53 protein-coding genes and 1 tRNA gene (2 of these 54 only partly in view) are annotated in these 55,910 nt (G+C 65.7%); 18 read left to right on the top strand and 36 right to left on the bottom strand.

Annotated elements, in window-relative coordinates:
- A protein-coding gene (locus AC5P88_RS11210) for a catalase family peroxidase (protein ID WP_495225054.1) crosses the window boundary here: on the top strand, positions 1–463 show its 3' end. 641 nt of this gene lie to the left of the window's left edge; only the last 463 of its 1,104 coding nucleotides appear in the window; its start codon lies beyond the left edge, outside the window; the stop codon is at positions 461–463.
- Positions 460–996: a cytochrome b gene (locus tag AC5P88_RS11205; protein ID WP_495225053.1), complete on the top strand. Its 537-nt coding sequence runs from the start codon at positions 460–462 to the stop codon at positions 994–996. Before AC5P88_RS11210 ends, AC5P88_RS11205 begins: the two co-directional genes overlap by 4 nt.
- Positions 997–1,551: 555 nt before the next feature.
- Here AC5P88_RS11205 and AC5P88_RS11200 read toward each other — a convergent pair.
- Genes AC5P88_RS11200 through AC5P88_RS11185 form a run of 4 tightly spaced genes read right to left on the bottom strand, consistent with a single transcriptional unit; the run spans position 1,552 to position 5,056 of the window.
- A complete protein-coding gene (locus AC5P88_RS11200) occupies positions 1,552–2,154 on the bottom strand; it encodes a response regulator transcription factor (protein WP_005407733.1) in 603 nt (200 codons plus the stop codon).
- On the bottom strand, positions 2,151–3,374 hold the full coding sequence (locus tag AC5P88_RS11195) for a sensor histidine kinase (protein WP_495225052.1): 1,224 nt from the start codon (positions 3,372–3,374) through the stop codon (positions 2,151–2,153). The genes AC5P88_RS11200 and AC5P88_RS11195 overlap by 4 nt, the downstream gene beginning before the upstream one ends.
- A gap of 6 nt (positions 3,375–3,380) precedes the next feature.
- Positions 3,381–4,163 carry an ABC transporter permease gene (locus tag AC5P88_RS11190; protein WP_495225051.1) on the bottom strand — a complete coding sequence of 261 codons (783 nt, stop codon included), beginning with the start codon at positions 4,161–4,163 and terminating at the stop codon, positions 3,381–3,383.
- Positions 4,160–5,056 (bottom strand): ABC transporter ATP-binding protein, encoded by an 897-nt coding sequence (locus AC5P88_RS11185; RefSeq protein ID WP_495225050.1) that lies wholly within the window; start codon positions 5,054–5,056, stop codon positions 4,160–4,162. Before AC5P88_RS11185 ends, AC5P88_RS11190 begins: the two co-directional genes overlap by 4 nt.
- 202 nt (positions 5,057–5,258) lie before the next feature.
- Here AC5P88_RS11185 and AC5P88_RS11180 point away from each other — a divergent pair, with 202 nt between their 5' ends.
- The 5 genes from AC5P88_RS11180 (at position 5,259) to AC5P88_RS11160 (ending at position 13,075) form a co-directional block, all read left to right on the top strand.
- On the top strand, positions 5,259–6,506 hold the full coding sequence (locus AC5P88_RS11180; RefSeq protein ID WP_495225049.1) for an efflux RND transporter periplasmic adaptor subunit: 1,248 nt from the start codon (positions 5,259–5,261) through the stop codon (positions 6,504–6,506).
- 102 nt (positions 6,507–6,608) lie between these two features.
- Positions 6,609–7,298, top strand: coding sequence for an ABC transporter ATP-binding protein (locus AC5P88_RS11175; RefSeq protein ID WP_106549885.1), 690 nt, complete (start codon positions 6,609–6,611; stop codon positions 7,296–7,298).
- A 14-nt stretch (positions 7,299–7,312) separates the two neighbouring features.
- A complete protein-coding gene (locus AC5P88_RS11170) occupies positions 7,313–8,470 on the top strand; it encodes an ABC transporter permease (protein ID WP_106549886.1) in 1,158 nt (385 codons plus the stop codon).
- Between the two features lie 13 nt (positions 8,471–8,483).
- Complete coding sequence (locus AC5P88_RS11165) at positions 8,484–9,806, top strand: ABC transporter permease (protein WP_495225048.1); 1,323 nt, start codon at positions 8,484–8,486, stop codon at positions 9,804–9,806.
- A gap of 410 nt (positions 9,807–10,216) precedes the next feature.
- Positions 10,217–13,075, top strand: a complete 2,859-nt coding sequence (locus AC5P88_RS11160) for a TonB-dependent receptor plug domain-containing protein (protein WP_495225047.1) — start codon at positions 10,217–10,219, stop codon at positions 13,073–13,075.
- Positions 13,076–13,279: 204 nt separating this feature from the next.
- On the opposite strand, the gene rarD is transcribed toward AC5P88_RS11160, so the two are convergent.
- A complete protein-coding gene (gene rarD / locus AC5P88_RS11155; RefSeq protein WP_495225046.1) occupies positions 13,280–14,176 on the bottom strand; it encodes an EamA family transporter RarD in 897 nt (298 codons plus the stop codon).
- Positions 14,173–15,078 (bottom strand): drug/metabolite exporter YedA, encoded by a 906-nt coding sequence (gene yedA / locus AC5P88_RS11150; protein ID WP_495225045.1) that lies wholly within the window; start codon positions 15,076–15,078, stop codon positions 14,173–14,175. Before yedA ends, rarD begins: the two co-directional genes overlap by 4 nt.
- Before the next feature lie 223 nt (positions 15,079–15,301).
- Between yedA and AC5P88_RS11145 the strand changes: the two genes are divergently transcribed.
- Positions 15,302–16,636 (top strand): MFS transporter, encoded by a 1,335-nt coding sequence (locus tag AC5P88_RS11145; RefSeq protein ID WP_106549891.1) that lies wholly within the window; start codon positions 15,302–15,304, stop codon positions 16,634–16,636.
- Positions 16,637–17,069: 433 nt separating this feature from the next.
- Here AC5P88_RS11145 and AC5P88_RS11140 read toward each other — a convergent pair whose 3' ends face one another.
- From AC5P88_RS11140 to AC5P88_RS11125, 4 genes are all read right to left on the bottom strand, one after another.
- Positions 17,070–18,722, bottom strand: coding sequence for a M28 family metallopeptidase (locus AC5P88_RS11140; protein WP_495225071.1), 1,653 nt, complete (start codon positions 18,720–18,722; stop codon positions 17,070–17,072).
- Between the two features lie 105 nt (positions 18,723–18,827).
- A complete protein-coding gene (locus tag AC5P88_RS11135) occupies positions 18,828–19,760 on the bottom strand; it encodes an MBL fold metallo-hydrolase (RefSeq protein ID WP_495225044.1) in 933 nt (310 codons plus the stop codon).
- Between the two features lie 232 nt (positions 19,761–19,992).
- The gene (locus AC5P88_RS11130) at positions 19,993–20,289 is read right to left on the bottom strand and encodes a hypothetical protein (RefSeq protein WP_495225070.1); all 297 of its coding nucleotides are present in this window, start codon (positions 20,287–20,289) and stop codon (positions 19,993–19,995) included.
- 138 nt (positions 20,290–20,427) lie between these two features.
- Positions 20,428–21,720 carry a tryptophan--tRNA ligase gene (locus tag AC5P88_RS11125; protein ID WP_111203315.1) on the bottom strand — a complete coding sequence of 431 codons (1,293 nt, stop codon included), beginning with the start codon at positions 21,718–21,720 and terminating at the stop codon, positions 20,428–20,430.
- 108 nt (positions 21,721–21,828) lie between these two features.
- Between AC5P88_RS11125 and AC5P88_RS11120 the strand changes: the two genes are divergently transcribed.
- Positions 21,829–22,632: a hypothetical protein gene (locus AC5P88_RS11120; RefSeq protein ID WP_106549896.1), complete on the top strand. Its 804-nt coding sequence runs from the start codon at positions 21,829–21,831 to the stop codon at positions 22,630–22,632.
- Between the two features lie 66 nt (positions 22,633–22,698).
- Here AC5P88_RS11120 and AC5P88_RS11115 read toward each other — a convergent pair whose 3' ends face one another.
- The 3 genes from AC5P88_RS11115 to rocF form a co-directional block, all read right to left on the bottom strand.
- A complete protein-coding gene (locus AC5P88_RS11115; protein ID WP_004137109.1) occupies positions 22,699–22,920 on the bottom strand; it encodes a CsbD family protein in 222 nt (73 codons plus the stop codon).
- Between the two features lie 206 nt (positions 22,921–23,126).
- Positions 23,127–23,264, bottom strand: a complete 138-nt coding sequence (locus AC5P88_RS11110; protein WP_005407710.1) for an entericidin A/B family lipoprotein — start codon at positions 23,262–23,264, stop codon at positions 23,127–23,129.
- A gap of 160 nt (positions 23,265–23,424) precedes the next feature.
- Positions 23,425–24,345: an arginase gene (gene rocF, locus AC5P88_RS11105; protein WP_106549897.1), complete on the bottom strand. Its 921-nt coding sequence runs from the start codon at positions 24,343–24,345 to the stop codon at positions 23,425–23,427.
- A 130-nt stretch (positions 24,346–24,475) separates the two neighbouring features.
- Between rocF and AC5P88_RS11100 the strand changes: the two genes are divergently transcribed.
- Positions 24,476–24,823: a hypothetical protein gene (locus AC5P88_RS11100; protein WP_106549898.1), complete on the top strand. Its 348-nt coding sequence runs from the start codon at positions 24,476–24,478 to the stop codon at positions 24,821–24,823.
- A 21-nt stretch (positions 24,824–24,844) separates the two neighbouring features.
- Here the strand turns inward: AC5P88_RS11100 and AC5P88_RS11095 are convergent, their stop codons facing one another.
- Positions 24,845–25,615: a DUF3011 domain-containing protein gene (locus AC5P88_RS11095; RefSeq protein WP_495225043.1), complete on the bottom strand. Its 771-nt coding sequence runs from the start codon at positions 25,613–25,615 to the stop codon at positions 24,845–24,847.
- Between the two features lie 583 nt (positions 25,616–26,198).
- Here AC5P88_RS11095 and AC5P88_RS11090 point away from each other — a divergent pair.
- Complete coding sequence (locus AC5P88_RS11090; protein ID WP_495225042.1) at positions 26,199–26,606, top strand: hypothetical protein; 408 nt, start codon at positions 26,199–26,201, stop codon at positions 26,604–26,606.
- Positions 26,607–26,685: 79 nt separating this feature from the next.
- Positions 26,686–27,009: a hypothetical protein gene (locus AC5P88_RS11085; protein WP_495225041.1), complete on the top strand. Its 324-nt coding sequence runs from the start codon at positions 26,686–26,688 to the stop codon at positions 27,007–27,009.
- Here AC5P88_RS11085 and AC5P88_RS11080 read toward each other — a convergent pair.
- From AC5P88_RS11080 to birA, 12 genes are all read right to left on the bottom strand, one after another.
- Complete coding sequence (locus AC5P88_RS11080) at positions 26,993–27,226, bottom strand: hypothetical protein (protein ID WP_495225040.1); 234 nt, start codon at positions 27,224–27,226, stop codon at positions 26,993–26,995. The two genes, AC5P88_RS11085 and AC5P88_RS11080, sit on opposite strands and share 17 nt — an antisense overlap.
- 352 nt (positions 27,227–27,578) lie before the next feature.
- A complete protein-coding gene (locus AC5P88_RS11075; RefSeq protein WP_495225039.1) occupies positions 27,579–28,328 on the bottom strand; it encodes a M48 family metallopeptidase in 750 nt (249 codons plus the stop codon).
- A gap of 2 nt (positions 28,329–28,330) precedes the next feature.
- Positions 28,331–31,642 carry a type I restriction endonuclease subunit R gene (locus tag AC5P88_RS11070; protein WP_495225038.1) on the bottom strand — a complete coding sequence of 1,104 codons (3,312 nt, stop codon included), beginning with the start codon at positions 31,640–31,642 and terminating at the stop codon, positions 28,331–28,333.
- Positions 31,639–32,886 (bottom strand): restriction endonuclease subunit S, encoded by a 1,248-nt coding sequence (locus AC5P88_RS11065; RefSeq protein WP_495225069.1) that lies wholly within the window; start codon positions 32,884–32,886, stop codon positions 31,639–31,641. Before AC5P88_RS11065 ends, AC5P88_RS11070 begins: the two co-directional genes overlap by 4 nt.
- A complete protein-coding gene (locus AC5P88_RS11060) occupies positions 32,876–34,033 on the bottom strand; it encodes a virulence RhuM family protein (protein ID WP_495225037.1) in 1,158 nt (385 codons plus the stop codon). The genes AC5P88_RS11065 and AC5P88_RS11060 overlap by 11 nt, the downstream gene beginning before the upstream one ends.
- Positions 34,026–35,552 (bottom strand): type I restriction-modification system subunit M, encoded by a 1,527-nt coding sequence (locus tag AC5P88_RS11055; protein WP_495225036.1) that lies wholly within the window; start codon positions 35,550–35,552, stop codon positions 34,026–34,028. Before AC5P88_RS11055 ends, AC5P88_RS11060 begins: the two co-directional genes overlap by 8 nt.
- Positions 35,553–35,574: 22 nt before the next feature.
- Positions 35,575–36,180, bottom strand: coding sequence for a restriction endonuclease subunit S (locus tag AC5P88_RS11050; RefSeq protein WP_495225035.1), 606 nt, complete (start codon positions 36,178–36,180; stop codon positions 35,575–35,577).
- A gap of 276 nt (positions 36,181–36,456) precedes the next feature.
- A complete protein-coding gene (locus AC5P88_RS11045; RefSeq protein ID WP_495225034.1) occupies positions 36,457–36,702 on the bottom strand; it encodes a hypothetical protein in 246 nt (81 codons plus the stop codon).
- A 631-nt stretch (positions 36,703–37,333) separates the two neighbouring features.
- Positions 37,334–37,409: transfer RNA gene (locus AC5P88_RS11040), tRNA-Thr, on the bottom strand.
- Between the two features lie 41 nt (positions 37,410–37,450).
- Complete coding sequence (locus AC5P88_RS11035) at positions 37,451–38,305, bottom strand: SPOR domain-containing protein (protein ID WP_495225033.1); 855 nt, start codon at positions 38,303–38,305, stop codon at positions 37,451–37,453.
- A 9-nt stretch (positions 38,306–38,314) separates the two neighbouring features.
- A complete protein-coding gene (locus AC5P88_RS11030; RefSeq protein WP_495225032.1) occupies positions 38,315–39,046 on the bottom strand; it encodes a type III pantothenate kinase in 732 nt (243 codons plus the stop codon).
- The gene (gene birA / locus AC5P88_RS11025; protein WP_111112524.1) at positions 39,043–40,011 is read right to left on the bottom strand and encodes a bifunctional biotin--[acetyl-CoA-carboxylase] ligase/biotin operon repressor BirA; all 969 of its coding nucleotides are present in this window, start codon (positions 40,009–40,011) and stop codon (positions 39,043–39,045) included. Before birA ends, AC5P88_RS11030 begins: the two co-directional genes overlap by 4 nt.
- 144 nt (positions 40,012–40,155) lie before the next feature.
- On the opposite strand from birA, the gene AC5P88_RS11020 reads away from it, so the two are divergent.
- Together AC5P88_RS11020 and AC5P88_RS11015 are read left to right on the top strand one after the other, a co-directional pair.
- The gene (locus AC5P88_RS11020; protein WP_111112523.1) at positions 40,156–40,431 is read left to right on the top strand and encodes a hypothetical protein; all 276 of its coding nucleotides are present in this window, start codon (positions 40,156–40,158) and stop codon (positions 40,429–40,431) included.
- Complete coding sequence (locus AC5P88_RS11015; RefSeq protein ID WP_181358212.1) at positions 40,398–41,186, top strand: M90 family metallopeptidase; 789 nt, start codon at positions 40,398–40,400, stop codon at positions 41,184–41,186. The genes AC5P88_RS11020 and AC5P88_RS11015 overlap by 34 nt, the downstream gene beginning before the upstream one ends.
- A gap of 73 nt (positions 41,187–41,259) precedes the next feature.
- Here the strand turns inward: AC5P88_RS11015 and AC5P88_RS11010 are convergent, their stop codons facing one another.
- The 4 genes from AC5P88_RS11010 to dusA all read right to left on the bottom strand — a co-directional run bounded on the left by AC5P88_RS11010 (position 41,260) and on the right by dusA (position 45,086).
- Positions 41,260–42,684, bottom strand: a complete 1,425-nt coding sequence (locus AC5P88_RS11010) for an ATP-binding protein (RefSeq protein WP_106549921.1) — start codon at positions 42,682–42,684, stop codon at positions 41,260–41,262.
- A gap of 25 nt (positions 42,685–42,709) precedes the next feature.
- Positions 42,710–43,393, bottom strand: coding sequence for a response regulator transcription factor (locus tag AC5P88_RS11005; protein ID WP_004136763.1), 684 nt, complete (start codon positions 43,391–43,393; stop codon positions 42,710–42,712).
- Between the two features lie 73 nt (positions 43,394–43,466).
- Positions 43,467–43,841 (bottom strand): hypothetical protein, encoded by a 375-nt coding sequence (locus AC5P88_RS11000; RefSeq protein WP_049431386.1) that lies wholly within the window; start codon positions 43,839–43,841, stop codon positions 43,467–43,469.
- 213 nt (positions 43,842–44,054) lie between these two features.
- Positions 44,055–45,086 carry a tRNA dihydrouridine(20/20a) synthase DusA gene (gene dusA / locus AC5P88_RS10995; protein WP_111204942.1) on the bottom strand — a complete coding sequence of 344 codons (1,032 nt, stop codon included), beginning with the start codon at positions 45,084–45,086 and terminating at the stop codon, positions 44,055–44,057.
- A gap of 221 nt (positions 45,087–45,307) precedes the next feature.
- Here dusA and AC5P88_RS10990 point away from each other — a divergent pair, with 221 nt between their 5' ends.
- Positions 45,308–45,727, top strand: coding sequence for a lysozyme inhibitor LprI family protein (locus AC5P88_RS10990; RefSeq protein WP_495225031.1), 420 nt, complete (start codon positions 45,308–45,310; stop codon positions 45,725–45,727).
- Between the two features lie 43 nt (positions 45,728–45,770).
- A complete protein-coding gene (locus AC5P88_RS10985) occupies positions 45,771–47,552 on the top strand; it encodes a peptidoglycan-binding domain-containing protein (protein WP_111204944.1) in 1,782 nt (593 codons plus the stop codon).
- 716 nt (positions 47,553–48,268) lie between these two features.
- Here AC5P88_RS10985 and AC5P88_RS10980 read toward each other — a convergent pair.
- On the bottom strand, positions 48,269–49,723 hold the full coding sequence (locus AC5P88_RS10980; RefSeq protein ID WP_478446552.1) for a SulP family inorganic anion transporter: 1,455 nt from the start codon (positions 49,721–49,723) through the stop codon (positions 48,269–48,271).
- Positions 49,724–49,901: 178 nt separating this feature from the next.
- Between AC5P88_RS10980 and AC5P88_RS10975 the strand changes: the two genes are divergently transcribed.
- Positions 49,902–50,882, top strand: a complete 981-nt coding sequence (locus AC5P88_RS10975; protein WP_164146551.1) for a cation diffusion facilitator family transporter — start codon at positions 49,902–49,904, stop codon at positions 50,880–50,882.
- 111 nt (positions 50,883–50,993) lie between these two features.
- The gene (locus AC5P88_RS10970) at positions 50,994–51,419 is read left to right on the top strand and encodes an organic hydroperoxide resistance protein (protein WP_004153735.1); all 426 of its coding nucleotides are present in this window, start codon (positions 50,994–50,996) and stop codon (positions 51,417–51,419) included.
- Positions 51,420–51,639: 220 nt separating this feature from the next.
- Here the strand turns inward: AC5P88_RS10970 and mmsB are convergent, their stop codons facing one another.
- The 5 genes in view from mmsB to AC5P88_RS10945 are tightly spaced (at most 26 nt apart) and all read right to left on the bottom strand, a layout consistent with a single transcriptional unit that may run on beyond the window.
- Entirely contained in the window at positions 51,640–52,530 is an 891-nt protein-coding gene (mmsB, locus tag AC5P88_RS10965) for a 3-hydroxyisobutyrate dehydrogenase (RefSeq protein ID WP_004136647.1), read from the bottom strand.
- Positions 52,527–53,702 (bottom strand): enoyl-CoA hydratase/isomerase family protein, encoded by a 1,176-nt coding sequence (locus tag AC5P88_RS10960; protein ID WP_495225030.1) that lies wholly within the window; start codon positions 53,700–53,702, stop codon positions 52,527–52,529. The genes mmsB and AC5P88_RS10960 overlap by 4 nt, the downstream gene beginning before the upstream one ends.
- The gene (locus AC5P88_RS10955; protein ID WP_495225029.1) at positions 53,699–54,496 is read right to left on the bottom strand and encodes an enoyl-CoA hydratase; all 798 of its coding nucleotides are present in this window, start codon (positions 54,494–54,496) and stop codon (positions 53,699–53,701) included. Before AC5P88_RS10955 ends, AC5P88_RS10960 begins: the two co-directional genes overlap by 4 nt.
- Positions 54,493–55,647, bottom strand: a complete 1,155-nt coding sequence (locus AC5P88_RS10950) for an acyl-CoA dehydrogenase family protein (RefSeq protein WP_495225068.1) — start codon at positions 55,645–55,647, stop codon at positions 54,493–54,495. Before AC5P88_RS10950 ends, AC5P88_RS10955 begins: the two co-directional genes overlap by 4 nt.
- A 26-nt stretch (positions 55,648–55,673) precedes the next feature.
- Positions 55,674–55,910 carry the 3' end of a CoA-acylating methylmalonate-semialdehyde dehydrogenase gene (locus AC5P88_RS10945; protein WP_106549917.1) on the bottom strand. 1,269 nt of this gene lie beyond the right edge of the window, so only the last 237 of its 1,506 coding nucleotides appear in the window; the start codon falls outside the window, past its right edge; the stop codon is at positions 55,674–55,676.

Genomic DNA, 55,910 nt, shown 5'->3' with positions numbered 1-55,910 from the left:
CAGCTTCTGGTTCACCAATGCGCAGGGCCAGAAGCGCGCGGTGCGCTGGCGCTGGCAGCCACAGGCGGCTGTGGTGGAGATGGATGCGGAAACACGCAAGCAGGCCAGCGTCGATTTCCTCAGCCAGGAACTGAAACAGCGCCTGGCCAGTGGCCCGGTGCGCTGGAACCTGGTCGTCAGCACCGCCGCGGCGGGTGATGCCATCGATGATCCGTCGGTGCCGTGGCCCGCGTCGCGCGATGAGGTGGTGGCCGGCGTGCTCAGCCTGGACCGCATGCAGTCGCAGGAACAGGGCGCCTGCGGCCAGATCAACTTCGATCCATTGATCCTGCCCAGTGGCGTGCGCGGCAGCGACGATCCGATCCTGGCTGCGCGTTCGGCCGTGTATTCGCAGTCGTTCAACCGCCGCGAGCGCGAGCGCGCCAGCGGCAATGTCGAACAACCGAAGGAGGCCGCGCGATGAACACCCACAACGGCCACTTCAATCTGCTGGCGCGGGTACTGCACTGGACCATGGCGCTGATGATCATCGCCATGCTGTTCATCGGCGTGACCATGGTCGCCTCGCTGCACCTGCGTCCGGTGCTGATCGACCTGCACCGCCCGCTGGGCATCGCGATCCTGCTGCTGGTGCTGCTGCGCCTGTACAACCGCCTGCGTCACCGCCCGCCGCCGCTGCCGGCCGATCTGCCGGTCTGGCAGGTGATGGCGGCCAAGGCCTCGCACTGGATGCTTTATGCGCTGATGCTGGCGATGCCGTTGATCGGCTGGGCGATGCTGTCGGCCGGCGGCTACCCGATCGTGCTGTGGGGTGGCGTGCACCTGCCGCCGATCGTGCCGCACACCCCCGCGCTGTATGCCGCGTTGCGCAATGCGCACAGCCTGCTGGCGTATGTGTTGTTCGCCACGGTACTGATGCACGTGGGTGCGGCGCTGTTCCACCTGTGGGTGCGGCGTGATGGGGTGTTCCAGGCGATGGCGCGCGGGAAGGACTGAAGGGGTTCGCCGGGAGTTCCCGGCGGATCGTTTCCGCGACTGCGGAGGGGTGTCACTTTCTTTGCGCGCAAAGAAAGTAACCAAAGAAACGCTCCGCCGGCCGCGAGCCGACGTGCTTCGCAAGCCAGTGCCCTGCGCTCAAGGCGGACTTGAAGGGCAAGATCAACAGCAAGAGCATCCACGCGTGGCGTGGATCTACCGGGTGCAGCTGTGGCCTTTGACGTTGGGTCCGCCTTGAGCGAGCCGAGCACCGCAGGGGAATCAGGGGCGAAGAGGCGCCGATGTCCTGTAGAGCCGACTGTTAGTCGGCTGACTTCTGCGCGCCGTCCCTCGACGGACCGAGGAGCGCAGGGCACCGGTGCGCAGCACCGGCTCGCGTTCGGCGGCGTGTTTCTTTGGTTACTTTCTTGATGGCGCACATCCATGTGCACCACCCTGCGGGCCGGCTGCGCCGTTCCGCGCTGCTCCTGCAGCGCGGTGCACGAGCAAAGAAAGTGACACCTCTCCGCAGGCGCGGAAACGGTCCGCCGGGCATGGCCCGGCGCTACTGGTGCTCTACAACCACCCCTTCTGCCGCGCCAGCCGATACGCCTCGATCCGATTGGCCACCCCCAGCTTGCCGATGCACTCGGACAGGTAGTTGCGCACCGTGCCGTGCGACAGCCCCAGTTGCTCGGCAATCTCGCTGGCAGTGCGGCCCTCGCCTGCCAGGCGCAGCACGCGGCGCTCGCGGTCGGTCAGCGGGTCGGCCTGCGACCAGGCGTCCAGTGCCAGCTGCGGGTCGATCGCGCGGATGCCCTGCTTCACCTTGCGCAGTGCATCGGCCAGGTTCTCCGCCGGTGCATCCTTCAACAGGTAGCCCAGCACGCCTGCTTCCAGCGCGCGGCGCAGGAAACCGGCACGAGCGAAGGTGGTCACGATCACCACCTTGATCGGCAGTTCATGACGCGCGATGCGCTGGGCCAGCTCCAGCCCCGACAGGCCCGGCATCTCGATGTCGGTGACCAGGATGTCCGGCTGCAGCTGCTGCAGCATGCGCCAGGCCGCCTCGCCGTCGGCGGCGCTGCCAAGCACCTCGATATCCGGTTCCAGCCCCAGCAAGGCCGACAGCGCGCCGCGCACCATGGCCTGGTCTTCGGCCAGCAGGATGCGGATCATGCGGCACCGTCCTGCGCCAGCGACGGCGGTGCCGCCGGTGGCAGCGGTGCGGTCGCCGCGGCCAATGGCACACGCACGGTCAGCACGGTGCCGTCGCCCCGTACCGATTGCACCGCCAACTGCCCGCCCAGTGCCGCCACGCGTTCGCGCATGCCACACAGGCCATTGCCCTCTGCCTCTACGCCGCCACGACCATCGTCGCGGATCTGCATCGCCAGCATTCGTCCTTCCAGCATGAATTCCACCCGCGCCTGCGTCGCCTGCGCATGGCGCACGATATTGGTTGCGGCCTCGCGCAGCACCAGCGCCAGGCCGCGCTCGACGTCCACCGGCATCGGCGGTGGAGGCGCGTACTGCAGGTGCACCTGCTGGCACTCCAGCAGCAGGCGCGCCGAAGCCAGTTCGCCAGCCAGGTCACTGGCGCGGATGCCGGTAACCGCGCTGCGCACCTGGGCCAGCGCTTCGCGGGCGATGTCCTCGGCTTCGCCGATCTCCTGCCGCGCACGGGCATCGCCGCGGTCGTGCAGCTTGCGTGCCAGTTCCAGCTTCAAGGTGATCAGCGACAGGGTGTGGCCCAACAGGTCGTGCAGGTCGCGGCCGATGCGCTCACGCTCGGCGGTGGTCGCCAGCCGCCGCACCTCCTCCTGCGACAGCTGCAGCGCGGCATCCTTCTCCTTGTTCACGGCCTCCACGTTCACCACCATGCCGATGATGAACGACACCGCCGGCACCCAGACCAGGCTCTGCCATGGATAGTGCGCCAGATGGGCCACCAGGTAGAAGGCCGCGTTGAGCACGGCGAGCTGCAGCAGGTAGCGCCACCAGCTGCCACGCCCGCAGACCCGCAGCATCACGCAGCCGAAGATGAAGTAGCTGATGCCCGACGGGTACCAGGGCACCAGCACGATCGCCAGCGCGGTCATCGCCAGTGCGTAACGTGGCGCATGGTGGCGGGGTGACAACAGCAGGCGCGCGTACAGCAGCAGGAACAGCGGATAGCTGGCCAGGGTGAAGCCCAGCCAGCGCAGCGTGTAGCCGCCGGCGAACAGCGGCGTCATGAACACCCACACCGTCCACAGCAGGTGGATGGCATCGGCCCAGGCCGGTTTGCCGCGGCGCAGGTTGTCGGCCACTGCCGAGTCCGGTGCGGGGCGCAGCAGGGGAGCAAGCCAGCTCGACGACACGGGGTGATCCAGGCGGGGACGATCGCTGCCGATCATGCCAGTTCAGCCGATCCGGCGCAGGCGGCGGCGGGCCAGCAGCAAGGCCACGAGGGTGACCGCCAGCAGCACCAGCAGATGGCTGACGACGCTGCCCTCCGACGGCAGCCCGACCACCGGCAGCGCCAGCTGCGCCAGGTGCCAGGTCGGCCACAGCGGTGCCATCATCGAAAACACCTTGGGCAACGCCGATAGCGGCAGCCACAGCCCCGACAGCAACGCCAGCGGCAGGTAGACCAGATTGACCATCGCCGGCGCTGCGCTGGCACTGACATGGCTGCCGATCAGCAGGCCGATCGCACCCAGCGGCAACGCGGCCAGGCCCGCCACCGCCAGCAGCTGCAGCATCTGCACTGCCTGAAGCTGCACGCCACCCAGGGCGCGCGCCACGCCGATCAACAGAGCAGCAACCAGCAGCGCGAACATCACGGCCATCGCAAGTCGCGCCAGCAACGGTGCCGCCGCTGGCATCGGCAGCGCGCGCTTGAGGGTCAGCAGGCCGCCTTCACGGTCCAGCGCCAGCTGCACGCCGAAACCGAACAGGGCCGGCGCCATCGCACCGAACACGCAGTAGGTGGCCAGCAGGTACAGCGGTGCATGGCCGCGGCCCAACAGCACGCCGAACAACAGGTAGAACAGCACCGGGAACAGCAGCGAGGGTACGGCGAAGGCGGGTGTACGCCAGGCGCGGCGCAGCTCGGCCTGCAGTTCGGCACGGTACGGGCGCAGCGCACGCCGCCAGGTCGATACCGGACGCGCAACGGCGGCGGTCGGATTCAGGGTATTCATGCGGCCTCCCGGTTCAGGTCGAGGAAGGCATCGGCCAGCGCCGCGCCCTGTACTTCCAGTTCGCGCAACTGCGCATCGGCGGCCAGCAGACGGGCCACCACCGGCTCGGCCGGGCTGGCCAGCAGCTGCAGGTGCTCACCGTCGCGCTGCACCTGCTGCACCCCCGGCCAGTGCTGCACGTCGTCGGCCAGCAGCACGCTGCGGCAGCGGATGCGACGCGGCCGCTCGGCGAGGCGCAGTTCGGCCAGCGGCGCATCGGCCAGCACCCGGCCCTGTTCCAGCACCACCACCTGCTGCGCCAGCGCTTCGGCTTCCTCCAGGTAGTGGGTGGTCAGCAGTACACCGCAGCCTTCGGCCACCAGCTGCCGGATGGCCTGCCACATGGTCTGCCGCGCCTGGATATCCAGCCCGGTGGTGGGCTCGTCCAGGAACAGCACGCGCGGGCGCCCACACAGCGCGATGGCGAACTGCACGGCGCGCTGCTGGCCACCGGACAGCTGGCCGTAGCGGCGGCCCGCCAGCGCCTGCAGCCCGGCACGCTGCAGTACCTCCTGCAACGGCATCGGGTCGGGGTAGCAGGCACTGGCCTGGGCCACCAGTTCGTCCACCTGCAGCATCGGCGGCAGGTTCGTGCTCTGCAGCATCACGCCCAGGCCGAGGCGGCTGGCGCGCTGCTGCGGGTCGCCACCGAGCAGCTCGACCTGGCCGGCGTCGGCGCGGCGCAGGCCCAACAGCACGCTGATCGCGGTACTCTTGCCGGCACCGTTGCGGCCCAGCAATGCCAGCACCTGGCCAGCGCGGACCTGCAGGTCGATGCCATGCAGGGCGGTATGGTCGCGATAGCGCACCTGCACCTGCTGCAGGCGGGCCAGCGACGGGGCGATCGGATCCATGGGCGGTACCGGTAGCGGGGACGTTGCCATCCTGTGCCGCCGTGGTCACGTTTCGCAGTTGCCGCCGTCAGTGTCATCGGATGACAGCTGTCACTGCCGTCATCGCTGTGCCTGCCTTCATGCTGTGCCGCACGCTCCACCGCCGGAACCGCCGCCGTCCGCTCTTCCGGCCACACCCGCCCGAACGTCTGTGATGGAACGAATGAACGCTTCTGCCGAGCTGTTGAAGGAACTCCGTATCGACCGCAAGTCGCCGCCGCCCGCCTCCGGTGGCAATGGCGGTGGCCGCCGCTGGCTGTGGATCACGATTGTCGTGATTGCCGTGCTGCTGGCCGCCGGCGCCTTCGCACTGTTCGGCCGCACCCCGGCCGTGGAGGTGGAAACCGCACCCGCGGTGGCCATCCAGCAGGGCAGCGCCAGCAGTTCGGTGCTTGATGCCAGCGGCTACGTGGTCGCCCGGCGCATGGCCACGGTATCGGCCAAGATCACCGGCAAGGTACGCGAGGTGATGATCGAGGAAGGCATGCGCGTCGAAGCCGGCCAGGTGATGGCCACCCTGGACCCGATCGATGCCGATGCGCAGCGCAGCCTGTATGCCTCGCAGCTGCAGGCCGCACGCAGCCAGGTGGCCGGGCTGGAGGCGCAGCAGAAGCAGGCCGCTGCCGAAGCCAGCCGCCTGCAAGCGCTGGTCGGCCAGCAGCTGGTGTCGCGCTCACAGTACGACCAGGCCGTGGCCCAGCGCGACAGCCTGCGCGCACAGCTGGACACTGCACAGCGCAACGTCAAGGTCGCCCACGACCAGCTGGCCATCGCCGACCTGGGCGTGGACAACAACGTGGTGCGCGCGCCGTTCTCCGGCGTGGTCACCGCCAAGGCGGCGCAGCCGGGCGAAATCGTCTCGCCGCTGTCGGCCGGTGGTGGCTTCACCCGTACCGGCATCGGCACCATCGTCGACATGGACTCGCTGGAAATCGAAGTCGAGGTTGGCGAGGCCTTCATCGGCCGCGTGCAGCCGAAGATGCCGGTGGAAGCCACACTCAATGCCTACCCGGAGTGGAAGATCCCGGGCGAGGTGATCGCCATCATCCCCACCGCCGACCGCGGCAAGGCCACGGTGAAGGTGCGCGTGGCGCTGAAGGTGAAGGACCCGCGCATCGTGCCGGAGATGGGCGTGCGAGTCAGCTTCCTGGAACAGGCGCAGCCGCAGGCGGCGACCAAGCCGCAGGGCGTGCGCGTGCCGGGCGGGGCGGTGGTCCAGCGCGACGGCGCGTCGGTGGCCTTCGTGCTGGGCGACGAGAGCCGCGTGCAGCAGCGCACGGTCGAGGCCGGCCAGGCGATGGGCAAGGACCGCCAGATCCTCAAGGGCGTGAGCGCAGGCGAGTCGGTGGTGGTCAATCCGCCGGACACCCTGCGCGATGGCGCCAAGGTGCAACAGAAACAAGCGCAGTAACGGCCTGGCGCCTGCGGGCGCCGCCGGCAGCACCGTTCGACGCACGCCCCCGGCCATCGCCGGCGTGATTTCCCGTTTCCCGCCTTCCGTGGAGAACCACCCATGTCGACCCTGGTTTCACTGCGCAACATCACCAAGACCTACCAGCGTGGCCCCGAGAAAGTGCAGGTGCTGCACGGCATCGACCTGGACATTGCCAGCGGCGACTTCGTGGCGCTGATGGGCCCGTCGGGCTCGGGCAAGACCACCCTGCTCAACCTGATCGGCGGCCTGGACAACCCCAGTGGCGGCGAAATCAGCATCGAAGGCGAGCGCATCGACCAGATGAGCGGCGGCCAGCTGTCGACCTGGCGCAGCCATCACGTCGGCTTCGTGTTCCAGTTCTACAACCTGATGCCAATGCTGACCGCGCAGAAGAACGTGGAGCTGCCGCTGCTGCTGACCCACCTGAGTGCCTCCCAGCGCAAGCGCAATGCCGAAATCGCGCTGACCCTGGTCGGCCTGGCCGACCGCCGCAGCCATCGTCCCAATGAACTGTCCGGCGGCCAGCAGCAGCGCGTGGCGATCGCCCGCGCGATCGTCTCCGACCCAACCTTCCTGATCTGCGACGAACCGACCGGCGACCTCGACCGCCAATCGGCCGAGGAGATTCTCGGCCTGCTGCAGCAGCTCAACCGCGAACACGGCAAGACCATCATCATGGTCACCCATGACCCGAAGGCCGCCGAGTACGCCACGCACACGGTGCACCTGGACAAGGGCGAGCTGGCCGACGCGCCGCTGGCCCACTGACGGAGGCCACGGCGATGAAATACTTCTCGTTGGTGTGGGCGCAGCTGTTCCGCAGCCGCACCCGCACGCTGCTGACCCTGCTGTCGGTGGTGGCCGCGTTCCTGCTGTTCGGCATGCTCGACTCGGTGCGCGTGGCGTTCTCGTCCGGTGGCAGCGTGGAAGGCGCCAACCGCCTGGTGGTGGCCTCGCGGCTGTCCATCACCCAGTCGCTGCCGATCCGCCTGGAAACCCAGATCCGCCAGGTGGCCGGCGTGCGCGATGTGGCCTACGGCATGTGGTTCGGCGGCATCTACCAGGACCCGAAGAACTTCTTCCCGAACTTCTCGGTGTCGCCCAACTACTTCGATGTCTACCGCGAACTGCAGATCGAGCCGGCGCAGCTGGAAGACTGGAAACAGACCCGCACCGGCGCGATCGTCGGCGAATCGCTGGCCAAGCAGTTCGGCTGGAAGATCGGCGACACCATCCCGTTGCAGGCGACGATCTTCCCGCGTGGCGGCAGCAACGACTGGCCGCTGGAGCTGAAGGGCATCTACCGCTCCAAGGACCGTGCGCTGGCCGCCAATGAAGAACGCCAGTTGATGATGAACTGGAAGTACTTCGATGAATCCAACGACTACATCAAGAACCAGGTGAGCTGGTACACGGTGACGCTGGACAATCCGGATCATTCCTCGCGGGTGGCGCAGGCCATCGATGCGATCTCGGCCAACTCCGACCACGAGACCAAGACCCAGACTGAATCGGCGTTCCAGCAGGCCTTCGTCAAGCAGTTCGCGGACATCGGCATGATCGTCACTTCGATCATGGGCGCGGTGTTCTTCACCCTGCTGCTGTTGACCGGCAACACCATGGCCCAGGCCGTGCGCGAGCGTGTGCCGGAACTGGCTACGCTGAAGACGTTGGGCTTCAAGGACAGCACCGTGCTGACCCTGGTGATGGTGGAGTCGGTGCTGCTGATCGGCCTCGGCGGCCTGATCGGCATGGGCCTGGCCGCGCTGATCCTGCCGGCGATCGGCCCGAAGAGCATGGGCATGCTGCCACCGCACGTGCCGACGCCGACCTGGCTGATGGGGCTGGGCCTGATCGTGGTGATCGGCATCATCGTCGGCCTGTTGCCGGCGCTGCGTGCCAAGCGCCTGAAGATCGTCGACGCACTGGCCGGCCGCTGAGGAGGACACCGACATGTTCAAGAGCAAACTCAAGAAGTGGCTGGGCAACGGCGTGACAGTGCTGCTGCTGGTGATCGGCCTGGTGCTGTGGATCAGCCTGCCGTGGATCGGCGTGCTGGCCGTGGCCGTGCTGGTGGCCTTGTGGCTGCTGCTGACCCGTGGCGGCCGGCTGGCACTGGCGGCCACCCGCATCGGCGTGGCCAGCCTGCCGCAGCGCTGGGGTGCGTCCTCGGTGATCGTGGTCGGCATCGCCGGCGTGGTCGGCGTGCTGGTGGCGATGCTGGCGATGGGCGAAGGCTTCCAGGCCACGCTCAACAATACCGGCGATGACACCACCGCCATCGTGCTGCGCGGTGGCTCGCAGGCCGAGACCAATTCGGTGATCACCCGCGAACAGGTTCCCACGCTGTCCACCCTGCCCGGCATCAGCCGCGATGGCGAAGGCCGGCCGCTGCTGTCGCCGGAGCTGTCACAGGTGGTCAACCTGGTATCGAAGTCCGACGGCACCGACGTCAACGCGCAGTTCCGCGGCGTTGGCCCACAGGCCTGGGCGGTGCATGACAAGGTCAAGATCATCGAGGGCCGCAAGTTCGCCACCGGCCTGCGCGAGATCGTGGTCGGCCAGGGCGCCAAGGGCCAGTTCCGCGACATGGACGTGGGCAAGACGCTGACGCTGGGCAACCAGACCTGGAACGTGGTCGGCGTGTTCGCCACCGGCGATGCGCATGATTCGGAGCTGTGGACCGACGCCGATACGCTGGCCACCACCTACCAGCGCAGCGCGTGGCAGTCGATCAGCGTGCGTACCGATGGCAAGGCCGGCTTCGAGCAGTTCAAGGCGGCGGTCGCCGCCGACCCCCGCCTGAAGCTGGACGTGGAAACCACCCGTGTCTACTACAGCAAGCAGGGCGGCGGGCTGACCAAGCTGATCGACATCCTCGGCAAGGTGATCGGCACGATCATGGCGGTGGGTGCGGTGTTCGGCGCGCTCAATACCATGTATGCCGCTGTTGCCACGCGTGCGCGCGAGATCGCCACCATGCGCGCGATCGGCTTCCGCGGCCTGCCGGTGGTCACCGCGGTGATGCTGGAGACGATGCTGCTGGCGCTGCTGGGCGGCCTGCTGGGGTGCGCGGTGGCATGGCTGCTGTTCAATGGCTACAGCGTGTCCACCATCGGCAGCAACTTCAGCGCGGTGGTGTTCAAGTTCCATGTATCGCCGGAACTGCTGTGGACCGGCCTGAAATGGGCACTGGGCATCGGCCTGGTCGGGGGCCTGTTCCCGGCGCTGCGCGCGGCCCGTTTGCCGATCACCACGGCGTTGCGCGAAACCTGAGCATCACGCACGGATTGAATGGACGTTCTGCAGGGGGACGGAGCGAAGGCTCCGTCCCTTTTTCGTTGGCGGGGTCAGATCCCTTCGCTGCGCGAAGGGATCTGACCCCAATCTGGATGCAGTAGATCCACGCCATGCGTGGATGAAGGCGTGCGCACACACGCCACTACAGATCGCGGCAACGCAGCCGCTATCGATGCCTCTGCCCGTCGCGCACGCATCGTGCGTGACGCTGCGCACATCGCATCTGTGGATTGTTGGTTGCGATTCATCTTCGCGCACATTCAGCAGCATGGCGACAAACAGTTACGAATGGAAACACTCTAGAATCCCGGCCCCCACGTTGGTTTGCAGCACCCCACGCGCCCACAGAACGGACGCTTGTTTTCCTGAAACACGAGATGTCACGGATGTCCCTGAAAACCACTCCGCTGCGCAACGCGATCGTCATCGCGCTGGCCGCCAGCTGCACCACCCCCGCCTTCGCACAGAGCGCCGGCGATACCCCGACCAACCTCGACCGCATCGAAATCACCGGCTCGCGCATCCGCCAAGCCAGTGTCGAGACCGCACAGCCGGTCGTCGCGCTCAGCCGCGCCGAGATCGAGAAGAAGGGCTACATCAACGTCGCCGACATCCTGCAGGACGTCACCGCCGCCGGTGCTCCGAGCCTGAGCCGCTCGTCGTCGCTGAGTTCTTCGCGCGACTTCGGCGGCACGTACGTCAGCCTGCGCAACCTCGGCCCGGAACGCAGCCTGGTGCTGATCGACGGCCGCCGCATGGGCGTCAGCGCCGGCGGCTACTCCGACCTGGCTTCGATTCCCTCGGCGATTGTCGAGCGCGTGGAAGTGCTGACCGACGGCGCATCCGCGCTGTATGGCTCGGACGCCATCGCCGGTGTGGTCAACATCATCACCCGCAAGAACTTCGACGGTGGCGAAGCCAGCGTCTACGTCGGCCAGTACGGTGAAGGCGACGGCCAGAAGCGCTCCTACAGCGCCACCTTCGGCAAGACCTTCGACCGCGGTTGGTTCAGCGTCGGCGCCGAGCGCACCAAGGAAGACGAGATCCTCGGCAGCGAGCGCGAGTTCAGCCGTTACCCGGGTGGCCCGCGCCATCCCGACGACGTCAAGGCACTGAACCAGACCACGCAGTGGGGCAGCGTCACCGTCGACGGCAAGTCGCTGACCGTGGGCCCGGGCGGCGACCCGAGCCAGAAGGGCAATTTCCACACGCCCAATCCGGCCGACGGTGCCAACACCAAGACCAACATGAGCCTGCTGAGCGGCCTGGAGCGCACTTCGGTGTTCGCCAACGGTGGCTTCTCGATCACCGATGACCTGCGCATCGTCGCCGACGCGCTGTACAGCAAGCGCGAGTCGACCAAGCACCTGGCCGGCTACCCCTACTCGGTGTCCACCGCACAGGCCCGCAACGGTTCCCGTGCCGCCCTGTCCAAGGACAGCGCGTTCAACCACTGGGGCCAGGACGTGCTGTTCTCGCACCGCACCGAAGAAATGCCGCGTGCGACCGAGAACAACCTGGACACCAAGCGCGCCAGCATCGGCCTGGAAGGCAGCTTCGAAACCGGTTCGCGTTACTGGGACTGGAACGTCAGCTACATGTACAACCGCAATGAAGGCGAGCGCATCGGTACCGGCAGCATGTACCAGCCGCACGTCGACCTGGCGGTCGGCCCGTCCTTCATGGATGGCACCGTGGCGCGCTGCGGCACCCCGGGCGCGGTGATCGCCGGCTGCGTGCCGTGGAACCCGGCCGCGCCGATGGGCTATGCGGGCCCGGGCTCGCTGAGCAACCAGGACGTGCAGGACTACCTGTTCACCCGCTTCGTCGACAAGATGAAGAGCACCACCAAGGTCGCCAGCGCCAACATCTCCGGTTCGGTGTTCACCCTGCCGGCCGGCGACGTGATGGCCGCGATGGGCTTCGAGCACCGCAGCGAAGAAGCCAGCTACACCCCGGACCTGATGGTGCAGAAGGGCCAGATTGCCGGCACCACCGGCCAGCCGACCCGTGGCGACTACTCGCTCAACGAGGTCTACCTGGAGCTGCAGGTACCGCTGCTGGCCGACATGCCGTTCGCGCGTGAACTGTCGCTGGACCTGGCCGGCCGCTATACCGACTACAACACCTTCGGTTCGACCACCAACAGCAAGTTCGGCCTGAAGTGGAAGCCGATCGACAGCCTGCTGGTGCGCGCGACCTATGGCACCGGCTTCCGTGCGCCGACCGTGGACGACCTGTACGGCGGTGCGGTGAAGAGCCGTGATTCGTTCACCGATCCGTGCGATACCTCGTTCGGCATCGCTGCCAGCAGCTCGACCGTGGCCGCACGCTGCCAGGCGCTGAAGGTGCCGGCGAACTTCCGCCAGCAGACCGCGTCGGAAGGAAACGTCGCCAACCGTCCGGGCCAGCAGGGCATCGCCGATTTCGACTCCGGTTCCAATGCGAACCTGAAGCCGGAAACCGCCAAGACCTGGACCGTGGGCCTGGTGTACAGCCCCGAGTTCGTGCCGGGCCTGGACGTCAGCCTGGACTGGTGGAAGATCCGCATCGACAACGCGATCGTGGGTGAGTCGGCCACCGACATCCTCAACCAGTGCTACGTGCAGGGCGTGGATTCGGCCTGTGGCCGCTTCACCCGTTCCACCAGTGCCAAGACGCTGGGCCAGGTGACGTCGCTGGACCGCTCGCTGGTCAATGCGGGCTACCGCGAAACCGCCGGCTATGACTTCAGCCTGCGTTACCGCCTGCCGGAAACCGCGTTCGGCCGCTTCGCCGCCACCTGGAACACCACCTACACCGACTACCTGGAGCAGCGCAACGACAGCGCCGCCACCACGCCGGTGGAGCAGAAGACCGGCTGGCAGGGCAACTTCCGCGTGCGTTCGACCTTCAACCTGGATTGGCAGTACGGCGACCTGGGCATCGGCTGGACCGCCCGCTACTACTCGGGCATGAAGGAAGCCTGCTCGTATGACCTGGCCGGTGGCCCGGACTGCAACATGGCCGGCTTCGTCTCGCCGTACACCGATGCGCAGCCGAGCCGCAAGGTGGGCTCCAACACCTTCCACGACCTGCAGGTGCGTTACAGCCTGCCGTGGGACGGCACCGTGTCGCTGGGCGTGAACAACGTCTTCGACCACCAGGGTCCGATCATGTACAGCCAGCCGAACAGCAGCTTCACCTACTACGGTGGCTTCGACATCGGTCGTTTCATGTACATGAAGTACCAGCAGCGCTTCTAAGCCTGCAACCGCGTTCCCGCCACCGCCATCTCTCTCTCCTGGCGGTGGATGGAAGCAGAACGGCGCCCCTCGGGGCGCCGTTCTTTTTTGGCCGGAAGGCGGGGGTCGGATCCCTTCGCCCGGCGAAGGGCTCCGACCCCAGGCTGCGGAAAGAACAAGGGGTCAGAGCCCTCCGCGTAGCGGAGGGATCCGACCCCTGGGTCGTTACCGCTTCGCGCGCATCGTGCGGATGTTGTCGCCGACAAACAGCACCAGGCCAGCCCAGATCGCCGCGAACCCGATTGCCTTGGCGGTGTCGAACGCTTCGTGGAAGAAGAACACGCCCAGCAGCAGCTGCAGGCTCGGCGCGATGTACTGCAGGATGCCGACCAGCGACAGCGGAATGCGCTTCACGCCGTAGGCGAAGCCGATCAGCGGTACCGCCGTGACCACGCCACCGAAGATCAGCAGCAGGTCGTTGCGCCAGCCCCAGCCATGGAAGAACGCGCCGCCATGGCCGTTCTCGGCCCAGATCGCAAACGCCAGCGCCGGCAGGAACAGGTACATGCTCTCCACGCCCAGGCCGGCCACCGGATCGACCGAGACCAGCTTGCGCAGCAGGCCATACAGGCCGAACGAACAGGCCAGGCCCAGCGCGATCCACGGGGGTGTACCCGCGTCGATCGTCAGCCAGGCCACGCCCACCGCTGCCATCGCCACCGCCACCCACTGCAGGCGGCGCAGGCGCTCCTTCAGCACCAGCACGCCCAGCAGCACGTTCACCAGCGGATTGATGAAGTAGCCCAGGCTGGTCTCGATGACGTGGCCGGCATTGACCGCCCAGATGTACAGGCCCCAGTTGAAGGCGATGGTCAGGCTGGACACCAGCAGGATCGGCAGCGCGCGCGGCTGGGCGGCAATCTTCTGCCACCAGCCCAGGCGCGCGCTGAGCAACAGCCAGCCCAGCACCAGCACGGTGCTCCAGATGATGCGGTGGGCGATGATCTGGAACGAAGGCACCTCGTTGAGCAGGTGCCAGTACACCGGCACCAGGCCCCAGATCACGAAGGTGGACGCAGTGACCAGCAGGCCCCGGCGTTGTTCTTGCTCGTCCATGCTCACTTCTTTCTCGTCCTTGCCATTGTCAACACCACCACACCCAGGAGAATCACCGCCATCGCCAGCAGGTCGCGCCAGCCGAATCGTTCACCGTTCAACAGTGCGCCCAGCAGCACCGCGATCACCGGATTGACGTACGCATAGCTGCCGGCCAGCGCCGGGCGCACGTTCTGCAGCAGCCACACGTAGGCGGTGAACGCGACGATGGAACCGAACACGCACAGGTAGGCCATCGCCAGCAGGCCACCGGTATCGGGCAGCGTGGTGGGGCGCTCGCCGACCGCCAGGCCGATCAGCACCAGCAGCACGCCACCGCAGATCATCTGCCCAGCGGCGGTCATGAACGGGCCCGGCAGGTCCAGGCCGCGTGCCCACACCGAACCGAAGGCCCAGCCGACCGGCGCGATCAGCAGCAGCACCAGCCCGGTCGGCGAGGCCGTCAGGCTGCTGCCGGCATTGAGCCAGACCACGCCGAGGAAGCCGATGGCGATGCCGAGCCATTCGCCCTTGCTGGCATGCTGGCCGCGCAGCGCCGAGAACAGCGCCATCCACAGCGGCACCGAGGCCACCGCGGTCGCGGCCAGGCCCGAAGACACCTCACGCTCGGCCAGAACCACCATGCCGTTGCCCAGCACCAGCATGGTCACGCCCATCACCACCAGGTTGCGCCACTGCCGCAGCGTCGGGTTCGGCATCTTCCAGAACAGGCGCAAGGCCATGAACATCAGGCCGCCAGCAATGATGAACCGGCTGCCGGAGACCATCGTCAGCGGCAGCGCACCGCCATGCAGGGCCTTGGCGATGCCCAGGTAGGTCGAGCCCCAGACCACGTAGACCAGCAGCAATGCCAGCGCGACAAGGCCACCCCGGGGGGCAGCCGCAGACGAAGAGGGGGGAGCCGACATGACACACCAGGGAGCCGGGGGAAGGCGGATTCTAGGACGTTTTGAGTATGGTCCGGCACCCCGTACGGTGGCACGCTGTCATCCATCCATGCACCCTGCTCTGGTCTGCTACCCCGTGTTGACGGCCCATGCAGTACCAAGAGGGCTGCCCGGCCGCGCCGCCCCAAGGCCGGGCGCCGTTTTCCCTGCGCACGGACGCGCCGCATCGAGGATTCCCACCCAGATGAGCACCACGTCCCAACCCGCCGTACCCGCGAACGACCGCGCCGCCCTGCGGCGGTCGATCTCCAATACCCTCAAAGGCTCCGCCGGCAACCTGGTGGAGTGGTATGACGTCTACGTGTACTCGGTGTTCGCCGTGTACTTCGAATCACAGTTCTTCTCGCCGGACGACAAGAACTCCACCATGTACGTGTGGGCGATCTTCGCCGCCACGTTCCTGATGCGCCCGATCGGTGCCTGGTTCTTCGGCCGCTTCGCCGACCGCCACGGCCGCCGCCTGGCACTGACCGTCTCGGTCACGCTGATGGCGCTGTGCTCGTTCCTGATCGCCATTACGCCTACGGCGGCCAGCATCGGTATCTGGGCAGCAGTCATCCTGCTGTTCGCGCGCCTGCTGCAGGGCTTCGCCACCGGCGGCGAATACGGCGCCAGCGCCACCTACATGTCCGAGGCCGCCATTCCAGGCCGTCGCGGCTTCCTGTCCTCGTTCCACTACGTCACCCTGGTCGGTGGCCATGTGCTGGCCCAGCTGACCCTGCTGCTGATGCTGACCTTCTGGGGCAAGCCGGAAATCTCCGAGTGGGGCTGGCGCATCGCCTTCGGCATCGGTGGCATCGCCGCAGTGGTGGTGTTCTGGCTGCGCCGCGGCATGGACGAATCGCTGTCGGAGTCGTCGATCGAAGCCGCGCGCGAGGGCAAGGCCCAGAAGTCCGGCTCGATGTACGAGCTGTTCGTGCACCAGTGGCGGCCGCTGCTGCTGTGCTTCCTGATCACCGCCGGTGGCACCGTGGCCTTCTACACCTACTCGGTGAACGGCCCGAAGATGATCCAGAGCGCCTTCGCGGGCAACGACCCGATGACCGGCACCCTGATCAACCTGGGCGTGCTGGCGTTCCTGATGGTGCTGCAGCCGGTCGGCGGCTGGCTGTCGGACATCATCGGCCGCAAGACCCTGCTGGTGTTCTTCGGTGTCGGCGGCGTGCTGTACAGCTGGTACCTGATCACCCAGCTGCCGCACCAGCACGACGCCACGCTGGCGTTCCTGACCCTGGCACTGGCCTTCGTCATCCTCACCGGCTACACCTCGATCAACGCGGTGGTGAAGGCCGAGCTGTTCCCCACCCACGTGCGTGCACTGGGCGTGGGCCTGGGCTATGCGCTGGCCAACTCGCTGTTCGGCGGCACCGCCCCGCTGCTGTACCAGGGCGCACTGAAGACCGGCCATGTCGACTGGTTCGCCATCTACGTCACCGCAACGATCGCGGTCTCGCTGGTGGTCTATATCTTCTTCCTGACAAACAAGGGCCCGAACTGGCTCGACGGCACCCGCAAGTAAGGGCGCTGCAGTGATCGCGGCCACCGGTGCAATGCCGGTGGCCGCTGTGGAAGACCGGCCGGATGGAACCTGCGGTGTAGAGTCGACTGTCAGTCGACTGCTCTTCGATCAGACCGCGGAAAACCCCGCGCTGCGCGCGATAGTCGACTGACAGTCGACTCTACCACCTGCATCGCGGCATCCTTCCCACGATGGTGAATCGTCGAAGCCCCGACGGGACCGCGAAAAACCCCGCGCTGCGCGCGATAGTCGACTAACAGTCGACTCTACCGCCTGCATTGCGGCATCCATCCCACGCTGGTGAATCGTCGAAGCCCCGACAGGGTAGAGTCGACTGTCAGTCGACTGCTCTTCGATCAGACCGCGAAGAACCCCGCGCTGCGCGCGATAGTCGACTGACAGTCGACTCTACACACCGTCATTCACCGGCCCATCAGCGGCGGGCGGATTCGCTCTTGTCGCGCGCGCCGCGGAACTCCGATTCCTTTTCCCACGTCGGCCAGCGGCGGCTGTTGGCCAGCTCCGCGCCCAGGTCATAGACCAGCAGGGTGTCGGCGGCGTGGCCGCTCGGGTCCCAGCTCGGGGTCCAGGCATCGCAGGCCTGGTGGTAGCAGTCGGCGAAGTACTTCTCGCGCAGCGCACGGCCGGCTTCAACGCCGCCGTCCAGCTTGTCCAGGCCCGGGCCGATGGTGATCGCCGGTACGCCCAGGCGGGCGAAGGCGAAGTGGTCGGCGCGGTAGAAGAAGCCGGCCTCCAGGTTCGGATCCGGGCTGTAGCTGCGGCCACGGGCCTTGGCCACGCGCTCCAGGTCGCCTTCCAGCGACACCCGGCCCTTGCCCCACGACGCGATGTCACGGGTCGGGCCATCCGGGCTGAACATCTCGATGTTCAACACCGCCGCCGTCTTGTCCAGCGGCGCCAGTGGATGCGCGGCGTAGTAGCTGGCGCCCAGCAGGCCCTTCTCTTCAGCGGTCAGTGCCACGAAGTACAGCGTGCGCTGCGGCTGCGGGCCGGCAGCAAATACGCGGCCCAGCTCCAGCACCGTGGCCACGCCGGTGGCGTTGTCGATCGCGCCACGACGGATGCGGTCGCCCTTGGCATCGGGTTGGCCGATGCCGAAGGCATCCCAGTGTGCGGAGAAGATCACCGCCTCGTCGCCATGCGCGCCACCGGGCAGCTTGGCCACCACGTTGCGGGTCACCACCTGTTCGCGCTTCAACGCGAAGTCCACGCTCAGCCTGGCGTTGTCCAGCGCCACCGGGCGGAAGTCGGCGCGCATCGCCTTGCGCTTCTCGGCATCGAAGTCGAGGCCGGCGTCGGCGAAGATCGCCTCGGCCAGCTCACGCTGCATCCAGCCACGCAGCGGCGTGTGCTGCGCCATCGCTTCAGCCTGGTCGCGCTCGATGTCGAACAGCGGCGAGGTGCCCGAGCTCTTCACCGTGGCCCAGCCATAGGCCGCAGGAGCGGTCTCGTGCACGATCAGCACGCCCTCGGCGCCACGGCGTGCGGCTTCCTCGAACTTGTAGGTCCAGCGGCCGTAGTAGGTCACCGCCTTGCCGTCGAACGCGCCCGGTGCATCGGCCTCGAAATCGGCGTCGTTGATCAGCACCACGGCGATCTTGCCGTGCAGGTCCACGTCCTTGTAATCGTTCCAGTGGCGTTCCGGCGCGTCGATGCCGTAGCCGACGAACACCAGCGGCGCATCCTTGATCTGCACGCGCTTGCGCGGCTGCAGGCTCTGCAGGGTCACGTCCACACCGTTGGCCAGCGCGCGCTTGCCCTGCTTCAGCGACAGGCTGGCCTTGGCCGCGCCATCCAGCTGGGCACGCACCAGCGGCACCGGCTGCACCCAGCTGCCGTCCACGCCTCCCGGCTGCAGGCCGTAGCTGCGGAACTGCTCGATCAGGTACTGCACCGTGCGCTCTTCGCCCTCGGTGGCCGGCGCGCGGCCCTCGAATTCATCCGACGCCAGCACACGCACATGCCGAGACAGTGCCTGCGGATCGATGCCACCACCCGGCAGGTCGTTGGCCGCATGGGCCAGGCCACCGACGAACAGGCAGGACGACAGCAGCAACACGCGCATCGGATTCACGGCAGTACCACGGCAGGCTTGGAAGTCACCAGAGTGTAACGTGGTCGTGACATCGCGGTGCAGCGTGGGCTTGCGTCATCCACGCATGGCGTGGATCTACCGACGGATGCGGTCCAGCCAGCAGGCCAGGCCCTGTGCGTTCAGCTCGATGTCCATCGCCAGCACCGCCGTAACCGCCGCCTGGTCCAGCGCACAGCCATGCTGCTGCGCGCGTTCCAGGTACAGCGCCTGCAACGCGGCCAGCAGGCAGCGGTGGCGGTCCGGGCGGCCATCGCACTGGCGGCCGATGGTGGCCATCGCATCGATCTGTTCGAACAGGTCGTCGGCCAGCTTCTGCACCTGCTCAACGCGGCCATAGTGGGTCAGGTACATCGCCTGTGGCGCGTAGTCGAGCATGCGCCGGATCGAGGCCTTCATCGCCTCCGGGTCGAACTGCACCGGCGACGAGGTGGGGAAGATGAAAGCGCCCTGCGCGCTGTCCAGCTCGCGGTAGGAGATGCCGAAGGTATCGCCGGTGAACCAGCTGCGGCTGCGCGCATCCCACACGCAGTAGTGGTGCAGGGCGTGGCCCGGCGTGTGCAGCAGCACCAGCTCGCGGCCGGCCAGGCCGATGCGGTGCCCGTCTTCGGCCACCACAACACGGTGTTCGGGAATGGCCTCGATACGACCATAGCTGCGCGCGATCTCCTCGGCGCCGTACACCGCCGTGGCACCAGCAATCAGCCGGGTCGGATCGATCATGTGCGGTGCCCCACGCGGATGCAGCACCGCCTTCGCGTTGGGCAGCTGCTGCATCAGCAGGCCGGCACCACCAGCGTGGTCCAGGTGCACATGGGTCAGCAGCAGCCAGTCCACCGCATCCACGCCCAGCCCCGTGTCGGCCAGCGCCTGCAGCATGGCCGGTACCGACAGACCGGTGCCGCAATCGACGAAGGCGGCGCGGCCGTTTTCAACGATCAGGTAGGCCGCATCGAAGTCCGGGCGCTGGAAGCCGGTATCAATGGTGTGGATGCTGGGGTCGGCGGTCATCGGCACGCACCTGGCAGGGTCGGGAACAGACGCCCATGGTAGGCGCGCGGGCGGCTCTGGTTCGATGCGGCTTTGGTCGGGTAGTGCCGGGTTGTGGCCGGGTAGAGTCGACTGTCGGTCGACTGTCGCGCGCAGCGCGGGCTTCCAGAAGAGCAGTCGACTAACAGTCGACTCTACCAAGGCAAGCGCAGGCCCACCAACCGCAGGTCCATCGGGCGCGCAAGGGCCAGGTTCAGCGCAATGCGAGCCGCGGCCGCAGCAGCAACGCCAGCACCAGCACCGCCAGAAACGCACCGTAGGCGTACAACACCGCCAGCACCTGCGGCCAGATCGGCCCAGCGCCGGGCTGTACCACGCCGATGTGGTGCCCCCACAGCATCGATACGATGCTCAAGGCAAAGGCCAGCAACAGGGTGGTGCCGTCGAACAGGCGCCGCCGCGCGGTACGCGGCTGGCGCGGGAACAGCCAGTACAGGCTGCCCAGCAGCAGGAACCAGGGCAGGAACAGCAGCAGCGACAACCAGGCCATCGCAGACTCCATGTCATCGCGCCGGGGGCGCGCGGACATCATGCCATGACCTTCGTTCGCGGGTAGTGCCGGCCGCTGGCCGGCATTTCCGGGAACCTGGGGAACGTGCGGTTGCCGGCCAGCGGCCGGCACTACCCCTTACGCTTCGCGCAGCGCCGCCAGCGCAGCCAGCACCGCGTCCACTTCGGCCTCCAGCTTGAACAGCTCGCTCTGCAGCTGGTCGCCCTGCTCGGCCTGCTTGATCACCGCGATCAGCTGGCCGGCATCGCGCGGCGAATCGAAGCCTTCGCTCTGGATCAGCAGCGTGCCATCACCGGCGGTCAGCTTGAAGTAGAAGCGACCATCCTTCTCGCGGTACTGCTTGAACAGCGGCGGTGCCACGCGGGCCACGCCGGCGTCCTCGCTGGCGATGTCGCCGGCAGTGGACAGGTCGCGCAGGCCCACGGCATGGCGCAGTTCATCCAGCAACGGGGCCGCCAGCTGCTCGCGCAGCTGCTGGCCACGGCGCTTGAGCAGCGCTTCAATCTTTTCCGGTTCGGCCATCAGCGCGTTGTAGCGCTCGCGCAGCGGCGACAACTCGCTGTCGATGCGCTCGAACAGCTGCTGCTTGGCATCGCCCCAGCTGATGCCGGCGGCGAACGCCTTGGCGAACTCGGCGGTCTGTTCCGGGGTGGCGAAGGCCTGGTACATCTGGAACAGCGCCGAGCCCTCGGTGTCCTTCGGCTCGCCCGGTGCGCGCGAGTCGGTCAGGATCGAGAACACCAGCTTCTTCAGCTCCTCGCGCGGCACGAACAGCGGAATGGTGTTGTGGTAGCTCTTGCTCATCTTGCGGCCATCCAGGCCGGCCAGCGTCGCCACCTGCTCGTCGATCACCACGTCCGGCAGCGGGAAATACTCCTTGCCGTACACGTGGTTGAAGCGCTGGGCGAAGTCACGCGCCATCTCGATGTGCTGGATCTGGTCGCGGCCCACCGGCACCTGGTTGGCCTTGAAGATCAGGATGTCGGCAGCCATCAGCACCGGGTACATGAACAGACCGGCGCTGACGCCCGCGTCCTCGTCCACGCCTTCCTCGCGGTTCTTGTCCACCGCCGCCTTGTAGGCGTGGGCGCGGTTGAGGATGCCCTTGCTGGCGATGGCGGTGAGGAACCACATCAGCTCGGTGGTCTCGCGGATGTCGCTCTGGCGGTAGAACCACACGTGTTCCGGGTCCAGGCCGCAGGCCAGCCAGCTGGCCGCGATCTCCAGGGTCGCGCGCTGGGTGCGCTGCGGGTCCTGCGACTTGATCAGGCTGTGCAGGTCGGCCAGGAAGAAGAAACTCTCGATCCCCGGGGCGCGGCTGGCCGCGATGGCCGGACGGATGGCGCCAACGTAGTTGCCCAGGTGGGGCGTGCCGGAGGGGGTGATGCCGGTAAGGACTCGGGTCGTCATGACTGCGTGGGGAAACCTTCGATGAACGGGGCCAGTTTACCGTGCCAACGGTCAACCCCGTCAGGGCCGGCGGCGCGTTCATTCACCCAACCCCGCTGGAGACGCCCGATGAAACGCCTGCTGCCCCTGCTGCTGATCCTGCCCCTGGCTGGTTTCCGCCCGGCCCCACCCCCGCCGCCGGTGTACACGGGCGGCCCCGTGCGCATGGCCCTGGTCGACCGCGACCGTGGCACCGAACTGCGCAGCTACCCCGCCGAAGGCCAGCGCTGGGTAGCCGGCGAGCGCGGCCACCGCTACGCCGTGCGCCTGTACAACGACAGCCCGCGCCGGGTGCTGGTGGTGCTGTCGGTGGACGGCGTCAACGCCATCTCCGGCGAGGATGCCGATCCCTCGCAGACCGGCTACGTGCTCAACCCCGGCCAGCGCGCCGACATCACCGGCTGGCGCAAGAGCCAGGACGAAGTGGCGCAGTTCGTGTTCAGCAGCCCCAGCGGCAGCTATGCCAGCCGCACCGGCCGCCCGGACAACATCGGCGTGGTCGGTGTTGCGGTGTTCGAGGAGGCACGTCGCTGGCGTCCGGAGCCGATCCTGCGCCGTGGCGTGCCGCTGCCGGCACCGGCCGCGCAGGCCGAGGCTGCCGCCGATGCCAGTGCCAGCCGCATCGAGGGCTATGCCAGCAAGTCGCAGGCCCCTGCGCTGGGCACCGGCCACGGCGCACGCGAACAGTCCTCGGTACGCGATACCGACTTCGAGCGCGCCAGCCGCAGTCCTGCCCAGGTGCTGCAGCTGCGCTACGACAGCGCCCGCAACCTGCGCGCGCGCGGCATCCTGGTCGATACACCGCCGTCGCGCCTGCCGCGCGAACCGCAGGCATTCCCGAACCGCTACGTGCCGGACCCGCCGGCGCGTTGACCGCAGACAGCACGACGCCCGCACCGTAAGGTTGCGGGCGTCGTGCTGTGGGGGAAACCGTGGTACTTACTTGTAGTCCGGGTAGTCCTTGCTCACGCTGTCCTGGAACTCGCGCACTTCCTTCTCGGCGCGGTCCTTGGCCCAGCCATAACGTTCCTGCAGGCGACCGGCCAGATACTCGGCATTGCCCTCGGCCACATCGAAATCGTCGTTGGTCAGATCGCCCCACTTGGCCTGGGCCTTGCCCTTCAGCTGCGACCACTTGCCGGAAATGATGTCTTTGTTCATTGCTGGGAATCCTTGGCTGCAACGGCATTCTTACCGTGGTCCCAGCTTCGCGCAGCCGCTGTTGAGTACCGGTCAACCGACCATGAAAACAATGCTCACCTGCTTGAATGGTTCACTACGCTTCGACACGTGCGCTGCAGAAAACGCGCAACAAAAAAAGGCCGGGGAAATCCCCGGCCTTTTTCGCTTTCTGTTCCACGTCAGGCTCAACGGCCCTTGGCGGCATCCTCAACCTTTTCGCCAGCCTTCTGCACGTCCTTGCCGGCACCGGCAACGGTGTTGCAACCGGCCAGCAGGGCCACCGAGAACATCGACAACAGCATCAGGGCAACTACGCGCTTCATGGGCTTCTCCTTGGGTTCGCCGCTATACCGCTTCATTCGCGGATGGGGTTCGGTCGCTCGGCGGAAGAGGCCAATGCCACTGCCGCCGCGTGAAGTGCAATCTGGCGGCAGGGGCGTGGAGCGGGTGTGAACGGATCACAGATCCGTTCAGGCGGAGAGCTCAGTCGCGCATCAGGGTGGACTTGCCGAACAGGCTTTCGACCAGGTCCACGGCCAGCTCGGCGGTGGCGTTCTGCTTGTCCAGCAAGGGGTTGAGCTCGACGATGTCCAGCGAGCCCATGCGACCGGTGTCGGCGATCATCTCCATCACCAGCTGCGCTTCGCGGTAGTTCACGCCACCCGGCACCGTGGTGCCCACGCCCGGCGCGATGCTCGGGTCGAGGAAATCAACGTCGAAGCTGACATGCAGATGGGTGTTCTCGTCAATGCCGGCCAGCGCCGCTTCCACCGCGCGCTTCATGCCGTTCTCGTCGATGTAGCGCATGTCATAGACATCCACCTTGTGGGTCTTGATCAGGCGCTTCTCTTCCGGGTCCACCGAGCGGATGCCGATCTGGTGCATCTGCGCCGGGGTGATCGCCGGTGCGGTACCACCGAGTCGGGTCAGCGCATCCGGGCCAAGGCCGCACAGGCAGGCCACCGGCATGCCGTGGATGTTGCCCGACGGGGTCACGTCGCTGGTGTTGAAGTCCGAATGCGCATCCAGCCACAGCACGCGCAGGGTCTTGCCCTGCTCGCGGCACCAGCGTGCCACGGCAGTGATCGAACCGATGCCCAGGCAGTGGTCGCCACCGAGCATGATCGGCATGCGGCCGGCCTGCAGTTCGGCGTAGCTGGCTTCCATCAGCGCGTGGTTCCACGCCACCACTTCATCCAGGTGGCGATAGCCTTCCACCGGCGCGGTCCACGGGTTGCGCGGGCCATCCAGGTTGCCCAGGTCGCGCACGTCCACGCCACGCGCTTCCAGCGCCTCCGGCAGGCCCGCCACGCGCAGCGCCTCCGGCCCCAGCCGGGCACCGCGATGGCCCGCACCCACATCGGTGGGAACGCCAATCAGGGATACGGAAATTGGATGGGCCATGGGTGCCTCCTGCGGGGGAAAAAGAAGCACAGTCTAGCCAGAGCTGTGTGACACCACTCGCGGCGGTGCAGCAGGGCCATTGCATGGCATGATGCGGCGCGGTCCCGACCACCTTTCATGGAAGATTGCGATGTCGCCCTTCATCAATACCGCCTGGCCACGCTTTTTCATCGGAGCGCTGCCCTTTGCCGCTTTTGCGGTTTTTCTAAGCAACTCGATCGATGCGTCGCCGAACGGCTGGCTGATGCAGGCGACGCTGCTGCTGACACCATTTTCGTTTCTGCTGTTCCTCGGGTTGGGCTGGCAGCGTCTGCGCAAGGCGCACGCTGAATACCCGATTCTGAAAAGCGAACTGCACCGTATGCTGGCGGCGTTGATCGGCAACGTGAAGGTGGCCGCGCTGTGGTTCGGCGTGACCGTCGTTGGAACGTTCGCCCTGATCCTGGCGTGGGTGCTGCTGTACAGGTCCGGCGGCTGACGCCGGGTCTACACCCCGCGCTCAGCGTCCGCGGCGGCGAACCGGCGTCACGCTCTGCACCTGGCCGTTGTTGCGCATCATGCACAGGAAGCGGCCATCCGGATAATCAATGATCAGCTCCTGGTAATCGCTGCCCACCGGCATCTGGGTAACCAGCGCACCCTGCGCGCCCTTGCGCATGTTGCAGGCGCCCAGTGCGGTATCGTCTGCCGGCGCGGGGGTGGACACCGAGGACACATTGCGGAACACCGCGCGGCAGCCACCGTTGACCCACACCGAGTGCCGCGACAGGCCCCAGTTCTTGCCTTCCTCGCAGCGGGTGCGGCTGAGCTGGCGCACGATTTCGACGTTGCCACGGGTATTCAGATCGCACGACACCTGCTGCTGGCCGGTGGATTCGCAGGTGACTTCGCGCGGTAGCGCGGCGTCGCCGGTGGCAGCGTCGCGAGGCGCATCGCCCTGTGCTGCCGGTGCGGGCGTCCTGCCGGCACTGACCTGGCAGATGCCATTGGCGCCGCCTCGGCCGGTGTAGCTGACCTGCGGCGTGCCGTCATCGTTGCGGCTGATCGACAGGGTGATGCCGCTGTTGGCATCGCGCGCTTCGAAATAGCGGTCGTTGAAGCGTTTCAGTGCCGCCTCGCGGCCCTGCACGTAGACCGGCCCGCCCTCATCGGCATGCACATCGATGCCGCCAGGGCAGCTGGCGTTGAAGAACGGCACCGCAGCCATGGCCGGGGCTGCGAACGCGGTGTACAACAGTGCGACGGTGAGCGGCAGGGCGTGGCGACGCATGGGCGGGTCCCGAAAGCTATGTGCCCGAAGTATGCGGTGAGAAGTCGGGAGCGGTGTGTGAGGAGAATCAATATCCGGGCGCGCGTTTTGGGGGTTGTGTTTGCTATGGCGGCCGTGACGCTCTACCTGGGCTGTTAAGCCAGCTTCACTTGGTAGGCCTTGCCATGCCTCGCAACCGCGCTGAGACCTACCGATCTCCAGCGGATGATCGCACTGCGCGATATGTCGCTTTCGGCATCGCAGCGGCGGGAACAGGCCAATCGCGATAATTCATTTTTCCTTTCAGATCACCCGATGCCATCGAAACAATCGACTGGCAGACGGGGATTTCGCCTGCGCATGATGAATCGCCACCTGCAGAGGTGGCCGGGTCTTCCAAGCCCGTTTGATTGAAGCTGTATACGCTTGCCAGCCGGCGTCGTCCTCCCAGGAGCGGCGCCGGCTGGCAATCCGTTCGCCGGTCTACGGCGGGCGGTGCGTGGGGGCCCTGTGCCCGCCGGCTCATCGATCTCCGGTCTTGGAAGCCACGCATCGCCCGCCACCCTATCGTGGCGGCGCCTCTGTGCCTGACGAGGATGCCCGCATGTCCAAGACGCTCTACCCCTATCTGACCGCTACGCTGGGCGACGCCGCCCTGCATCTGCCGCTCGAACTGGCGCAGCCGTTGGAAGCCGCCTTTGCCGCCGCCAACGATGCGCCCGCGCCCATCAACCTGCCCGTCTGCCTGCGCCGCATCCAGGCCGGAGATGCCGCCGACGGACAGCCGTGGCAGGGGCCATCCAGCACGCCCGGCCACGCCGTGGCCGCCGCCCGCAGGGACCGCGCCGCCGTGGGCCTGGTGTCGCTGCTGGAGCTGTACCACGCCAACGAGCGCGTGCGCGTGGATGGGGATGAGAAGGACGATATCGGCGACGGTGCGCGTGAGGGGCTGATGCTGGCCTGCCGGGGGCTGGCGGAGTATGTGGCGTTGCAGGTGCGGGGGACCCAATAATGCAGAACGGTGGATTCCCAACGCACAGATTCAACGCATCGCTACCCCGGCTATCGAATCAGGCGGAACCGCTGCTGGCATGAGCACACCCTATCCAAACCTGAAACCTGTTCTCGTTGAGCTGCGGCTGGACGAAGTGGATTCACGCGGTGGCGCTGTTGCCGAGATGATCGCCTCCACCGCGCGCCCCATGGCGCTTTCGATAAACCCTGAACTCATGTGGTACAGCTTCGTGCTGAATGATCGCGCCATCACCCGTATCGCGCCTGGCACGCGGGCACACTGCACGATCTCATTCGTCAACCATGACGTTGCGAAAGAGGTGTTCCGCTGTGGCACGGTGGCCGCCCTCGGAGACGGATCGGCAACACGAGGGTTGATCCGTATCATTCGTTTTGATTGAACCTGATCGCGGCAGATGCCTTGATCTGGCGATGGCTGACGCCTGATGCGTCGATGCGTCGCGTGGCACGCAAGCTGCTTCGAGATGGCTCCGCTGCTGTCTCCCAGAGCGATCTGCAGGGTGTGTTGCACACCACCCGCTGGTGTTGTTCAAGACTATTGCCCAGACCATACCAAGGCTTGGCGCCCGCATAGGCCATTGTTTCAACCAAATGCATCGTAATTTCCTCGCTTCTTTGCGCACAAACGCACAAGTCCCGGACGATGCCGGGCCTTGTGCGTATGTCAATGCAGTATCAATCAAGGGGTTCGATGTATTCACTGCCCGAAGACAGCACGCACCGAGCGGCCGCAGCGGTTATGGATGCTGCGACAACCAAAACACCGTAGAGGCAATTGGATCTTTCTTTCATACAGCCATACTCAAGGAAGATGCTTCATTGCGGAGCATCCACACGCGACGCCAGCACCCGCCAGCACCCGCCAGCACCCGCCAGCACCCGCCAGCATCAATTGGGTGATATGGGTTTGAATCCACTTTAAGTAGATGAAGCCCCAGTTACCGTCACACTAGGTTCGAAATACTTCCTCAGCCATGTCGTCGAGCCTCTCCTTGACAGCTCTCCAGCTCAGCATGTGTCGATCAAGTGTCCTGTAGAACTTTGGACTGTGATTGTGGTGAAGGAGGTGACACAACTCGTGAAGCAGCACATAGTCGATGCACTCACGTGTAGCTTTCACCAGCAACGGGTTAAGTGTGATACGGCCCAAGGGGGAGCAACTACCCCATTGCACATTCATGAACTGCAGGCGTGTTGGTGGAAGCTGCTTGACCCACCGGAGGGGAGCTGAAACTACCGCAAGCCGGTCAGCAAACACCTCCCGCGCTCGTTGGCGATACCAGGCATCCAACGCTTTTTTGATCGTGGCTGGTGCTTGCTCTGGTACTGTCACGGCGATGAAAGCACCCCGCATCCTGGCATGGGTCTTTGAGCCTGCGTCGATAACAACCTTCAGGCGATAACGCCGGCCCAGGTAGCGCAGTGATTCACCACTCACGTACTCTCTAGGCAGCGCATGGGCCAATCGCACCTTGGCAGCACTGACATGCTGGCTGATCCAACGCGCACGTTTTTTCACCGCAGCCAGAACCTCTGCCAATGGTGCCGTATCGGGGGCATCCACCAGCACGCGTGCGTCCGGCTCCACATGAATGGCGACGCGCGTCACTGACCGTGATGGCTGACGGCGCAGATGAAACGCAATGACTTCATCGCCATAAGCGATGCGGTGCTGGGATAGTTGTTCACACATCGGCATGCTCAAGACCTGATCAAACCGATACGCGTGATCTGGATCACTTGCTCGACCACCAGCTTGGCGTTGTCCAAGCCCAGCGTACCAAACAACAGGGGCAGCAGACCCTTGCGAATGGCAGCCTCAATGTTCTGTGGGTTGAGTGAGTTCTCTGCCACTGAGTCGCGCACCATGGCGTCCATGGCAATCGCTTGCTGCACCAGCTTGTCCTTCAAATCCCCACTCACCCCTGCAAAGGTCTCGTCCCCCAGCACGAGACGCATTGCGCCAAAGTAGGCCTTGGCGTTTGGATTTTCCGACAGTACATCGGGCAAGCCCGGCGTTGCGCGAGACTCAAGCTGTTGTTCGAAGGATTTAAACAGTGCGTATTGTTTCAGCGGATGATCGAACATCGCCTCCGCTTCAGCGATGGCCTGACGCAGAAGCTCGCCAAACACTTTCTGTGCATAGGGGTCGGCCGCCAGCTCCTGCTCAATGGTTTTACGCAGCCGGGTACGGATCATGTCCGCCTCGTTGCGCGTTTTCTCTTCCGACCAGTCCTTCGGATCTTCCGCCTGCCCCAATTGGTGCACTAGATAGACGCCATCAGGGTCTCGCACTTCCGTTCCGATGACCTGTTTGTCCACCAGCTTACGGATCTGCTCTTCATAGACGCTGTAGTTCACCGTCTCCATCGCATCACGACGGGCGGTCTGGCACAGCTCGGTGAAGAAGCGGAGATCAGCCTTGTACCGGGCGATTTGCGCTTCAGAAAAGCTCTTGTCCTCGAAGAAGCTGCGTGATGAAAGTGCCGCCTGCAAGCATAGGCCAAACGCGGTCAGTGCCTCGTAGAAGTCGTCTCGCAGCTTCTGCCGCTCGTCATACTCCTCGCCGTCGCTACCCATCAAAAATCTCGGTGCAAGCACCTGCCGGTACTGCTCGCTGTCGAGCTTGTTGGTTACTGACCTGAAGAACGACCAGAGCGCATCGTGCAAAGCAGGCAGACGTTTGTACTCCGTGCTGAACTGTCGGTACAAGCCCTCCAGATCGCTGACATCAAAGCCGCCTTGCGTGCGAGCTTCCAAGTCTTGGTAGGAGCGGATGGCAGTGTCGAGTTCCTTCAAGATCCCTCGATAGTCCACCAGTACGCCGTAACGCTTGGCGTCATGCAGGCGGTTGACGCGGGCCACGGCCTGAATCAGGTTGTGTCCTTTCAGGGGCTTATCGATGTACAGCACCGTGTTGCGGGGCTCATCAAAGCCCGTCAGCAGCTTATCTACAACGATCAGCAAGTCAGGGGCACCGTCCGCACCAAAGTCACTGACCACCTGCTTCTCATAGATCTCGGCATCATTGCCGCAGGTGGCCATGGCTTGCTTCCACCACTTTTGCACCTCGGGCAGCGTGTCCTCGTCCACATCGGAATTGCCTTCACGTGTATCCGGGGCCGAGATCACCACCGCACTGGTCACCAAGCCGGTGTCGTCCAGCGCCTTCTTGTAGCGGATGGCGTCGAGCTTGCTGTCGGTGGCAACCTGTCCCTTCAGGCCGAGACCCAGCGTTTTGATGTTCTCGTTGAAGTGGGTGGCGATGTCCCAGGCAATCAACTCAATGCGGTTGGCTGCACCGTAGATGGCGCCCTTCTTGGCGAACTTCTTTTTCAGATCGGTGCGCTGGGAATCGCTGAGGTTGCTGGTGATCTTCTCGAACCAGCGGTTCACCGCCTCTTCGTTGATGTCCAACTCGGGGACACGCTCTTCATACAGCAGCGGGGCCACGGTTTCGTCCTCCACCGCACGCTGCATGGTGTAGGCATGCACGATGGGGCCGAACTTGTTGGCCGTCTTTTCGTTCTTGAGCAACGGGGTGCCGGTGAAGGCGATGTAGGCGGCCTTGGGCAGTGCCTTTTTCATGCGCTCATGCGTTTCACCGCCATGGCTGCGGTGACCTTCATCCACCAGCACGATCATGTCGGCCGAGTCGTTGCGGCACTCCGGCAGCTTGGATGCCGTGTTGAACTTGTGCACCAGCGTGAAGGTGATGCGCTCGGTGCCTTTGCCGATGCGCTGGGCCAGGTCACGACCAGACAGCGTGCGGCTCTTCTCGCCATCCTTCTGCGTGGCGATGCTGGAGCCAAAGGCGCCACCGGTCATGAAGTTGCGGGCGAGCTGGGATTCCAGGTCAATGCGGTCGGTCACCACCACCACACGGCATTCCTTCAAGGCATCCACCAACAGCAGCGACTTGGTCAGGAACACCATGGTGAAGCTCTTGCCCGAGCCCGTGGTATGCCACACCACGCCGCCCTCACGACCACCACCTTGCGACTCGGACTTCGTCTGGCTGATACGCGCCAGCAGCGCACGGATGCCGAAAAACTGCTGGTAGCGAGCCACGATCTTGCCCACCTTGCGGTCGAACAGCACATAGCCTCGCAGGAATTCGAGCAGCCGTGCCGGGGTCAACAGGCTCACAAGCAAGCGGTCCTGCTCGGTAGCCTGCATGGGGGCGCTCCACAGCGTGTCGAAGTACGCGGCCAGCGCGGCAGGCTTGCCGTCGAACAGCGCAGCGCGCACATCCGGCTTCAACACTTGATTTTTGAGCGCCTGCAGGTGGGCCTCATCAAACTCCTCTTCCCGCCACTTGGCCCAGAACTTGGCCGCCGTGTGGGTGGTGCCGTAGCGCCCCTCGGTCTGGCTGATGGACAGCAGCAGCTGCGCATAAGCAAACAGGTTGGGAATTTCGTCTGGCCGCTGATTGCGAAGATGTTGGCTGATGCCCTCCGTCACCATCGCCTTGGCGGGATGGCTGCCACCGCCCGACTCCGGCCGCTTGGCCTCGACCGCCACCAGCGGGATGCCGTTCACATACGCCACCACATCGGGCGTGCGGTGGTGTGTGCCTTGTGCTGCCAGCACTTCCAGCTCTTCGGTCACATCCCAGCGGTTGGCATTTGCGTCAGCCCAGTCGATCACTGCGATGGTGGGCTGATGCTTTTTGCCATCGGGCATGAACTCCGTCACCGTGATGCCCAGCGCCAGCTTGCCATACAGCCGCTCGTTGGCGGGCATCAGCCCTTCAGCCAGGCTGAGCGCCGACAACTCGCGCACTATCTGGTCGATGCCGCTGGGCGACAACGGGTACCACTGACCCTTGTATTCGTAGCGCCGGGTCTGGAGCACCTCGATCAGCCGGGGCCTGAGCAGCACCTCGCGCGTGCTGCCGCGCAGGGTCAGCGCCTGCGCCGTGGTGAGGAAGTTCCAGCCCAGATTGCACAGCAGGTGCAGCGCGGGCAAGTGGGCGCTGTACTGCTCGCGGGAGTTGGGCGTGCTGTTCATGCCTGTACCTCTGTTTCGGTGTCCGGCAACTTGACGCGGCGCTTGCCGGTCAGGAGCTGGGCCATGAGGGCAGATTTTTCTTGACGCAATGCCTGCACTTGAGCTTGCAGCCGTGCCTCCTCTGCCTTGGCGACATTGATGACCTCGGCAATGCGCCGCTGTTCTGGAGCTGTAGGAATGTGGAGCTGAAGTTTGAAGAAGTCGGTCACGCTCACGTTCAGCAAACCGTGGTTTCTCGCACCTTCTTGTGCGATGCCTTCAATCTCCTGATTCAGCAGGCCTGCCTCGAAGTAGTGGCGGAGGAAGTCGAAATCGGCGTCCACCTCGTCGCGCAGTTTGAAGCACAGGTACAGGCTTGACACAACACCCGCGTCATAGGCCAACAGCGGTTTGATAGCCCCCATCGGGTAGCCCGCCGAGTAGCTCTTGTTGTAGGCAAAGTCATGCCGGTGCAGCAAGGTGTATCCGCTGAGGTTGGCACTGGCGACGGACTTGTTGAAGTAGTCTCGTTGACTGATGAGCCCATGCTCCGCAGAGATCGTCAATACATTGGTGTTCTGCGTGCTGTTCTTGCGCATAACCCGCTCAAAAACAGTATCGAGACCAACCAAACGCCACTTATCCGAGAACTCGGCAAAACGGCGGTGACCTGACAACATAGACGCCATCAGATCACGCGTGCACCGCTGACTATTCGCCAGCAGACGCTCCGCAGTAGCAATGGCCTGATCCCAGGTCGAAAGGATCTGGGCGATGCGGCGCTGTTCACTCAGGCAAGGGGCTTGGATCGCAATATTGGACAGAACTTCTTGGCTAAGGTTACTAATGTTTGTTCCGCTCCCACCAAGGAAAACCTGGTCGAGAACTGAACGTGACCGCATGAGGTAGGAGGCGAACAGTGGATCAAGAACGGCCGTGTTGACTCTGCCTCGAATCGTAAATCCCGAAAATGCGAGACGCTCCTGAACTTGGGGGAAATAGAGGCATCGACCGATCAATTCTTTGTTGCCATTTGAGCGCACAAACAATAGGTCGCCAGCCTGCAGTAATTCGTCATCACGCAGTGCTCCTGCGACCTGGATCATTTCGAGCTGATCTGTGCTTTCTAACTGCGCTCGATCTTTGAAGTCAGAGACACCAACTATCTTGACTGCATCGCCGGCATCAGAGCGCGTGAAATTCAACCCGTTCTTGAATGACGCAACCTTTCCTAAGTTGTACCTCGTCCATCCTTTAGGCAGCATCACGGCCTCCCTTCTTTTTTGCCAGCCGCTTAGCGACTTGTCCCAATTCGTTCAAGGTATCTACGTCGGCCGATGCCGAACCAAGCATGCGGATGGCATAAGCCTCGCCTTCCGTCTCCAGCGCCGCTCGCCGCTGCGCCACAAACTGCTCGTACTCGCCCTGTGCATGGGCCACAGCCTGCTTGTGCGACACCTTGCCAGCACCCATCAGCACCTGGCGATCATTGAAGCTCAGGAAAGCGTCGAGCTTTTCGGTCCAGTCCTTCAGGAAAACTTCCTTGCGGCGTGTGGCCTGGTCTTCGGCAAAGTCCAGCCACATGGTCACGATGCGATTCAGCTCGGTGATCTCCTGCTCGGTCAGGTAGTTCTTGGCCACGCCCACGTCGGCCTTCTGCACCTGGCCCGTGCGAGTGGACGTCAGGCCCATGTTTGGCTGGGTGTGGTCGGCGCGGGTGCAGATGATCTCGGCGGCGGTCTGGCCCGACACGGCGTAGTGAAGCTTGTTCTGGATGATGCGGAAAAAGGCGGTGGTCTCGGGCAGCGTGGGAGCGTAATCAGCGGCCAGGGCAAAGATTTCCCGTACCCGCAGGTACATGCGGCGCTCGCTGGCGCGGATGTCGCGGATGCGCTCCAGCAGCTCGCCAAAGCGGTCGGGTAGCACCGAATCGCCCACTGGCGGGTTTTTCAGGCGCACGTCGTCGAGCACGAAGCCCTTGAGGAGGTACTCGCTCAGGTTGGCCGTGGCCCACTGGCGGAACTGGGTGCCGCGTGCCGAGCGCGCCCGGTAGCCCACGGCCAGGATGATGTCGAGACTGTAGAATCGGACGTTGCGGCGAACCAGCCGGCCACCCTCCTGGCGAACTTGTAAGCCGGACTTACAAGTTGCCTCGGGTTCGACCTCACCCTCGGCGTAGATGGCTTTCACATGCTGGGTAACGTTTTGCGGCGTGGTCTGGAACAGCGTGGCGATTTCGGCCTGGCTGAGCCACAGCGAGCCGCTGTCGGCCCGCATTTCCACGCGGGTGAGGCCGTCGTCTGTGGTGTAGAGAACAAATTCGCCTTGGCTTTCGACACTGGCCGATGCCGTCAACTCCACCGGTTCAGCCATCGTCTTGATCGGCTTGCTGGGTTTTGGCGCTTTACTCATAGCCCAGCTCCTTCAGGTAGACGGCCATCTGAGCTTCCAGGCCGGCCAGCTCGGCTTTGAGCTGCTCGCGCTCCTTGCGCACGGCCATCAGGTCGATCTCTGCTTCCTCCTCAAAGGTGTCCACATAGCGCGGGATATTGAGGTTGAAGTCGTTCTCGGCAATTTCGGCTGGCGAGGCGAGGTAGGCGTACTTGTCCACGCTCTGCCGCGTGGCAGCGGTATCGAGGATGCGCTGCAGGTCAGCTTCGCGCAGCAGGTTCTGGTTCTTGCCGGCCTCGAAGTCGCGGCTGGCGTCGATGAACAGCACCCTGTCGTCGGCCTTGTTCTTGCGGAACACCAGCACAGCGGCGGGGATACCGGTGCCGTAGAACAGTTTTTCCGGCAGGCCGATCACCACGTCGAGCAGGTTTTCTTCGATCATCTTCTGGCGAATGCGCCCCTCAGCAGCGCCTCGGAACAGCACGCCATGGGGTACGACTACCGCCATGCGCCCGGTGCCAGGCTTCATGGTCTCGATCATGTGCAGGATGAAGGCGTAGTCGCCCTTGGTACGTGGCGGCACGCCCCGCCGGAAGCGGCTGAACTTGTCTGCGTCGGCCCCTTCGAAGCCCCACTTTTCGAGGCTGAACGGGGGGTTGGCCACAACAATGTCGAAGTGCTTGAGACTTGCGGCACCGTCGAGCAACTTGGGGTTGCGGATGGTATCGCCCCACTCGATACGGTGGTTGTCCTCGCCATGCAGGAACATGTTCATCTTGGCCAGCGCCCAGGTGCTGCCGATGGCTTCCTGCCCATAGAGCGCGTACTTGCGCGCGCCGGTGTTCTCGCGGATCAGACGGCCGCACTTCATCAACAGCGACCCGGAGCCGCAGGTAGGGTCACAGATTTCGTCACCCTCTTGCGGCGCCATCAGGCGCGCCATCAGTGCGGAGACTTCGGGCGGGGTATAGAACTCACCCGCCTTTTTACCGCTGGTGGAGGCAAAGTTCTTGATGAGGAATTCGTAGGCGTTACCGATCACATCGAGCTGGCCGACACGGCTGGGGCGCAGATCCAGCTCGGGCTTGGCAAAGTCTTCCAGGAGGTGGCGCAGGATGTCGTTCTTCTGCTGCTCGTCGCCCAGCTTGTTCGAATTGAAGCTGATGTCCTGGAACACATCGCGCAGCTTGGTGATGTTGGCTTCTTCGATGGCGTGCAGCGCCTTGTCGATGCGCTCACCGTTGCCAGGGCTGTGCCGCAGGGTGTGCAGGGCATAGAAGCTGGCACTGGCGGGCAGCACGAAACGCTCGTTCTTGAGCATTTCCTCGATCAACTCGGGGTGGTCACCGTACTGCTTCTTGTAGGCGTCGTAGTGGTCTTGCCAGACATCCGATACGTACTTGAGGAACAGCATGGTCAGGACGAAGTCCTTGTAGATGCTCGGGTCCACGGTGCCGCGGAAGGTGTCGCAGGCGGCCCAGACAGCGGCGTTGATGTTTTCCTGGCTGACAGAGGCGATTTCGGCGGTTGTGCTGTTCATGATGTTTGAGCTCCTGCGTTGTTCAGTGACCGGCCTGTGCGGCGTGCACAAGACTCTCTGCGAGCGCTTGAAGTTGCTGCTCGCGGTTGTGAATGAGTTGATTGAGCACGTGGCGCTCCTGACGGGTAAGGTCAGCCAGGGCAACGATGCGTTGCTGATCCACCAGCGACGGCACGCACAGCGTGAGCGATTCCAGTACGGGGCGGCGGATGCTCAGCTGGCTGGTGCCCTCAGCGGCTTGCTGAAGCTGACGCTGAAATGGCGGTTGGTTTATTTGCCACGCCACGAAAGCAGGCAGCAATAGACCTTGGGAGGCCACTCGGAGCAAGAAGAAGTGAGGGCTGCACACAGCAGGGCTCGGCGGCTCATCAATGCATACGGCATAGAACCGAGCACCTTTAGCGACGAACAATATGTCCCCCGCCTTGAGCCAGTCAGGTGGTTTGCGGCCTGCAAGCGTGGTGCGCGTAACGTCAAACCATTTGACCCCATGGTCAAGGTCAACATCCCTCATCTGCACCGCCAGAACTTCACCATCGGCCGACTCCTCAATGGAGCCGCGAAAAGGGTAGCCGGCTTGAATGGAGATCAACTCTCCAAGCGTGAAAATGTCTGCATCAATGTCCATGCTGCACATCCTACAACTGCGCAAAACGCCAATGCAAGTCATTTTTTGCATCATTTCAATTGATGCGACTCTATTTCCCTCCCTCCAGCAACTGGTGGGTTGGGAGTAGCTGCTGGGGGGCCAGGCGCGTTTTACGCAGAGCTGGGTAGCTGTGGGCTGTTTTTCACGCAATCGGTCCAGGTAATCAGCCCACGCCTGCATCATCTTCCGACGCTCTGGCGGGTGCCCTGCACGCTTGTATGCCGCTTTGATGGGGTTCCTCTCGGAGTGTGCCAACTACCGCTCGATGGCATCGGAGATCCAGCCCATCTCATGTCGTAGCTCGCCCGAGCGCGTAAAGACCAGCGGCGCCAGCATCAGCGCACACAACGTCGTGAACTGGCCGGTGTAGCCATCAATGGCCCGCAATAATTCACCCACCTTGGCCGGATCTGTGATGGACGCATAGTGCCGGTTCTTGGCCGTCTTCAGAGCACCACGAAGAGCATTGGTCGGAGCCCTGTCGAGCCGACCAGTTGCCACTGCGTGCCTGAAGACCTGTCCGCAGATCTGGCGAAGGCGCTAAGTTGACTCAATCTTTTCCTGGGCCTCCAAGCGCCGAAGCACTGCCAGCACCTCAGCGGTACTGATGCCATTAATCGGGCGACGGCCCAATCAGGGGAAAGCGTAGGTCTCCACCATCCACTTGGCCTTTAACAGGTACTGGCTGCCAAGTCACCGCGAGTCTCCAGCCACTCCAGCGCGATGGCCTCGAAACGATCATCAACGGAGAGCTCCGCTTTGAGCTTCCGCAGCTGCTTCTCTTCGGAAAGGTCCTGCCCTGCCCTCAGCTACACCCGCGCCGCGCCGCGCTACTCAACCGCCTCCTTGAGGGTGATCTCAGGATATACACCGATGCTCAGCAGCTTCTCCTTACCGGCGAAGCTGTACTTCATCCTTCAATACCTGGAGCCATTGGGCATCACGAGCAGATAGAGACCAGACCCCGCAGACAACTTGTAGGGCTTTTCCTGTTGCCTATTGTCCCCCCAGTACCACCCGATCCGAGGTGGCTGGTGATGGTCCCGCAAGGACGTACAGGCACAAAAAACCCGCTATATCAGCGAGTTGATTGTGCCTTCAGGACGCTTGTGGACACGAGCGGAGCAAGTGATGGTGCCGCTTATCCGAATCGAACGGATGACCTACTGTTTACAAGACAGTTGCTCTACCAACTGAGCTAAAGCGGCATGGGTGGATCACCAGCGGCAGCGCCGCGGTCCGGGGGATTCTAGCGCAACCGCGTGCATTCCAGCGACCGGCTCTGGGCCGCACCGCTGCGCTGCTGGGCCTGGGCCGGCTGCGTGCCCGCCGCCAGCTGCCCTTCCAGCCACCACTGGCCGGCGTCGCCGCTGGCCACCAGGCGCGGCTGGAAGCCGGCGGCCTGCACCGCCGCCATGCGCCGTTCGGCGCCTTCGCGGTTGCGGTATTGGCCCAGCGCCACGGCGTTGATGTCCTCGCCCTGGCTGATGATGTAGTAGTCGCTCAGGCCGGCGGCGACAATGCGTTTCACGGTGGCCTGCGCTTCGTCACGGTTGGCGGCGGCCGGCAGCATCACCCGGTAACGGGCACTGCCGCTGGCAGCGGGCTGTTCGCGCAGGCGCACCTGGCTGAGCAGCGTGCTGGCCTTGCCCTGCGCACTGGTAGCGGCGGCGCGGTCGGCGAACGGGCCCAGCGCGACGCAGCGCGGCGGTTCGGCAGCCACGGGCGGGGTTACGGGCTTTTCCGGCGCCGGGGTCGGGGTCGGTGCAGGCGGTGTTGCCGGCTTGGCAGCGGCAGCAACCGGCGTAGCCTCAGCCGCCTGCGGCTTGGCAATCTCCGGCTTGGCCGGGGCGGCGGGCGCCGGCGTTACAGCCACGGCCGTCTTCTCCGCCGGTTCGCGCTCCATCAACGGCGCGGTCGGCGCGGCGGCCGTGGCTTCGGCGGCCGCAGCGGCATCCACGCCACCGGGCACCCAGCGCAGCTCGGCCACGCCGGCGGGTTGCGGCGGCGGCGCAGGCTTCTGCGGTCCATCGCGCAGCAGCCACCAGCAGGCGACGCCAAGATTGAGGATGGCCAGTACGACGATCAGGGCACGGGTCAGCATGCGCGGATACTAGCCTGCGGGCTGGTGCACCGCCCAGCGGGCGAGGCCATCCAGCACCAGCGAGGGGTGGTAGTCGGCGCCGGGCAGCAACGGCATCAGCGCCGGTGCGCCGCCACCGTGCACCAGCAGCGAGGGCGCAACGCCCAGCAGCGTGTGCGCCTGCTGTGCGCTGCGTTCGATCAGTGCCACGGCCGCACCATCGCAGCCGGAGGCGAGCGCGTCGGCGGTGTCGTTGGCGAATTCGCTGTAGTCACCGCCAGTAGCCGGCAGCTGCACCGCGCGGGCATGCAGTGCTTCGCGCATGGTGGTGGGCGATGCGGAAATGCGGCCACCGTGGTGCTGGCCGTCGGCGTCGAGCAGATCAATCGTCAACGCAGTGCCCACGCCGACCACCAGCACCGGGCGCTGCGCCTTGGCCGCGGCCAGCAGGGCCAGGAAGCGGTCCACACCGAATTTTTCCGGCTTGGCATAGGCAATGCGCACACCGGCGCATTCGGCGCTGGTACGCACCACGTGCACGTGCTCGAAGCGGCGCTGCAGCTGGTCCAGCATGGCGCTGGTCAGCGACGGCGCGGCCACGCTGGCCACGAACGCGGTGCTGCCACTGGGCAGACTGTGCGGCGGCTGCCCGGCCATGCCTTCGGCGCCATGCGCCCAGGCCTGCACGTCGCCGGCACGGTCACCCTGCAACGGCGCGAACTTGAAGCGCGAGTTGCCGAGGTCGAACAACCAATCGCTCATGCCGCCCTCACGCTGACTTCGCCGGCGTGCAGCAGGCGCTCCTGGCCATCGATGCGCACGCGCAGTGCGCCGTCATCGGCCAGGCCGAGTGCGGTGCCGTGCTGCCACTGCCCATCCAGCTCCACCCGCACTTCGCGGCCGGCCAGCATGTCGAAGGCGGCGTAGCGCGGCAGGAAGGGCGCCAGTCCTTCGCGATCGAATTCTTCCAGTGCCGGCAGCAGGCGCGCGAGTACGGCGGCGACCACGACGTTGCGATCCACCGGCTTGCCAGCCAACGTGTCCAGATCCACCCATGGCTGGGTGATCTGCTCGGCAAACGACGGCGGCATGTGCGTGTTGATGCCGATGCCGATCACCGCCCGCGCCGGGCCGGCATATTCGCCACCGCCCTCGGCCAGCAGGCCGACCAGCTTGCGACGGCCATCAACGATCAGGTCATTCGGCCACTTCAGCTGTGCCTGGGTGTAGCCCAGGTCGTGCAGCGCTTCGGCCACGGCGATGCCGGCCACCAGGCTCAGCCCGGCCAGGCGGCCAAGGCCACCGGAGTACAGGCGCAGCACCGACAGATAGACGTGCGCTGCCAGTGGCGAGGCCCACGTGCGGCCGCGGCGACCCCGGCCACCGGTCTGGCGTTCGGCCAGCAGGACGCTCACCCCGCGCTGGGGCGCGCTGCAACGCAGCAATTCGGCGTTGGTCGAGTCCACTGTCCAGGCCACCTGCAGGTCATGCAGCAGGGCCTGGGCATCGGCGGGAAGACCGGCGCGGATCGCGGCCGGGTCCAGCAGATCGACCGGCCGGGTCAGGCCATAGCCCTCGCCTGCACGGCCCTCGATGTCTACACCGGCGGCTCTAAGTCCTTGAATACGCTTCCAAATGGCCGCCCGGGTCTGGCCCAGCTCACGGGCCAGGGCGTCGCCGGAGAGGCGACCGGCAGCGAGTTTGGCCAGCAATTGGCGGTCGTCCACGGCAGCTTCCACGAAGTCAGGAAGGAATTATGCGGGAAAGCCGCCAACGACGCCCGCCACGCTGGGTTCCGCGAGGGCTTCCATCGGGGCGCCGGGTTCGGGCTAGAATCGGGAACTCACCTTCCCTTAACGTGGATGTCGTCAATGCGCCGTTATGCCCATTGCCTGATCCTGCTGATGATGCCCTTCGCGGCGTCTGCAACGGCAGCGCTGGACGACAGCCGCGGGGCCTGCGTGTCTTCCAACGGTGATCCCGCCTCGCAGCGTGCACCGACCCCAACGGCCTCGGCGGCGGCAAAGCCCGCAGCCGTTCGCCCGGCAGCCAACACCAGCACTGGCGGCGGTGGCAGCGATGACGACGTGCTGCAGCGCATCCGCGCACCGAAGTGGCACAGCTACCTGCCGGGAATGTTCCGCTGATCAAGTCGTTGCTGCAGTGGCTGCGGCCTGCGCCGCGGCCGATCGACGATGCACTGTGGGATGAGGCCTGCCGCCGCGCGGCCTGGCTGCACGGCCTGGACGACGAACGCCGCGCACGCCTGCGCGTGCTGGCCACCCGCTTCCTTCACGAGAAGACCATCACCCCGATCGGCGATCTGCAGCTGCACGCCGGCGATGGCGTGCTGCTGGCCGCGCTGTGCTGCCTGCCGCTGCTGGAATTCGGCGAGGTGGGGCTGGAAGGCTGGTCGCAGCTGGTGGTCTACCCCGATGCGTTCCGCGTGCACCGCAGCCACATGGATGCGGCCGGCGTGCTGCACGAATGGGATGACGAGCTGATCGGCGAGTCATGGGACAGCGGCCCGTTGATCCTGTCCTGGGCCGACGTGCAGGCCGAGCTGGCCGCGCCGCACGAGGGCTACTGCGTGGCGGTGCACGAGATGGTGCACAAGCTGGATGCGCTGGATGGCGCGATGGACGGCACGCCGCCGCTGCCGCGCGAATGGCAGCGTGAGTGGGCGGGCATTTTCCAGCGTGCCTACGATGCGTTCTGTGCGCAGGTGGACGCGGGTGAGGAAACGTTGATCGACCCGTACGCGGCCGAGGCACCGGAGGAGTTCTTCGCGGTGGCCAGCGAGTACCACTTCTCGGCACCGGATGTGCTGCAGCAGGCGTTGCCGGAGGTAGCGGCGCAGCTGCGGCGGTTGTATGGCGAGCCGCCGAAGATGGTGGGGTGATTCGTTCGCCGGGCATGGCCCGGCGCTACCGGTAATGCGCACGGGCGATGCCCGGCGGACCGGAACGCGCGGCCTACGGCCCCGGCGGCAGGCGCACTTCGAAGCGGGCGCCGCCCAGTTCGCCGGAACGGCCAACGGCCAGTTCGCCGCGGTAATCCTTGATCAGGTCCTGCACGATCGACAGGCCGATGCCGTGGCCCTGCACGCGCTCGTCGCCACGCACGCCACGCTGCAGCACCTTGCCGATGTCGTCCGGGGCGATACCCGGGCCATCGTCGTCCACCGCCAGCAGCAGGCCGGCGCGGCGCGCGTTCGGGGCCGGCAGCGGCTGCGCGGTCAGCAGCACGCGGCGGTTGGCCCACTTGAAGGCATTTTCCAGCAGGTTGCCAAGCAGCTCCTGCAGGTCGCCCGGTTCGCCGTGGAAGCGCGCGGCCGGGTCGATGTCGAACTCGCACAGCACGCCCTTGGAGGCGTAGACCTTTTCCAGGCCACGCACGATTTCCTCGGCATTGGATTCGATCGGCAGCGGCGCGGAGAACAGCTTGTGGCCCGACGAGGCCGCGCGTGCCAGCTGGTACGAGACCAGGTTGTTCATGCGCTGCAGCTGCACGTCCAGTTCCTCGCGCAGCGCGCCATCGCCGGCACCGCTGTCCATCTGCGTGCGCAGCACGGCGATGGGCGTCTTCAGGCTGTGCGCCAGGTCGGCCAGGGTATTGCGCTGGCGCTCGAGGTTCTCGCGCTCGCTTTCAATGAAGGCGTTGATGCTGTCGGTCAGCGGTTCCAGCTCGCGCGGGTGGCGCTCGCTCATGCGCTCGGTCTCGCCGCGCTGCACCTTGGTCAGCTCGGTGATCACCCGACGCAGCGGGCGCAGGCTCCACTGCAGGATGACGGTCTGCAGCAGCAGCAGGATCAGGCCGATGCCGCCCAGGTAGAACCAGACACGGCCACGGAACACGCGCAGCTGTGCGCCCAGCGCGCGCGAGTCTTCCATCACGTAGATGGTGTACGGGAATTCGGTGGCCGGGTCGGCGTCGGCGTCCCACACCAGGCCCAGGCCATAGCGGTACACCGAGCCCTGGCTGCCGTCGATCTGGATCATCGGCAGCGGGCCTTCGAACACTTCCTGGCGCGGCGCCAGCAGGCCGCCGCCGACGGTGGGCAGCATCGGGCCCTCGGCGGACATCGAATTGCCCTTGCCGTGCGGCATCACCACCTGCAGGTACAGGCCACTGCCCGGCACGTCGAAGCGCGAATCCGGCGGCTGCTCGCGGATGTACAGCGAGCGGTCGCGGGTGAAGTCGATGCCGGCCGCGTAGGCGGTGGCGTAGTTCTTCAGGCGCTCACGCAGGTTCGCCTTCGCCGTATCGGCGAAGGCGGCGTCGAGCGCATAACCGGCCAGGGCCAGGAACGCGACCAGACCCACGGACGCGGCAAGCATCTGGCGCGCCTGCAGTGAGCGCGGCCGCCAGCGTCGGAAGAACCACAGACGGCCGGACATCATGGTCTCGCCAGGCTGAGCCGGCTCAGCCCTCGTTGCGCGGAATCGCGAAACGGTAGCCGCGACCGCGCACGGTCTCGATCGGCTTCAGTTCGCCATCCGGGTCCAGCTTCTTGCGCAGGCGGCCGATGAAGACTTCCAGCACGTTCGAGTCGCGGTCGAAGTCCTGCTGGTAGATGTGCTCGGTGAGGTCGGCCTTGGAGACCAGTTCACCGGCATGCATCATCAGGTACTCCAGCACCTTGTACTCGTAGCTGGTGAGGTCGACATTGCTGCCGGCCACGCTGACGGTCTGCGCAGCCAGGTCCAGGGCGACCGGGCCGCATTCCAGGGTCGGCTTGCTCCAGCCGGCGGCGCGGCGCAGCAGCGCGTTGACGCGGGCCAGCAGCTCCTCGACGTGGAACGGCTTGACCAGGTAGTCGTCGGCACCCTGCTTCAGGCCCTCGACCTTGTCCTGCCAGCTCGAACGCGCGGTCAGGATCAGCACCGGGAACTTCTTGCCTTCGTCACGCAGGGCCTTGATCAGCTCCATGCCCGACATCTTGGGCAGGCCGAGGTCGATGATGCCGACATCGAACGGAACTTCGCGCCCCATGTAGAGGCCTTCCTCGCCGTCCTGCGCAGCATCGACGGCAAAGCCTTCGCGCTTGAGCCGGGCTGCCAGGGTCTCACGCAGCGGGGCTTCGTCTTCGACCAGAAGGATACGCATGAACTCTCCCTAGTGTCCTGGGTGTGGCCCGGAGGCCTGTGGGGTACGGGTTGATAGCGACAACTATCCCTGTTCAGGGGTTATCGCCGCGTAGTGATGACATATCCGACCGCGGCGTGCGCGGCTGTGAACGCGACGGTGCAGGGTCGTCCATGTAGCGGACCCGGCCCCGGTCGTCCATGTACTTCACCCGGTTGATGTCACGACCATCGAACGGCACACGCTCGGCGCCGAGGATGTGGCCGCCGGTGGTGCGCTGCACGCGGCGCACGGCATCGGACAGCGAACGCTCGTCGCCACGGTTGCCACGCTCGCCCCGCTCCATCATCTCCGCCCGCCCCTGGTCGCCGCGCGGCGGCTGCTGCGCCAGCGCCGAAGACAGCGGCACAGCCGACAGCACCACGCAGGTGGCGAAGGCAATGCGGCGATGGAAGGGAGCGGAAGACATCGATGCGATCCTAGCCGAGCTCGGCGATTCGTTCAAAAGTCGTAAATCCGGGAGCCGGGTTCGGGACCCGGCGCTTTACAATTCCTTTGCAAATTCTTGGTTTGGGGCAGTGAATCCGGTCTGAACTTTTCCGGCCCCGCCCCTGCGTTGTTCAGCTAAGTGAACATTCGGGACGAATCGGCGCCCCTTGTCAAGCCAGGAATGTGACTACGGTCACGCTGCGGCACGATCCGCGTCGCGTTCGGTGACGGCCAGCGCCTGCTCGACCAGGGTCCAATCGGCGCCCGGGCGGTGTGCGCCCTCGCTCAGCACCTGGCGGAACGCGCGGCCACCGGGTTGGCCGTGGAACAGGCCGAGCAGGTGGCGGGTGATGTGCTTCAGTGCCAGGCCTTCGCCCAGCCGTGCTTCCACATAGGGACGAAGCGCGCGCAGCAGGTCGCCGCGGGCCTGCAGCGGGGCGCCGGTGTGCAGCGCCTCCAGCTGATGCAGCAGGTAAGGGTCGTGGTAGGCCGCGCGGCCCAGCATCACGCCATCGACGTGCGCGGCCTGCGCCTGCACCGCCTCGATGCTGGCCAGGCCGCCGTTGATCACCACCGGCAGCGCCGGGCGCTCCTGCTTGAGGCGGTAGGCCCAGTCGTACTTCAGCGGCGGAACCTCGCGGTTCTCCTTGGGCGACAGGCCCTTCAGCCACGCATTGCGCGCGTGCACCACCACCATCGCCGCGCCGGCGGCGACCTGGCGGTCGACGAAGGCGGCGAACACGTCGTAGTCGTTGTCCTCGTCCACGCCCAGGCGGCACTTCACCGTCACCGGGATGTCGACCGCATCGACCATGGCCGCCACGCACTCGGCCACCAGCACCGGCTCACGCATCAGGCAGGCGCCAAAACGCCCGGCCTGCACGCGGTCGGATGGGCAGCCGCAATTGAGGTTGACCTCGTCGTAGCCCCACTCGGCGGCGATGCGCGCAGCCTGCGCCAGCAAGGCCGGATCGCTGCCGCCCAGCTGCAGCGCCAGCGGCTGTTCGCTGCCATCGAAGCCGAGCAGGCGCTCGCGGTCGCCGTGGATGACCGCGTTGGCGTGCACCATTTCCGTGTACAGGCGTGCGCCCGGCGCCAGCACGCGATGGAACACGCGGCAATGGCGATCGGTCCAGTCCATCATCGGGGCAACGGACAGGCGCAGGGAATCGGCGTAACGGGCGGTGGCGGACGTCATCGGGGTGTTGATCGTGGAGACTGGCATTGCCAGTGAGATCAATAGTTTACACCGGGTGGCTGAATGGCGGCGGGTGGCGCCCGGATACCGCTGCGGCGCCCCCGGCCCGAGGGCCGTATGCAAGCCGGACGGCGCCCACCCGCAATGACGGGCAACCGGTCACAGTTGTCGCGATTCGTTGACGACGACGAAATATTGACGCCGTTATAGTCCAGCGCTCGCAATGGATTGGACGTGTGGAGCAGATGATGCAGCACAAGCGTTTGAGCAGGACCCTCGCCACCGCGCTGGCGGTCGCCGCCCTGGCCATCGGCACGGCAACCGCAGCACCGGCTGCCACCGGGCTGAGCCCGACCTTCACCACCTGCCGTGACAAGGCGCAGGGTGCGGTCGAGCAGGCCGCCTGCCTTACCGCGGAAAGCGCGCGCCAGGACCAGCGCCTGAACCAGGCCTACCGCCAGCTGCAGGCAAAGCTGAGTGGTGCGAAGAAGACCAAGCTGGTGAATGCCCAGCGCGCGTGGCTGCAGTCACGCAGCCGCGATGGAGAACTGGATACCGCGCTCTACGACGATTCGCAGCCCGGCAACCTGCAGGGCGAGTTGAACGATGTGATGCGCCTGAGCGCGCGTGCCGACCAGCTGCAGAAGTATCTCCAGCTGCTGGACTGACCCCTTGAGGGGCAGACCCTCTGATTGCACAAGGATGTAAGACATGCCAACCAACATCGATACCCACGATCTCGATGCCACCTCCGGCGCCGTGTATTTCGCCGTCGGCCGTGGCACCGAAGGTGGCCCTGCCTCCTACCATCTGGCCATCGCCGGCATCACCCAGGGCGTGACCGAACCGCACTGGGGCACGGTGAACAAAGTCGCGCAGAACAGCGGTTACAGCCTGGGCGCGATCCAGGTCGACTTCGGCCAGCGTGGCGAATGGGCGCTGGGCGCCATCGACGGCCACGCACTGAAGGCGGGTGAGACGACCTATGTCGACGCCGTGATCGATCAGGCCAGCAGCTATGCCAAGGCGCACAACCTGCCCTTCACCCAGGACCACGCCGACCTGCGCCGCGACCTGCTCAGCCACGGCAATGGCCTGAGCGGGCGCAGCTCGATCCAGTTCATCGATACCAACACGCGCGACAGCATCAACGCCTGGGCCGGTTCGGCCGAGGGCAAGCAGTGGATCCACGCAAACATCGACTACCCGCAGGTGCGCAACGCCACCCGGATCGGCATGACGATGGTGGACGCGCACGGCAGCGGCATCGCCGAGGAAAACCGCTTCGAAGCCATCAGCCTGATCGCCAAGACCGCCAACCAGTTGCCCAGCCAGCTGCCCAAGCTGCAGAAAGTGCTGGAAGACGGCGGTGACTACGAGGCGCTGCGCGCCAAGGCCGGGCAGATCCGCGAAACCTACCAGTACTTCGATGCGCCCAAGGCCGGCGACATCGCCGTGCGCTACGAGGACGCGTATGCCAACAACAAGGACGCAATGGACCGCGCCCATGCCAAGGTCAGCAGCCGCGACTACTCGCCTGCCGGTGAGCACAACGACGCCGATATCCAGGTGGCGCTGGGCCAGATCGGCGCACCGCGCCAGCAGGCCGGTTCGCAGACGTTGAAAGAAGGGTCCAGCGGCCGTGACGTGCTGAAGCTGGAAAGCAACCTGGTCACGCTGGGCCATGCCAGTGCTGACGGCCAGCAGACGCTGAATCCGGACCGGCGCTTCGATGCCACCACCCGCAAGGCGGTGGAAGACTTCCAGCGCGCACACAATCTTGACCCGGTGGACGGCAAGGCCGGCCCGGCCACGCTGGCCGCGATCGACCGCGACGCGCGCGAACTGCAGGGCAACCTGGCCGCGCTGGGGCTGACCGATGCCAAGGGCCAGGCCATCGGCAGCGACGGCTATCTGGGCGGCGGCAGCCGCCACGCGATCAACACCTTCCAGCAGCAGCATGGCCTGCCTGCGACTGGCATCGCCGATGCGGAAACCCGCCAGGCGCTGGCCAATGAAGTGCAGCAGCGTGCGCAGGGACAGGGCAACACCCCGGAACAGCGGGCAGCGGCCGAGCCAGCGCGCGAGACGGTGTACCCGATGTCCGACCCGCGCAGCCCGCAGAACTGGCTGTACACCGAGACCCTGGTGCAGGTGAAGTTCGCCGAGGAAGCGCGTGGCCTGCCCTCCGGCGAGCACAGCGAGAAGCTGGCCGCTGCGCTTACCGTGGAAGCTGCGCGCGCCGGCCTGTACCGGGTTGATCGCGTTGAGCTGAACCAGGATGGCTCGATGGCGCGCGCGGTGCAGGCCAATGCACTGCACGACGAAAGCGCGTTGAACCGCAATACCGCGCCGGTATCGACCGCTGACGCGATGCGCCAGAGCGTGCAGGAGAACAGCGAGCGGGCCTTGCAGGTGAGCGATCAGCAGCGCGAGCAGCAGAAGATCGACCAGCAGACCCAGCAGCATGGGCCGCGGGCCATGATGGCGTGAGGGATGCAGGCCCACGGGCCTGCTGTCGTCATTCGCGCCTGACCACGACCGCTTCGCTCGCCGGGCCCGGCCCGGCGCTACCCGGTCCGGGCTTTGTCATCGCCCTCACTGGCTTTCGGCAACAGCTCGTTACGTAACCCCTACGTGCCACCCATAGCCGACCTGCCGCCAGCGTGCGTGCCGACCCTCTCCGGTCCACACGAACCTCCAGGTCTCGCTTCCGATTCCTGGAAGTTCGTTGGTGATGGTGAATTTCTCGCCCGGCGCGCCACGGGCGGGGAATGGCAGGGAGGCGGCGTCCACTGGCGAGACGCCTCGCCCCAGCGATTCGCAGCGATGACGAATGGTCACGGTTCCAAAGGCCAATGTCCTTGGATGAACATCCTTGTGTGCCTCCAACCATTGCGCAGCGGCGGTCGCCTCGGGGGTCCCGGCGAGATGCACCAGTGTCCTTTCCACGGAGGTCGAGAGTCGATCCAGTGCCGCCATCCCGGGCCATGACGTCGAACCAAGTGCCAGCGCAAAGGCCAGCAAGCATTTGAAGGACAGTGGGAACGTCGACTTCACGGATGCATCCTCCCCGGGTAGGCGCGGGAATCGCGCATCTTCACCCTGGTGGAGCCCGGACGCGGAGGCAATGAGAAAAGCTGCAACTTTCGCAAGGCCCGCTGCGTCCGCCGGGCGTGGCCCGGCGCTACCCGGGCCACATGGCCGGATCAGTGAGCGCTACCCGCGCCACCCACCTGCTCGATCAACGTCTGGCTGGCCGCATTGAGTCCCACCACCGTCACCTCTGCACCATGCGCGGCCAGCTTTTCCTGCGCCCGCTCCAGCGCGGCCACGGCGGTCAGGTCCCACAGATGGGCATCGCGCAGATCGATCCGTACCTTCGGCGCCACGTGCTGGTAGTCGAACGCCGCACCCAGTTGTCCCGCCGAGGCAAAGAACACCTGTCCTCGCACGCGGTAGACCTGTGTATCACCCGCATCCTCGCGCTGCACGTCCAGCATGCGGCCGACCTTGCGCGCGAAGAACAGCGCCGACAGCAGCACCCCGCTGAGTACGCCCTTGGCCAGATCGTGGGTCGCTACCGTCACCACGACGGTCAGCAGCATCACCGCAGACGAGCTGCGCGGGTGCGTGCGCAGGTCGCGCAGCGAGCGCCAGCTGAAGGTGCCGATGCTGACCATGATCATCACCGCTACCAGTGCGGCCATCGGGATCTGCCGCACCAGGTCACTGCCGTACACCACCAATGCCAGCAGCAGCACGCCCGCCACCAGGCACGAGAGGCGGCCACGGCCACCGGAGGTCACGTTGATGATCGACTGGCCGATCATCGCGCAGCCCGCCATGCCGCCGAGGAAGCCGGTCACCGTATTGGCCACGCCCTGGCCGACGCATTCGCGGTTGCGCTCGCTGGGCGTCTCGGTGATGTCCTCGACGATCTGCAGGGTCATCATCGATTCGAGCAGGCCGACCACGGCCAGCGTGGCCGACACCGGCAACAGGATGCGCAGCGTTTCCCATGTAAGCGGCACATCGGGAATAAGGAAGTGCGGAAGGCTGTCGGGCAGCTGGCCCATGTCGCCGACGCTGCGCACGTCGATGCCGAAGCCGATCACTACGGCGGTGAGCACCACGATGGCCACCAGCGGTGAAGGCACGGCGCGGGTGAGGCGTGGCAGCAGGTAGATGATCGCCAGCGCCGCCGCGCACAGCAGGTACACCGTCGGACCGCGGCCCACCAGTTCGGGCAGCTGTGCCAGGAAGATCAAGATCGCCAATGCGTTGACGAAGCCGGTGATGACCGAGCGCGAGACGAAGCGCATCAGCGAGCCAAGCTTGAACACGCCGGCCAGCACCTGCAGCAACCCGGCCAGGATGCTGGCGGCGAACAGGTACTGCAGGCCGTGGTCCTTGACCAGGTCGACCATCACCAGTGCCATTGCACCGGTGGCGGCGGAGATCATGCCGGGGCGGCCACCCGCGATCGCGGTGATGACGGCAATCGAGAACGCGGCATACAGGCCGACCTTGGGGTCGACGCCGGCGATGAGCGAGAAGGCGATGGCCTCGGGAATCAGGGCCAGGGCGACGACGATGCCGGACAGCAGGTCGCCACGGAGGTTGCCGAGCCATTGCTGGCGCAGGGGGTAGGACGTTTGCATGGGAAAACTCCGCGCGCACGCAGGCATGGCCGCATGGCGCTGTCGATCGGGAGCGGTCAATCACGAGCAGTCGACTAACAGTCGACTCTACCGGCGGAAGCCGGTACGTGGGAGGGGCGCAGTCTACGGGAAGCGGCCGCACGAGGGTAGCGCGGCCGGCCGCAAAAGGCCGCGGGGCATGGCTCCGCTCTACAATCGGGGCATGCCTACCGATCGCCCGAAGTTCTTCGACCCCGCCACCGAACAGGGCGTGCTGCGCCTGTCGATCGCCGCTTCGCTGCTGCTGGCGGCGGCGGCGGTGGTGTTCGGCCTGCTCGCCAATTCGTCGTTGATCATCTTCGACGGCATCTACGGCCTGATCGACGTGGTGATGACCTGGCTGTCGCTGCTGGTGGCACGGCTGATCGCGCTGTCCACCCAGACCGACGCCCTGCAGTCGCGGCTCAACCAGCGCTTCACCATGGGCTTCTGGCACCTGGAGCCGATCGTGCTGGGGGTCAGCGGCACGCTGATGATCGGTGCGGCACTGTACGCCCTGGTCAATGCGGTGGATGCACTGATGTCCGGGGGCCGCCACATTGCGCTGGGCCCGGCCATCGCCTTTGCCGGGCTGTCGATCGTGGGCGAAGGCGCACTGGCGTGGTTCATCCTGCGCGCCAATCGCCGCATCGGCTCGGAATTCATTGCTCTGGATGCGAAGAACTGGATGATCGCGGCCAGCATGTCGGCCTGCTACCTGCTGGCCTTCCTCGGCGGTGTGCTGGTGCAGGGCACCTCGTGGGCCTGGGTCGGGCCGTACATCGACCCGGCCATCCTCGCCTTCGTCTGCGTGCTGGTGATGATCGCCCCGCTCGGCACCGTACGCCGGGCGCTGGCCGGCATCCTGCTGGTGACTCCGCCGGAGCTGCAGGCGCATGTGGATGCGGTGGCGCGCGACATCGTCGCCAAGCATGGCTTCGTCGAGCACCGCAGCTACGTGGCGCAGGTGGGGCGTGGCGAACAGATCGAGCTGTTCTTCGTGGTGCGCGAGGACGACCCGCCGCGGCCGCTGGTGGAATGGGACCAGCTGCGTGATGAGATCGGCGATGCGCTGGGCGAGGCTTCGCCGGACCGCTGGCTGACCATCATGTTCACCACCGATCGCGAATGGACGATCTAGGCCCACAGGACGATCAATCAAGTTTTTCGTACGCGTTGCAACCCAACGTACGCGAAAACCGGGCAAAGTAGGCTCCAACGCAACACCCACCCACTGACCAGGAGCATCCCGATGTCCATCGAAAAGGTTCTGTACACCGCCCAGGCCACCTCCACCGGCGGCCGTGAAGGCCGTTCCGTCTCCTCCGACAACGTGCTGGACATCCAGCTGTCGACCCCGCGCGAGCTGGGCGGCGCCGGCGGCCCGGGCACCAACCCGGAACAGCTGTTCGCAGCCGGCTACTCGGCCTGCTTCCTGGGCGCGCTGAAGTTCGTGGCCGGCCAGGCCAAGGTCGCCCTGCCGGCCGACACCACCGTCACCGGCAAGGTCGGCATCGGCCAGATCCCGACTGGTTTCGGCATCGAAGCCGAGCTGACCATCAACGTGCCGGGCGTGCCGCGCGAGCAGGTGGAAGAGCTGGTGCAGAAGGCGCACATCGTCTGCCCGTACTCGAATGCCACCCGCGGCAACATCGACGTGACGCTGATCGTTGCCTGATGCAACGCGGGGTCGGCCGGGGTCGGATCCCTTTGCCAACGGCAAAGGGCTCTGACCCCAGCACAGGATCTCAGGGGTCAGAGCCTTTTCGCGTTGCGAAAGGGATCCGACCCAAAAAAAAAATGGGCGGATGCCGGTCGAAACCGGGCATCCGCCCATCCCACCTTCGTTGTCCCACAGGGGGGCATGAGGTTGCCGGCCAGCGGCCGGCACTACCAGGTTACTTCTCGCTGGTGATCAGCTGCACGACGCTGGAGAAATCCAGCTTGCCGCGGCCGGCCTGGTGATTCATCGAGTACAGGTTGCGGGCCACTTCGCCCAGCGGAATCGAGGCGCCGACACTCATCGCCGCTTCCACCGCCAGGCCCATGTCCTTCAGCATCAGGTCGCTGCCGAAACCGCCGCTGTAGCCGCGCGACGCGGGCGCGTTCTCCAGCACGCCCGGCCACGGGTTGCACACTTCGGTGGCCCAGCTGCGGCCGGTGCTGACCGCCATCATCTGCGACAGCACCTTCGGGTCCAGCCCGTGCGCCACGCCGAGCGCGATGGCTTCGCCGGTCACCGCCATGATCACGCCCAGCGCCATGTTGTTGCACAGCTTGGCAACCTGGCCGGCACCACTGGCGCCCACGTGGAAGATGTTCTTGCCCATCGCCTGCAGCACCGGGCGCGCGCGTTCCAGCGCGTCCTCTTCGCCACCGACGATGAAGGTCAGGGTGCCGGCCTGGGCACCGGCGGTACCGCCGGACACCGGCGCGTCGATCATCTGCAGGCCACGCGCGGCCGCGGCTTCGGAAACCTTGCGCGCGCTCGCCGGGGCAATGGTGCTGCAGTCGATGACCAGTGCACCGGCCGGAATCGCGGCGAGGATGCCGTCATCGCCCAGGTACACGCCTTCGACATGGCGGCTGGCCGGCAGCATCGAGATCACCACTTCGGCGTCGGCCAGGGTTTCACGCGCCGACGCAGCCGCGCTGGCGCCAGCATCGACGGCGGCCTGCACCGCGGCCGGGACCAGATCGAACACGCGCACGGTGTGGCCGTTCTTGACCAGATTGGCGGCCATCGGGCCACCCATGTTGCCCAACCCAATGAATGCAATGCGGCTCATGCCAGGCTCCTTTCAGCGACGGGGGTGCCCAGGTCGGCCAGCGGATGCGCGGCATCGGCCCAGGGCGAAGCGAAGAACGTATCGGCCCACGCGGCGGTGGCCTCGGCCAGGGTGGCCGGGTTCCACTGCGGGTTGCGGTCCTTGTCGATCAGCAGCGCGCGGATGCCTTCGGCGAAATCGCCGTGGGCGGCGCAGTGCAGCGCGGTGATGTACTCCAGCCGGTAGACGCTGGCCAGGTCCTGGCCGGCGCTGCGGCGCTGCAGCTCGAACGCCAGGCGTGCCGAGCCGGGCGCACCGGCGGCGAGGGTCTTCTGTGCCGCCTGCAGCCAGGCATCGTCGGTCTGCAGGCCGCTGATGCGATCGATGATGGCGGCAAGGTCATCGCCCTCGCACAGCGCGTCGACCTGCGCGGCATTGGCCAGCAGCGGGCCGGTGGCCGCATCGCTGGCGTGCGACTGCAGCAGATGGCTGAGGCGTTCGTGGTTGTGCGCGGCATCGCCCGACCAGGCCACCTGCAGCAGCGCATCGAACACTGCACTGCGGCGCTCTTCCGCCACATGCACATCGGCCAAGCCGGCATAGATGGCATCACCCGGATTGAGCAGCGCACCGGTCAGGGCCAGGAACAGGCCGCCCTTGCCCGGCACCCGCGGCAGCAGCCAGCTGCCACCGACATCGGGGAACAGGCCGACGGTGATTTCCGGGAAGGCCAGCTTGGAACGTTCGCTGACCACGCGGTGGCTGGCGCCGGACATCAGGCCGATGCCACCGCCCATCACGATGCCGTGGCCCCAGCACAGGATCGGCTTGGCGTAGGTGTGGATGAGGTAATCGACGCGGTACTCGACGTCGAAGAACTCGGCGGCGTAGTCGTTCTCGCGGATATCGCTGCGGCCGGCCTCGCGGAAGGCGATCATGCTCTTGTACAGGCTGTGCAGATCGCCGCCGGCGCAGAACGCCTTTTCGCCGGCCCCCTGCAGCACCACCATCGCGATGCCGTCGTCGTCGGCCCAGGCGTTCAACTGCTTCAGCAGCAGGTGCGCCATCGGCAGCGAAAAACCGTTGAGCGTGCGCGGCGCATTGAGCGTAGCGATGCCGATGCGCGTGCCGTTGCCGGCCACGCGCTCTTCGAACAACACCGGTGCTTCGTCGGCAACGGTGTCGGTGCTCATGCGTTCTTCCACTGCGCCGCGCGCTTTTCCAGGAAGGCGGTCACGCCCTCGACCTGGTCGGCGGTGTCGAACAGGTCGACGAAGGCTTCACGCTCGGCCACCAGTGCCGAGGCGTGGGTGCCGGTGCGGGTGGACTGCACCAGGGTCTTGCAGGCGGCGATGCTGGTCGGGCTCTGCTTGCCGGCCTTCTTCGCCCATTCCAGTGCCAGTGCCTTGGCTTCACCCTTGCCGACCTTTTCTTCGGCCAGGCCAATGCGCAGTGCGGTCTCGGCATTGATGCGCTCGCCCAGCAGGATCATGCGCTTGGCCCAGCCCTCGCCCACCAGGCGCGGCAGGTTCTGGGTGCCACCGGCGCACGGCAAAAGGCCGACGGTGGCCTCCGGCAGCGCGACCTGGGCGTGGTCTTCAATGATGCGCAGGTCACAGGCCAATGCGCATTCCAGGCCACCGCCCATCGCATAGCCGTTGATCGCAGCGATCGACACGCCACGGAAACCGGACAGCGCTTCGAACGCTTCGCCGAAACGGCGTGCCGCTTCGCGTGCGGCGGCCTTGTCGCCCGAGGCGAACTGATTGAGGTCGGCACCGGCGGAGAAGAACTTCTCGCCGTCACCGATGATCACCAGCGCGTAGATGTCGCGGTCTGCATTGAGCGCGCCCACCAGGTCGCGCAGCGCCGACAGGCTGTGCACGGTCCAGGTATGCGCCGGCGGGTTGTTCAGGGTGACCACGGCGGTGTGGCCGTCGGCCTCGACCTTCAGGCCCACGTGCTCCTGGGTACGCCAATCCTTCATCGCAGTTCCTCTTCGGTGTTGAGCAGGTGACGGGCAACGATCACCCGCATGATCTCGTTGGTGCCTTCCAGGATCTGGTGCACGCGGCAGTCACGCAGCAGGCGCTCGATGGGGTATTCGCGGATGTAGCCGTAGCCACCATGAATCTGCAGCGCTTCGTTGCAGACGTTGAAACCGGCATCGGTGGCAAAGCGCTTGGCCATCGCGCACCAGACATTGGCATCGCTGGCACCGGCATCGAGCTTGCGCGCGGCGGTGTGCACCATCTGCCGCGCGGCGACCAGTTCGATGGCCATGTCGGCCAGCTTGAACTGCAGCGCCTGGAACTCGGCCAGCGCCTTGCCGAACTGGCGGCGCTCGCCCATGTAGCGGCGCGCGGCATCCAGCGCGCCCTGCGCAGCACCCAGCGAGCAGGCGGCGATGTTGATGCGGCCACCATCCAGCCCCTTCATCGCCAGCTTGAAGCCGCCGCCTTCCTCTCCCAGAAGGTGGCTGACCGGCACGCGGACGTTTTCGAAGGTGATGCCACGGGTGGGCTGGCTGTTCCAGCCCATCTTCTCTTCCTTGCGGCCGAAGCTGACGCCCGGCAGGTCCGACGGCACTGCAATCGCGCTGACACCGCCGGCACCGGCACCGCCGGTACGCGCCATCACCACAAGCAGCTCGGTGGCACCGGCGCCGGAGATGAAGGCCTTGGCGCCGTTCAGCACGAAGTGGTCGCCGTCGCGCACCGCGGTGGTCTTCAGCGAGGCCGCATCGGAACCCGCACCCGGTTCGGTCAGGCAGTACGAGGCCAGCTTGAGGCCGGCGGCCAGGTCCTGGCCCCACGCATCGCGCAGGGCCGGCTGGCCCCACTTGGACACCATCCACGAGGCCATGTTGTGGATGCTGATGTAGGCCGCAGTCGACGGATCGACGTTGGCGAGCTCCTCGATGACGACGGCGGCGTCCAGTCGGCTCAGGCCGCTGCCGCCCACTTCCGGGTCCATGTACAGACCGCAGAAGCCCAGTTCACCGGCCTTGGCGATCGCCTCGCGCGGAAAGATGCCCTCCGCATCCCATCGCGCGGCGTGCGGCGCCAGTTCGGCCTGTGCGAAGTCGCGCGCAGCCTCGCGGTACGCCTGCTGTGCTTCTTCCAGTTCCGTCGTCATCGAGTGGCTCATGGCTGCTCCTGCCGTTACTTCAGGCTGATCGTGGTGTTGACGCCGTGGCTCAGCGTCTCGTCATCGAACCAGCGCGCGGTGACCGTCTTGGTCTGGGTGTAGAACAGCACCACCTGCTTGCCGTACGGGCCCAGGTCGCCCAGCTTGGAGGCGCGCGAACCGGTGAACGAGAACAGCGGCACCGGCACCGGGATCGGCACGTTGATGCCGACCTGGCCGACGTCGATGTCTTCCTGGAACTTGCGTGCAGC

The sequence above is a fragment of the Stenotrophomonas sp. YJH_SMC_8 genome (assembly GCF_059371315.1).
The sequence above is the reverse complement of the archived record's forward strand: the minus strand, read 5'-3'. Positions and strand labels throughout refer to the sequence as shown.

What these genes read in the sequence shown, in the direction of transcription:
- AC5P88_RS11055 (WP_495225036.1), bottom strand. Translation starts at nt 35,552, where the DNA reads ATGAACAGCACAACCGCCGAAATCGCCTCTGTCAGCCAGGAAAACATC.
- AC5P88_RS11120 (WP_106549896.1), top strand. Translation starts at nt 21,829, where the DNA reads ATGAAACGCCTGCTGCCCCTGCTGCTGATCCTGCCCCTGGCTGGTTTC.
- AC5P88_RS11125 (WP_111203315.1), bottom strand. Translation starts at nt 21,720, where the DNA reads ATGACGACCCGAGTCCTTACCGGCATCACCCCCTCCGGCACGCCCCAC.
- AC5P88_RS11145 (WP_106549891.1), top strand. Translation starts at nt 15,302, where the DNA reads ATGAGCACCACGTCCCAACCCGCCGTACCCGCGAACGACCGCGCCGCC.
- AC5P88_RS11175 (WP_106549885.1), top strand. Translation starts at nt 6,609, where the DNA reads ATGTCGACCCTGGTTTCACTGCGCAACATCACCAAGACCTACCAGCGT.
- mmsB (WP_004136647.1), bottom strand. Translation starts at nt 52,530, where the DNA reads ATGAGCCGCATTGCATTCATTGGGTTGGGCAACATGGGTGGCCCGATG.
- AC5P88_RS11115 (WP_004137109.1), bottom strand. Translation starts at nt 22,920, where the DNA reads ATGAACAAAGACATCATTTCCGGCAAGTGGTCGCAGCTGAAGGGCAAG.
- AC5P88_RS11090 (WP_495225042.1), top strand. Translation starts at nt 26,199, where the DNA reads ATGTCCAAGACGCTCTACCCCTATCTGACCGCTACGCTGGGCGACGCC.
- AC5P88_RS11000 (WP_049431386.1), bottom strand. Translation starts at nt 43,841, where the DNA reads ATGTCTTCCGCTCCCTTCCATCGCCGCATTGCCTTCGCCACCTGCGTG.
- AC5P88_RS11050 (WP_495225035.1), bottom strand. Translation starts at nt 36,180, where the DNA reads ATGGACATTGATGCAGACATTTTCACGCTTGGAGAGTTGATCTCCATT.
- AC5P88_RS11130 (WP_495225070.1), bottom strand. Translation starts at nt 20,289, where the DNA reads ATGGCCTGGTTGTCGCTGCTGCTGTTCCTGCCCTGGTTCCTGCTGCTG.
- AC5P88_RS11005 (WP_004136763.1), bottom strand. Translation starts at nt 43,393, where the DNA reads ATGCGTATCCTTCTGGTCGAAGACGAAGCCCCGCTGCGTGAGACCCTG.
- AC5P88_RS11170 (WP_106549886.1), top strand. Translation starts at nt 7,313, where the DNA reads ATGAAATACTTCTCGTTGGTGTGGGCGCAGCTGTTCCGCAGCCGCACC.
- AC5P88_RS11035 (WP_495225033.1), bottom strand. Translation starts at nt 38,305, where the DNA reads ATGCTGACCCGTGCCCTGATCGTCGTACTGGCCATCCTCAATCTTGGC.
- AC5P88_RS11140 (WP_495225071.1), bottom strand. Translation starts at nt 18,722, where the DNA reads ATGCGCGTGTTGCTGCTGTCGTCCTGCCTGTTCGTCGGTGGCCTGGCC.
- AC5P88_RS11190 (WP_495225051.1), bottom strand. Translation starts at nt 4,163, where the DNA reads ATGAATACCCTGAATCCGACCGCCGCCGTTGCGCGTCCGGTATCGACC.
- AC5P88_RS11070 (WP_495225038.1), bottom strand. Translation starts at nt 31,642, where the DNA reads ATGAACAGCACGCCCAACTCCCGCGAGCAGTACAGCGCCCACTTGCCC.
- AC5P88_RS10980 (WP_478446552.1), bottom strand. Translation starts at nt 49,723, where the DNA reads ATGCAAACGTCCTACCCCCTGCGCCAGCAATGGCTCGGCAACCTCCGT.
- AC5P88_RS11020 (WP_111112523.1), top strand. Translation starts at nt 40,156, where the DNA reads ATGCGCCGTTATGCCCATTGCCTGATCCTGCTGATGATGCCCTTCGCG.
- AC5P88_RS10960 (WP_495225030.1), bottom strand. Translation starts at nt 53,702, where the DNA reads ATGAGCACCGACACCGTTGCCGACGAAGCACCGGTGTTGTTCGAAGAG.
- AC5P88_RS10955 (WP_495225029.1), bottom strand. Translation starts at nt 54,496, where the DNA reads ATGAAGGATTGGCGTACCCAGGAGCACGTGGGCCTGAAGGTCGAGGCC.
- AC5P88_RS10985 (WP_111204944.1), top strand. Translation starts at nt 45,771, where the DNA reads ATGCCAACCAACATCGATACCCACGATCTCGATGCCACCTCCGGCGCC.
- AC5P88_RS11085 (WP_495225041.1), top strand. Translation starts at nt 26,686, where the DNA reads ATGAGCACACCCTATCCAAACCTGAAACCTGTTCTCGTTGAGCTGCGG.
- rocF (WP_106549897.1), bottom strand. Translation starts at nt 24,345, where the DNA reads ATGGCCCATCCAATTTCCGTATCCCTGATTGGCGTTCCCACCGATGTG.
- AC5P88_RS11110 (WP_005407710.1), bottom strand. Translation starts at nt 23,264, where the DNA reads ATGAAGCGCGTAGTTGCCCTGATGCTGTTGTCGATGTTCTCGGTGGCC.
- AC5P88_RS11135 (WP_495225044.1), bottom strand. Translation starts at nt 19,760, where the DNA reads ATGACCGCCGACCCCAGCATCCACACCATTGATACCGGCTTCCAGCGC.
- AC5P88_RS10975 (WP_164146551.1), top strand. Translation starts at nt 49,902, where the DNA reads ATGGCTCCGCTCTACAATCGGGGCATGCCTACCGATCGCCCGAAGTTC.
- AC5P88_RS11180 (WP_495225049.1), top strand. Translation starts at nt 5,259, where the DNA reads ATGAACGCTTCTGCCGAGCTGTTGAAGGAACTCCGTATCGACCGCAAG.
- AC5P88_RS11100 (WP_106549898.1), top strand. Translation starts at nt 24,476, where the DNA reads ATGTCGCCCTTCATCAATACCGCCTGGCCACGCTTTTTCATCGGAGCG.
- AC5P88_RS11030 (WP_495225032.1), bottom strand. Translation starts at nt 39,046, where the DNA reads ATGAGCGATTGGTTGTTCGACCTCGGCAACTCGCGCTTCAAGTTCGCG.
- AC5P88_RS11160 (WP_495225047.1), top strand. Translation starts at nt 10,217, where the DNA reads ATGTCCCTGAAAACCACTCCGCTGCGCAACGCGATCGTCATCGCGCTG.
- AC5P88_RS10970 (WP_004153735.1), top strand. Translation starts at nt 50,994, where the DNA reads ATGTCCATCGAAAAGGTTCTGTACACCGCCCAGGCCACCTCCACCGGC.
- AC5P88_RS11205 (WP_495225053.1), top strand. Translation starts at nt 460, where the DNA reads ATGAACACCCACAACGGCCACTTCAATCTGCTGGCGCGGGTACTGCAC.
- AC5P88_RS10990 (WP_495225031.1), top strand. Translation starts at nt 45,308, where the DNA reads ATGCAGCACAAGCGTTTGAGCAGGACCCTCGCCACCGCGCTGGCGGTC.
- AC5P88_RS11200 (WP_005407733.1), bottom strand. Translation starts at nt 2,154, where the DNA reads ATGATCCGCATCCTGCTGGCCGAAGACCAGGCCATGGTGCGCGGCGCG.
- AC5P88_RS11065 (WP_495225069.1), bottom strand. Translation starts at nt 32,886, where the DNA reads ATGCTGCCTAAAGGATGGACGAGGTACAACTTAGGAAAGGTTGCGTCA.
- AC5P88_RS11095 (WP_495225043.1), bottom strand. Translation starts at nt 25,615, where the DNA reads ATGCGTCGCCACGCCCTGCCGCTCACCGTCGCACTGTTGTACACCGCG.
- dusA (WP_111204942.1), bottom strand. Translation starts at nt 45,086, where the DNA reads ATGCCAGTCTCCACGATCAACACCCCGATGACGTCCGCCACCGCCCGT.
- AC5P88_RS11195 (WP_495225052.1), bottom strand. Translation starts at nt 3,374, where the DNA reads ATGATCGGCAGCGATCGTCCCCGCCTGGATCACCCCGTGTCGTCGAGC.
- AC5P88_RS11165 (WP_495225048.1), top strand. Translation starts at nt 8,484, where the DNA reads ATGTTCAAGAGCAAACTCAAGAAGTGGCTGGGCAACGGCGTGACAGTG.
- AC5P88_RS11080 (WP_495225040.1), bottom strand. Translation starts at nt 27,226, where the DNA reads ATGCATTTGGTTGAAACAATGGCCTATGCGGGCGCCAAGCCTTGGTAT.
- AC5P88_RS11075 (WP_495225039.1), bottom strand. Translation starts at nt 28,328, where the DNA reads ATGCCGATGTGTGAACAACTATCCCAGCACCGCATCGCTTATGGCGAT.
- AC5P88_RS11060 (WP_495225037.1), bottom strand. Translation starts at nt 34,033, where the DNA reads ATGAGTAAAGCGCCAAAACCCAGCAAGCCGATCAAGACGATGGCTGAA.
- AC5P88_RS10950 (WP_495225068.1), bottom strand. Translation starts at nt 55,647, where the DNA reads ATGACGACGGAACTGGAAGAAGCACAGCAGGCGTACCGCGAGGCTGCG.
- AC5P88_RS11010 (WP_106549921.1), bottom strand. Translation starts at nt 42,684, where the DNA reads ATGTCCGGCCGTCTGTGGTTCTTCCGACGCTGGCGGCCGCGCTCACTG.
- AC5P88_RS11185 (WP_495225050.1), bottom strand. Translation starts at nt 5,056, where the DNA reads ATGGATCCGATCGCCCCGTCGCTGGCCCGCCTGCAGCAGGTGCAGGTG.
- yedA (WP_495225045.1), bottom strand. Translation starts at nt 15,078, where the DNA reads ATGTCGGCTCCCCCCTCTTCGTCTGCGGCTGCCCCCCGGGGTGGCCTT.